A 56,839-nucleotide genomic window follows, 5' to 3' on the forward strand; every position below is an offset into this window, starting at 1 on the left:
GATCACAGCCCGGATCGCGTACCTGTCTCGCCAGACTCCGGAAACCTGCCATCGCCCTGCACCTCCGTCACACCTGCACCTGTACTCCGGTCACTTCGGCGTCGTCGCACGGACGTCGTCGAATAGACGTATCGACAGGCGATTCGGCTCCATCTCTTCTCGGGATCTGTCTCCAGACTCCAGAAAGTGACGCATGTTCATCTTTAAAGCTGGGGATACCGGCGGTAACGTTCGGTCACCTCTGTCGCTAGGAGCTGCCATGCCACGGCGAACCCCACGTACCGCCCTTGACAGACTGAGAACGTCCCGCCGTCTTCCCGGGTTCCTGAAGACCGCGTCCGTATGCGTCCTCGTCGCCGGTCTTCTCTCCCCCCTCACCCGGACGGCGGTGGCGGCGACCGACGCCACGGCCGCGAACGACTACTGCGGCGGCCGGTGTTCGGACATCCTGCCGCCCGGCGAGAACGGCAACGCGACGCTCGCCCAGATCCTGCTCAACCAGGCCTTCGGCACCCAGCCCGCGCACGCCGAGGACCAGCTCGGCCCGTACGCGAACCTGGCCACCGGTTACAAGGGCCTGACCGACACCACGGTCAACACCTTCTTCAACGACGCCTCGTTCGGCGTCCCCGCCGACCAGGTCGCCTCCACCGAGAAGCCGGCCGGCCGCGGCGACGTGACCATCGTCCGGGACAAGAAGACCGGTGTGCCGCACATCACGGGCACCACCCGCTACGGCACCGAGTTCGGCGCCGGGTACGCCGCGGCCCAGGACCGGCTGTGGCTCATGGACGTCTTCCGGCACGTGGGCCGCGGCCAGCTGACCTCCTTCGCCGGCGGCGCACCCGCCAACCAGGGCCTCGAGCAGCAGTTCTACCGCAACGCGCCCTACACCGAGGCCGACCTCCAGGCGCAGATCGACAACGCGGTGGCGAAGAACGGCGCCCGCGGCCAGCAGGCCCTCGCCGACGTCAAGGCCTACCTCGACGGCATCAACGCCTACATCGACGCCTCCGACAGCGGCCGTTACTTCCCCGGCGAGTACGTCCTGACCGGTCACAAGGACTCGATCACCAACGCCGGCACCATAGATCACTTCAAGGTCACCGACCTCGTGGCGCTCGCCTCCGTCATCGGCTCGCTGTTCGGCTCCGGCGGCGGCGGCGAGGTCGACAACGCGCTCTCCCTGCTCGCCGCCCAGGCCCAGTACGGCGTCGAGGAGGGCACCAGGGTCTGGGAGTCCTTCCGCGAACGCAACGACCCCGAGGCCGTCCTCACCGTCCACGACGGCCAGAGCTTCCCCTACGGCGCCAAGCCCGCCGACGCCCAGGGCGAGGCCCTGCCGGACGCCGGCTCGGTGACCCAGGAACCGCTGGTCTACGACCGTACCGGCAGCGCCGCCACCGCCGCCGCCACCGGCACCTCGGCCTCCGCCGCGAAGACCGTCCTCGGCTCCGCCCGGCGCGGCATGTCCAACGCCCTCGTGGTCAGCGGCAAGTACACCGCCAGCGGCCACCCCGTCGCCGTCTTCGGACCGCAGACCGGCTACTTCGCCCCGCAGCTGCTCATGCTCCAGGAGATCCAGGGCCCGGGCATCAGCGCCCGCGGAGCCTCCTTCGCGGGCCTGAGCATGTACGTCGAACTCGGCCGCGGCCAGGACTACTCCTGGAGCGCCACCACCTCCGGCCAGGACATCATCGACACCTACGCGGTCGAGCTGTGCCAGGACGACTACCACTACCTGTACCACGGCACCTGCACGGCCATGGAGAAGATCGAGCAGAAGAACGCCTGGAAGCCGACCACCGCCGACGGCACGGCCGCCGGGTCGTACACCATGCGCGCCTGGCGGACCAGGTACGGTCCCGTGGAGTACCGCGCCACCGTCGGCGGCAAGAAGGTCGCCTACACCACCCTGCGCTCCTCCTACCTGCACGAGGCCGACTCCATCATCGGCTTCCAGATGCTCAACGACCCCGACTACGTCAAGGGGCCGAAGGACTTCCAGAGCGCGGCGCAGCACATCAACTTCACCTTCAACTGGTTCTACGCCGACTCCCAGCACACCGCCTACTACAACAGCGGTGACAACCCCGTCCGGGCGAGCGGTGTCGACAGCGAGTTCCCGGTGTGGGCGCAGCCGGCGTACGAGTGGCGGAACTGGGACCCGGCCACCAACACCGCCGACTACACCCCGCCCTCCGCGCACCCCAACTCCGTCGACCAGGACTACTACGTCTCCTGGAACAACAAGCAGGCCGAGGAGTACGCGGCCGCGCCCTGGGGCGAGGGCTCCGTGCACCGCGGCAACCTGCTGGACGACCGGGTGAAGAAGCTGGTCGCGGCCGGCGGGGTCACCCGGACCAAGCTGGTGCAGGCCATGGCCGACGCGGGCCTCGCCGATCTGCGCGCCGAGGACGTGCTGCCCAAGCTGCTCAAGGTGGTCACCTCCTCGCCGGTGACCGACTCCACGGCCGCCGCGGCGGTGAGCAGGCTCCAGGCATGGGTGGCCGCCGGCGCCAAGCGCACCGAGACGTCGGCCGGTTCCAGGAAGTACGCCGACGCCGACGCGATCCGCATCCTGGACGCCTGGTGGCCGCTGCTGGTCAAGGCCGAGTTCGAACCCGGCCTCGGCAGCGACCTGTACACGGCGGTCACCCGCAGCCTGCCGGTCGACGAGGCGCCGTCCGCCGGCCACGGCCCGACCGGCTCGCACGCCGGCAGTTCCTTCCAGTACGGCTGGTGGTCCTACGTCGACAAGGACATCCGGGCGGTGCTCGGGGAGCCCGTGCGGGGCGGACTCGCCCGGAAGTACTGCGGCGGCGGCAGCCTCACCGCCTGCCGGGACACCCTGATCAGCACCCTGAAGCAGGCCGCCGGCCTGACCGCCGCCCAGGTCTACCCGGGCGACGACCAGTGCTCGGCGGGCGACCAGTGGTGCGCCGACTCGATCGTCCAGCGCACGCTGGGCGGCATCAAGCACGGCAGGATCAGCTGGCAGAACCGGCCGACCTTCCAGCAGGTCGTGGAGTACACCTCGCACCGCTGAGCCGCCACGGGCGGCGGGTCAGGCGATACGGCCCGCCGCCAGCACCACCCGCGCCAGTTCGGGGTGCACGATGTCGCTGTGCGCCCCGGACGGCGCGCCACCGCGCCGGACCACGGCCGCCGCGTCCACGTTCACGCACCCCGACGCGGGCAGCCGGCCGCCGAGGGCCGCCGCCAGGTCGAGCCGGACGGTGCCCGGCACCGCCTGCGTCCCGTCGTGGCCCATGGCACCCCACCGGGGCCCGAGCACCGCCGCGATCTCGCTGCCCGCGCACGTCCGGTCGTCCCCGGTCAGCCGGGAGGCCAGCGGATAGAACGTGCCGAGGGCCGCGTCGAAGCGCGAGTGGCAGCACACCAGCGGGCCGTCGACGCGGCGCTGGAGGTCCCTGAGCGCGCCCGACCGGTCCGGGGCGTGCGGCAGCCGGGCCGCGAACGCGTAGTGCGAGAAGGCACCCTGGAGCAGGGTCACCGACTTCACCGCGGTGACCGAGGCGGGCAGCCCGCGCAGCGCGAACGCCACCAGCCGGCCGCCGAAGCTGTGCCCGACCAGATGCACGCGCACCCCGGGCGCCGCCCCCGCCAACCGCCCCAGCAGCGGGCCGAGTCCCCGCTCGCCGACCGTCCCGGCCCGCCGTTTCATCTGGAGGTACGTCGCCTGCCGCAGCAGCTCCTTCGCGCCGTCCCAGGGGTTCGGGAGGGCGAACCGGGGCGCGTCGCCGGACGCGTCGAGCGCGGCCAGGGCCTCGGCGAACTGCCGGCACACGGTCACCGGGTCGTCGCCGAACACGGCCGGTTCGCCGTCCTCGTCCGTGTCGGCCGCCACCCCCTGCCCGTCGTCGTCCAGCAGCAGCCGCACCAGCCCGCCGAACTCGCTCAGCCCCTCGGCGCCGCCCGGCCGTTCGTCCAGCATCCGGGCCAGCCGGTCCAGCACGGTCGTCCGGCCCGGGAACGCCTGGAGCAGGGCGCGCCGGGTGTCCTTGTCCAGCGCCGGGCGCGGTGCCGCCACCGCCTCCACGGCCGCCACGGACCCCGGGAGGTCCGGGATCGGCTCGTCGCTGAACCGCATCGACGGCCAGATCACGCCCACGTACCCCAGCCGGGCCCCCGGGGCCAGCGCCGGGATCGGCGCGAGGAAACGGCGGTACAACGCCGTCGCGCCCGAGCGGTCGTTGTTCCAGCCGTGCGAGAAGACGACCAGGTCACGGACGCCGTGGTCCGTGACCTGCGTCAGCAGGCGGTCGCGTTCGGGACCGTCCACGTCCCCGTCCGCGTCGAAGGTCAGCTCCCAGTAGGGAGTCACACTCATCCCGGGCTCCGCCATGCCAGACCCCCAAGCTCACGGAGGAAGGAGCGCTACGTGTACAGGAGATACCCCTTGCGGACCCGCCGGAACGCGGCCAGCTCCTCCTGCCAGGCGCCCGTCACCTCGTCGGTGCCGGCGCCCGCGTCGATCATCGTGCGGACCTGGGCGGAACCGGTGAGCTTGTCGATCCAGTCGTCGGACCGCCAGGCGAAGCCGCTCCACGCCTTCCTGGCGGTGACCAGCAGCGCGATCCCGGTGCGTACGGGGTCGTAGGCGGCCCGGTCGGTCACGTGGACCTGCACCCCGCCGACGGTCCTGCCCTGGAACTTGGAGAACGTGGGCGCGAAGTACGCCTCCCGGAACCGCACACCCGGCAGGCCCTCCTCGTTCGCGGCGGCGGCCCAGCGGCCGTCGATGCCCTCGGCGCCGAGGAGTTCGAAGGGCCGGGTCGTGCCACGCCCCTCCGAGAGGTTGGTGCCCTCGAACAGGCAGGTCCCGGAGTACACCAACGCGGTGTCCGGCGTGGGCATGTTGGGGCTCGGCGGCACCCAGGGCAGACCGGAGGCGTCGTAGAAACCGGAGCGCTTCCAGCCCGACATGCGGACGGTCTCCAGCGGGACGGGCGTGGCCAGGAACTCGCCGTTGAACAGGCGGGCCAGCTCCGCCACGGTCATCCCGTGCGCCTGCGCGATCGGCTGCCGGCCGACGAAGGTGGCGAACTCCTTGTGCAGCACCGGGCCCAGCGCCTCGCGTCCGGTCACCGGGTTCGGGCGGTCCAGTACGACGAACCGCTTGCCGGCGAGCTGGGCCGCCTCCATGCAGTCGTAGAGCGTCCAGATGTACGTGTAGAAGCGGGCGCCGACGTCCTGGATGTCGAAGACGACGGTGTCGACGCCGGAGGCGGTGAAGACGTCGGCGAGCGGGCGGCCGCTCTTCAGGTACGTGTCGTACACCGGGAGGCCGGTCGCGGGGTCGTCGTAGCGGCCCTCGGAGCCGCCTGCCTGCGCGGTGCCCCGGAAGCCGTGCTCGGGGCCGAAGACCGCCGTCAGCCTGACGCGGGGGTCCCGGTGCATGACGTCGACGATGTGCTCGGTGTCCCTGGTGACGCCGGTGGGGTTGGTGACGATGCCGACGCGCCGGCCGTCCAGGACCGAGTAGCCGCCGGCCGCGAGTCTCTCGAAGCCGGTGCGCAGACGCTCGCGGTGTCCGGGCGTGGTGGCGGGCAGGGCCGCTGTCGTCGCCGAGGCGAGAAGGGTCCGTCGGGACAGGGGCATGGGGACCTCCGGTGAGTGGGCACGTGCGGGCCGTCCGGGTTGCTCGCGCACACGCGGCGGAGCCGCATGCCGGCAACGCCCCGCGCCCCTAGAGGTTGGTGCAGTCACCCTTTCTTTTACACATACCGACCGGTTAGTCTGACGACCGCTGAGCCGAGTCGCACCGTGTCGAAGGAGACCGATGGTGGAAGCCGTGCAGGATGCGGGAGTGGTCGTCACCGGAGCCGGCGGGGGGATCGGGGCGGCGCTGGCCCGGCGGTTCGCCGCCGAGGGGGCGCGGGTCGTGGTGAACGACCTGGACGCCGCGCGGGCCAAGGCGGTGGCCGAGGAGATCGGCGGGACCGCCGTGCCCGGTGACGCCTCCGCGATCGTCGCCGAGGCCCGCGACGCGCTCGGCGGCACGGTGGACGTCTACTGCGCCAACGCGGGCGTCGCCTTCGAGGACGGCGACCTCGCGGGCACCCTGGACGAGAAGACCTGGGCCACCTCGTGGGACGTGAACCTGATGGCGCACGTCCGGGCCGCGCACGCGCTGCTGCCCGACTGGCTGGAGCGGGGCGGCGGGCGGTTCGTCTCCACCGTCTCCGCCGCCGGGCTGCTCACCATGATCGGCGCGCCCTCCTACAGCGTCACCAAGCACGGCGCCTACGCCTTCGCCGAATGGCTGTCGCTGACGTACCGGCACCGGGGGATCAAGGTCCACGCCATCTGCCCGCAGGGCGTCCGCACCGACATGCTGGCCGCCACCGGCAGCGCGGGCGACCTGGTGCTCCAGCCGACCGCGATCGCGCCCGAGGCCGTCGCCGACGCCCTGTTCGAGGGCATCGCCGAGGACCGCTTCCTGATCCTGCCGCACCCCGAGGTCGCCGGCTTCTACCACGCGCGGGCCGGCGAGCCCGACCGCTGGCTCACGAACATGAACCACCTCCAGCAGAAGTGGGAGGCCGCCCGGTGACCGCCTCCCCGTACGCGGCCCGCCCCTGGCTGGCGCTGCTGACCGAGGCCCAGCGCGCCCCGGTCGACCCCGCCGACTCGCTCGTGCACGCCCTGCGCGATGCCGTCGCCCAGGCCCCCGACCGCACCTTCCTCGCCTACTTCGACGGCCGGATCAGTTACCGGGAGGCCGACGAGCTGAGCGACGCCGTCGCCGCCCACCTCGCCGCGCGCGGCCTGGAGCGCGGCGACCGGGTGGCCGTCCTGCTGCAGAACTCCCCGCACTTCGTGCTCGCCGTGCTCGGCGCCTGGAAGGCCGGCGCGACCGTCGTCCCGGTCAACCCCATGTACAAGTCCGGGGAGGTGGCGCACGTCCTGCGGGACGGCGAGGTGGCCGCGCTGATCTGCTCCGACCGGGCCTGGGAGGCGTATCTGAGGGATACGGCCGCCGGCTCGCCCGTGCGGATCGTGCTCACCGCCTGCGAACGGGACTTCCAGACCCGCGACGACCCGCGCGTGCTGGGCTTCGAACGGCTGCCCCAGGCTCCGGACGCCGACGACCTCGTGGCCGTGGCCCGGCAGGGCGGCCGGCCCCCCGGGGGCCGCTCGCCGCGCCCGGAGGACATCGCGCTGATCAGCTACACCTCGGGCACCAGCGGCACGCCCAAGGGCGCCACCAACACGCACGCGAACATCATGTACAACGCCGAGCGGCAGGCCGCCGGACTCGGCCTGCCCGAGGCGCCCGTGTACTACGCGCTCGCGCCGCTGTTCCACATCACCGGCATGGTCTGCCAGTTCGGCGCGTGCCTGGTCGGCGCCGGGACCCTCGTGCTCACCTACCGCTTCGAGTCGGGCGTCGTCCTGGACGCCTTCGCCGAGCACCGCCCGCACTACACCGTCGGCCCCTCCACCGCCTACATGGCGCTCGCCGCCCGCCCCGACGCCACCCGCGAGCACTTCGCCTCGTTCGTCAACCTGTCGTCGGGCGGCGCCCCCGTGCCGCCGGCCCTGGTGGAGGCGTTCCGGGAGCGCTTCGGGCCGTACATCCGCGTCGGCTACGGCCTCACCGAGTGCACCGCCCCCTGCGCCTCCGTCCCGCCGCACCTGGAGGCGCCCGTGGACCCGGTCTCCGGGACGCTCTCGGTGGGCCTGCCCGGCGCCGACACGGTCGTGCGCATCCTGGACGAGCAGGGCGCGGAGGTGCCCTTCGGCGAGCACGGCGAGATCGTCGTGCGCGGGCCGCAGGTGGTGCCCGGCTACTGGCGGCGGCCGGACGCCACCGCCGAGACCTTCCCGGACGGCGAGCTGCGCACCGGCGACATCGGGTTCATGGACGAGCAGGGCTGGCTGTACGTCGTGGACCGCAAGAAGGACATGATCAACGCGTCCGGCTTCAAGGTGTGGCCGCGCGAGGTCGAGGACGTCCTCTACACCCACCCGGCGGTGCGCGAGGCGGCCGTCGTCGGCGTCCCCGACGGGTACCGTGGCGAGACCGTCAAGGCCTATATCAGCCTCCGTCCGGGGGCCGAGACGGACCCGGGCGAACTCGCGGCGTACTGCAAGGAGAGACTGGCCGCCTACAAGTACCCGCGCCAGGTGGAGATCCTGCCCGACTTGCCCAAGACGGCGAGTGGGAAGATCCTCCGGCGGGAACTGCGTTCCCGCGACAGCGAGTGACCTCACGGAAAGGCAGGTGGCGGCAGTGCCCAGGACGACGGACGGAGACGGGACGCCCGTCCCGCAGCGGCTGCTGGCCGCCGCCACCCGGCTCTTCGCGGAGCAGGGCTACGACCGCACCTCCGTGCAGGAGATCGTGGAGGCGGCCGGCGTCACCAAGGGGGCGCTGTACCACTACTTCGGCTCCAAGGACGACCTGCTGCACGAGGTGTACGCGCGCGTGCTGCGCCTCCAGCAGGAGCGGCTGGACACCTTCGCGAACGCCGACGAGCCGGTGGAGAAGCGGCTCAGGGACGCGGCGGCGGACGTCGTCGTCACCACGATCGACAACCTCGACGACGCGATGATCTTCTTCCGGTCCATGCACCACCTGAGCCCGGAGAAGAACAAGCAGGTCCGCGCCGAGCGCCGGCGCTACCACGAGCGTTTCCGCGCGCTCGTGGAGGAGGGCCAGAAGGCGGGCGTGTTCTCCACAGCGACCCCGGCCGACCTGGTCGTGGACTACCACTTCGGTTCGGTCCACCACCTGTCGACGTGGTACCGGCCGGACGGCCCGATGGGCCCGCAGGAGGTGGCCGACCACCTGGCCGACCTGCTGCTGCGGGCCCTGCGGCCCTAAGGCCCTGCCGTTTGGATCATCCCGGCGTCGCGGGGCCTGGCACGCACATCTGCCGCGTTGTCGTCGGTTGCCCGGCGGACCCCAGAGGCCGGGGCCTCTGGGGTGCCCGCGGCCTCAGAGGTACTTCTTCAGCTCCCGGCGGGCCAGCGACCGCTGGTGGACCTCGTCCGGGCCGTCGGCGAGCATCAGCGTGCGGGCGCTCGCGTACAGCTCGGCCAGCGGGAAGTCCTGGCTCACCCCGCCCGCGCCGTGCAGCTGGATCGCCCGGTCCAGGATGCCGACCACCGCGCGCGGTGTGGCGATCTTGATGGCCTGGATCTCCGTGTGGGCGCCCTTGTTGCCGACGGTGTCCATCAGCCAGGCCGTCTTCAGCACCAGCAGCCGCAGCTGCTCGACGGTGACCCGGGCGTCGGCGATCCAGTTCTGGACCACTCCCTGCTGGGCCAGCGCCTTGCCGAACGCCGTACGGCTCACGGCCCGCCGGCACATCAGCTCGATCGCCCGCTCGGCCATCCCGATCAGCCGCATGCAGTGGTGGATGCGGCCGGGGCCGAGCCGGGCCTGCGCGATGGCGAAGCCGCCGCCCTCCTCGCCGACGAGGTTCGCCACGGGCACGCGCGCGTGGTCGAAGACGACCTCGGCGTGGCCGCCGTGCGAGTGGTCCTCGTAGCCGAAGACCCGCATCGCGCGCCGCACGGTGACGCCCGGCGTGTCGCGCGGGACCAGGACCATGGACTGCTGGCGGCGGATGTCCGCCCCGTCCGGGTCCGTCTTGCCCATCACGATGAAGATCCTGCAGTCCGGGTTCATCGCCCCGGAGATGTACCACTTGCGGCCCGTGACGACGTACTCGTCGCCGTCCCGCTCGATGTGCGTGGTGATGTTGGTGGCGTCCGAGGACGCCACCTCCGGCTCGGTCATCGCGAACGCCGAGCGGATCTCACCGGCCAGCAGCGGCTCCAGCCACTGCTTCCTCTGCTCCTCGGTGCCGAACTGCGCCAGCACCTCCATGTTCCCGGTGTCGGGCGCGGCGCAGTTGGTCGCGGTCGGCGCCAGGTGCGGGGAACGGCCGGTGATCTCGGCGAGCGGCGCGTACTGGAGGTTGGTCAGCCCGGCGCCGTACTCGGCGTCCGGGAGGAAGAGGTTCCACAGACCCTGCCTGCGGGCCTCGGCCTTCAGCTCCTCGACCACGGCCGGCGTGTCCCAGGGGGAGGCCAGCCGAGCCCGCTGCTCCTCGGCGACCGCCTCGGCCGGGTACACGTGCTCGTCCATGAAGGCGAGGAGCCTGCCGCGCAGCTCCTCGGTGCGCGCGTCGAACGCGAAGTCCATGCCGGTCAGCCTTCCTGAAGGGTCGTGAGTCCGTGGTCGATGAAGACGGGCACCAGGTCGCCGATGCGGTCGAAGCCGCGGCCGACCGTCTGGCCGAGCGTGTACCGGTAGTGGATGCCCTCCAGGATCACGGCGAGCTTGAACCAGGCGAACGCCGTGTACCAGGAGACGGCCGAGACGTCCCGGCCGGAACGGGCGGCGTACCGCTCGACCAGCTCCCGCGGATCGGGGTGCCCCGGCGCCTCGGCGGTCGTGGACACGGGCGAGTCGGGCATGCCGAGCGGCAGGCTGTACATCACCAGCAGACCCAGGTCGGTGAGCGGGTCGCCGAGCGTGGACATCTCCCAGTCGAGGATCGCCTTGATCGTGTCGTCCTCCCCGATCAGGACGTTGTCCAGCCGGTAGTCGCCGTGGACGACCGCCGGGGCGGGGGAGACGGGCAGCCGGCGGCCGAGGGCCGCGTGCAGCTCGTCGATGCCCGCCAGCTCGCGGTTGCGGGAGGCGTCCAGCTGCTTGCCCCAGCGGCGCAGCTGGCGGTCCAGGAAGCCCTCCGGGCGGCCGAAGTCGGCGAGGCCCACCTCGGCGGGGTCCACGGCGTGCAGCTCGACCAGCGTGTCCACCAGGGACAGCACCGCGTTCCGGGTGCGCTCCGCACCGAGCGGGGCGAGCTGGTCGGCGGTGCGGTACGGCGTGCCCGCCACGAACTCCATGACGTAGAAGGGCGCCCCGAGCACCTCCTCGTCCTCGCACAGCAGCAGCGGGCGGGGGACCGGCACCCGGGTCGGGTGCAGCGCGCTGATCACGCGGTGCTCGCGCTTCATGTCGTGCGCGGTGGCCAGCACGTGGCCGAGCGGCGGCCGGCGGACGACCCACTGCGAGGTGCCGTCCGAGAGCGCGTAGGTGAGGTTCGAGCGTCCGCCCTCGATCAGCCGTCCGGTCAGGGGGCCGTTCACCAGACCGGGGCGCTCGCGGTCGAGCAGGGCGCGCAGCCGGTCCAGGTCGAGACCGGGCGGGTGGTCGGCGCTCATACGTCACTCCTACGAACGGGCGAACAGGTCTGGACTCATGATGCCGACCGGTCGGTATGCCGTCCAGTGCACGCGGTGAAGATCGGGCGGAACGTGACCGGAGCCACGATAGGCCGACGGCCCCCGGGCGCGCCGCCCGGAAGCCGTCGCCGTTCTTCCCCGGTGGGTCAGTGGTCGTCCCAGTGGTCCCCGTGCTCGGCGTGCCGGTGCCCGCCGTGCAGGTAGTCCACGTGGTCGCCGTGCGGCACGGCTTCGTGCCCGCACTCGTCGTGGTGCACGTGCTCATGGCCCTCGTGGACGGCGTGCCCGGCCGGCTCGCACTCGTCCCAGTGGCCCTCGTGCTCCCGGTGCAGATGGCCGTCGTGGACGTAGTCGACATGGTCGCCGTGCGGCACGGCTTCGTGCCCGCAGTCCGGTCCGTGGCGGTGCGTCGTGTGCTCGGCGTGTTCCTGGTGGACGGTGGTCATGGTGCTCACCTTCGAGGGGTGCGGGGTGCCTGACGTCGGAAGACTGCCACGCTGGAGCCGCATACCAGGACATCCCTGTCACGTGGCGGCTTCTCGGGACCGGCGTACCCGGCGGGGACCGAGGCACCGAGGGCGCGCCGGCCGGCCGCCACCGGCCGCGTCGGACCGGCCCCTAGAGCACCAGTACGGCGGCGCACACCGCCATGGCGACCGCGCACAGCACCGCCGCCGTCGCCTGGCGCGGGGCGAGGGCGGGCGGCGGGGTGCCGGCCGCCAGCGTGTGGATGCGCAGGTGGGCGACCCCCAGGAAGGCCAGGCACAGCCCGCAGCACAGCGCGCCCAGGGCGACCGCGCCGGCCGAGGCGCCGCCGTGCAGTGCCGCCCGCACGGCCAGTACGGCGGCCACGGCGGCCGACAGGGTCGTACGCCGCCAGGCCAGCCGGGTGCGTTCCGGCTGGAGCCCGGGATCGCGCCCGGCGCCCGGCTCCCCGGCGCTCATCCTTCCCACCCCACCAGGACCACCAGCACCATCGCCACGGCCACCACCGCGACGACCAGGCTCAGCAGCACGGGGAAGCGGGACGCGGGCAGGTCCTCGCCGCGGCGCATCGCACGCTCGCAGCGCACCCAGTGGTTCACCGCGCGCAGGGCGCACAGGACGCCGGCCGCGAGCAGGGCCAGCGCGAGACCGACCCGCCAGGCCCGGCGCAGGTCCGGGAGGAACTGGTCCACCGCGAATCCGCCGCCGATCAGCGCCAGCGCGGTGCGCAGCCAGGCGAGGAACGTGCGCTCGTTGGCCAGCGAGAACCGGTAGTCCGGGGTCCCGCCCTCGTCCCGCAACCGCTCCGGCGCGAACCACAGCCGGATGTTCCGTACGAATTCGCTCACGCGGCCGACCCTACCCGCCGGTCACCGGCCCGCCCGGAACGCCCGCAGCCGCTCGTAGGCCGCCAGCCCGTCCGGCACCCACTCCCACTCGCCGAGCCGCCGCGCGACCTCCTCCTCCGGCAGGAAGGCGTGCCACTGGACCTCCTCCGCCTGCGGCCGCACCGGCAGCTCGCAGCGGACCTCGTACACCGCCGACCACCAGCTGTTCCCGGCGCCGTCGTCGTAGAGGAACTTGAAGAGGAACTCCGGCCGGGGCAGCCCGGTCACGCCCAGCTCCTCCTCCGCCTCCCGCAGCGCCGCCTCGTCGTAGGACTCGCCCGCGCCGACGACCCCGCCGACGAACAGGTCGTACAGGGAGGGGAACACCAGCTTGGTCGCCGTGCGCCGGTGCACGAAGAGCCGGCCGGCCGCGTCCCGGGCCTCGATGAACACGCAACGGTGGCGCAGCCCGCGGGCATAGGCCTCGCCGCGCGCACTCCGACCGACGACCCGGTCGTGCTCGTCGACGATGTCGAGAATCTCGTCAGCAGGATTCATGCCGGTCATTCTCGACGGGAGGGTCCGGCTCGATCGCCCGGGGTCGCCTCGGCCGGGGGCGCCTGGACCGGGGGCGTCTCGATCCGGCGGGGGCCTGATGTTCGAGCGGGGTGCCTGGGCCGGGGAGGGTGCCCTGGAACGGGTGAGGGCATCTCCACCTGGCCGGGGGCGCCTTGTTCGGGCGGGGGTGTCTGGTCCGAGCAGGCGTGAGTCGACGGGGCGGGGGCGTCTCGGGCAGGACCGCCCGACCGGGACGGGGCCGTTCGGTCCGGCCGGGCTGCCCCGACCAGAGGCTGGCAACGTGTCCCCATGGGGGCGTGGCTCCCGGCCCGGGAGGGGGCAGGGGCCGTCGCGACCGGCCGGCCTCGTGTGAGCGGGGGTGCCCCGACGGGGCTGGGCGTCTCGTGCGGGCTGGGCCATGCGGGTGAGGCAGGGCGGGGCCGTCTCCGCCAGTTGGGGTCGCCACGGTCGGGCGGGGTCGCCACGGTCGGGCGTAGGCCGCGCCGTCTGGACAGGGCCCCCGGCCACGGGAAGCGGCAGGGGGCAGTGGGGCGGGTTCAGCGGCGTTGGAGGTCCCGGGGGCCCGGTTCCTGTTCCGTCGTGCCGCACGGCATCGCCGGGTGCAGGCCGAGCAGCACGATGCCCGCCACCACCGCCGCCAGTCCCGCCGCCTCCCCGGCCAGCGCGCCGACGTCGGTGCGCAGCCGGTCGCCCATGAAACCCACCCCGCACAGGATCCCGGCCAGCGGCTCGGCCGCCGTGAGCGCCGGCAGCGACATGCGCAGCGGGGCGGTCTCGAACGCGCTCTGCACCAGGACCAGACCGGTGACCCCGCAGGCCACCACCCCGTACGGCTGCCAGCCGGAGAACAGCTCGGTGAGGCCGCCGGCGGAGAAGCGGGTACCGCTCACCCGGGTCAGCGCGTCCTGGACGCCGTAGAGCAGTCCGGCCGCCAGGGCCAGCAGCACCGGACCCCAGCTCATCCGGGACCGCTTGGCGTACGTCGTCAGGACCAGGGCCACGCCCACCACCGCTCCGATGATCAGCCAGTGCCGCAGCGGATCGGTGACCGCCGTGCCGCCGCGCGGCTCGCCCGCGACGATGAACGCGCTCACGCCGCCCGCGAGGAGCAGCAGCCCGGCCCAGCCCTGACGCCCGAGCGGTTGCCCGGTCTGGTGCCGGGAGAGGGCGAGGGCGAACAGCAGGTTGGTCGCGAGCAGCGGCTCGACCAGGGAGATCTCACCCTTGCCGAGGGCGATCGCACCCAGCACCATGCCGGCCACCATCAGCCCGAGACCGCCCAGCCAGCGCGGTATCCGCATCAGGTCGATCAGCAGGCGGAAGGAGAGGAAGTCGCTGAGCGGTGCCTTCTGCGCCGCGTTCTGCTGGAGCACGAACCCGAAGCCCAGACAGCAGGCCGCGCTCACGGCGAGAAGGAGAACCAGAACCGACACGCTGTGTACCTCGATCATCCGGCCGTACCACGGGCGGTAGTGGCCGACTGTAGCGCTCCCGGGACGACATTGCCCCGGAAGTACCCGCAACCGGGCGATTGACTCGTCACGGTCCGGGTCCGACTCGCCATGCTCCGGGGCCCGGCCGCGCGGCGCCATGGCCTACGCCACAGAAGCCGGGGCGAGCGCCCCGGAAAACGAGATGGCATACGCCACAGGAACATTCCCGGCCCAGGCGGCCGTGACCGGGCCCACCTGCGTCGGGACGATCAAGTTCCGTTTCAGGAAGGGAAGTTGAAGCTCGCATCACCGCCGTTCCGCTTGACGTCGCCCTTGGCTGGGGGTTTGCTGTGCGTGATCGGTCGATGGCAGCCCGAGAAACAGGAAGTCACGCGGTGTCCCCTCTCCCGCCCCTGCTCGGCGCTCGCCGGGCCCCCACGGAACCGCCCGGCGAGACCGCCGGTGACGCTTCCGGGGCCTTCGACGCCGCCCTCGACGACGCGGAACTGCGCACCGCGCGGGACGCGTTGGCCCAGGGCCGGCGGCAGGCCGCCCGGTCCCTGCTGGTGCACACCGGGGACGACTGGGACCGCCGCGGCCACCGCCTCACCGCGCTCGCCCAGGACGCCCGCTCCGCCGCCTGGGCGACCGACTGGCTGGCCGCCGAACCCGGCTCCGCCGACGCCACCACCCTGCTCGCCCTGGCCCTGGTGCACCGCGCCGTGTGCGGCGAGGAGGAACCCGGCCGGGCCCGCGAGGCGTGCGACACGGCCGCCGCGCTGGTCCCCGACGACCCCACCCCCTGGCTCGGCCGGCTGCTGCTCGCCCGCGCCCTGGGCCCGGAGCGCGAGGTGCTCGCCGTCTTCGCCGAGCTGCGCCGCCGTCACCCCGAGCACCACCACGCCCACCACCTGCTGGTCGCCCGCCTCGCCGAACGACCCGCGGGCGGCCGTGCCGAGGCCCACGAGGTGTACGACGTCGCCGAGCTGGCCGCCGCCGAGGCCCCCGCCGACTCCCCGCTGGCCGTCCTGCCGGTCGTCGCCTACGCCGAACGCCACCGGGTCCTCGCCGCCACCGGCCTCGCCCCCGCCGGCCCCGCCGCCTGCGGGCACTGGTCCGGCCCGCGCGCCCGGCGCATCCTGCGCGCCTGCTTCGACTGGTGGCTGGAGTGGGAGCACGACGAGCACCCGCGCCGCCACGTGGACCTCAACCACCTCGCGTTCGCCCTGTCCTGCGCCGGCCGCCCGGCCGAGGCGGCGGCCCTCTTCCAGCGGATCGGCGCACACGCCACCCCTGCGCCCTGGTCGTACGCGCACCCCGACCCCCTGGCGGCCTTCCGGACGGCCCGCGCCCGCGCGCTCGGGCACGGAGACACCGGGGCCCGGGCGCCGTACACGACAAGCGACCCACGCACTAAGTGACGTACGGAAGAAGCGGTGCACGTAAGAAGTGGTTACGGAAATCTGACCAGTGGCCCGAACGCCTGGCCCCTCGCGGCCCCGAGTGCTCGAATGAACACGTGAACGCTGAACGATCCGAGGAACAGGCGCACGAGCGGGACGGCAGGCCCATCGGCCGCCGCGTCTTCCTCGGCACCCTCGGCCTGGGCGCGCTCGGCGTGGCCGCGGCACCCGCGCTGCAACGCGGCGTCGAGGGATTCCTCGGCGGCGTCGCCGGCAAGGACCCCACCGGCCTGACCGGTCTGCTGCCCAACGGCGGCGGCTTCCGCTACTACTCCGTCGCCGCCTCCGTGCCGCACAGGACCGCCGCGGACTACCGCCTCACCATCGACGGCCTGGTCGACCACCCGCGCGGCTACACCCTCGACGAGCTGCGCGCCCTGCCGCGGACCCGGCTGGTCAAGGACGTCCAGTGCGTCACCGGCTGGCGGGTCCCCGGCACTCCGTTCGAGGGCGTGCGCCTGTCCCACCTGCTCGACGCGGCGGGCGTCCGCTCCTCCGCCAGGGCCCTCCGCTTCACCTGCTTCGACGGCACCTACACCGAGAGCATCACCCTCGGCCAGGCGCGCCGTCCGGACGTGCTGGTCGCCCTGCGCATGCAGGACAAGGACATCGGCCACGACCACGGCGGCCCGGTCCGCCTCTACGTCGCCCCCATGTACTTCTACAAGTCCGCGAAGTGGCTCTCCGGCATCACCGTCACCGACCGGGTGGAGCCGGGCTACTGGGAGAACCTCGGCTACGACGTCGACGCCTGGGTCGGCCGCTCGAACGGACGCGACGATGAGCCTACGAGCTGAGACCCCGGCCCCGCCGAGCGCCCGCGTCCACCGCTTCACCCGCGCCGAACGCTGGGTGCACCGCGCGACGGCCGCGCTGATGGGCGTGTGCGTGGTGACCGCGGCCTTCCTCTACATCCCCCAGCTGGCGGTCCTGGTCGGCCGCCGGGAACTGGTCGTCCGGGTGCACGAATGCGCGGGGCTCGCGCTGCCGGTGCCGGTCCTGCTGGGCCTGGCCTCCCGCGCCTTCCGTGCCGACCTGCGCTTCCTGAACCGCTTCGGCCCGCACGACCGGGTCTGGCTGCGTGCCGCGCTGCGCCGCGACCGGCGCCCCGCATCGCGTCCCGCGGGCAAGTTCAACGCCGGCCAGAAGGTCTACGCCGCCTGGATCGCCGGGGCGACCCTGGTCATGCTCGGCACCGGCCTGATGATGTGGTTCACCCGGCTCACCCCGCTGATGTGGCGGACCTCGGCGACCTTCGTCCACGACTGGCTGGCCCTGACGATCGGCGTCGTCCTGGCCGGCCACATCGGCATGGCCCTGGGGGACCCGGAGGCGAGGCGGGGACTGCGGACGGGGACGGTGACGGGGGAGTGGGCGCGCAGGGAGCACTCCCTGTGGCGCCCGTGACGCCGGAACACCGACGGCTCGTTTCCCCGAGCGCCCTCAGAACTCCAGCAGCACCTTGCAGGACCGCTCCCGGTCAGCGGCGAGCGCGAACGCGGACTCGGCCTCCCGCACCGGAACCACAGCGCTGACCAGGCCGTCGAACTCGCCCCGGGCCGCGAGGAGTTCGAGCGCCTCGTCGAACTCGGCGTCGAACCGGAACGCGCCCCGCAGTTCGATCTCCCGGCTCACCACCAGGTTCCCGGCGAACGGCGTCCGCCCGGCCGGCAGCATCCCGAGCTGGACGACCACGCCCCCGCGCCGCACCCGCCGCAGACAGGTGTCCAGACCGGCGGCCACCCCGGACGCCTCCACGGCCACGTCCACCTCCGCCGGCCAGCCGGGGTCGTCCGGATCGTCGGCCCGCACCAGCGTGTCGGCCCCGGCGACGGCCGCGTACCCCAGTGCCTCGGGCAGCAGGTCGGTCACCGTCACCCGTGCCGCGCCCGCCGCCTTCGCCGCCGCGACGACCAGGCACCCGATCGGCCCGGCCCCGGTGACCAGGACGTGCCGTCCGGCCACCTCCCCGGCCCGCCGCACCGCGTGCAGCGCCACCGACAGCGGCTCGGCCAGCGCGGCCCGGCGCAGCCCGAGCCCGTCCGGCAGCGCCCTCAACTGGACTGCGGGAACCGCCACTTGCCCCGCGAACCCGCCCTGCACATGCGGAAAGCGCGCCGCACTTCCCAGATAGCGCGTGTCGCGGCACACGTTCGCCCGCCCGTCGGCGCACTCCGGGCACGTCCCGCACGGCGTGGCCGGGTGCACGGCGACGGCCGTACCCGGGGCGGGACCGGTGGCCCCGGGGCCGTAGGACACGACCGTGCCGACCACCTCGTGCCCGAGCACCATGGGCTCGCGGAGCCGGAAGTCCCCGACCCCGCCGTGCCGCCAGTAGTGCAGGTCGGACCCGCACACCCCGCCGTACCTGACCGCCACCAGCGCCTCGCCGGGCGCGGGCCGAGGGGGCGTCAGCTCCTCCACCCGCAGCTCGCCCGCCCCGTGGATCACACACCCCAGCACGCCCGCCGCCCCTTTCACAGCACGCTCGTCATGCCGCCGTCGACGTACAGCACCTGCCCGCCGACGAAGTCCGCCGCGGGCGAGGCCAGGAAGAGCAGCCCGCCCACCAGGTCCTCGGTACGGCCCCAGCGCCCGGCCGGGGTGCGGCGGCGCACCCACGCGCTGAACTCCTCGTCCGCCACCAGGGGCCGGGTCAGTTCGGTCTCGATGTAGCCGGGGCCGAGGCCGTTGACCTGGACGCCGTACGGCCCCCAGTCGGCGCACATGCCCTTGGTGAGCATCTTCAGCGCGCCCTTGGTCGCCGCGTACGGCGCGATGCCGGGCCGGACGACCTCGCTCTGCAGCGAGCAGATGTTGACGATCTTGCCGTGGCCGCGTGCCGTCATCCGCCGGGCGGCCTCCCGGCCGACGAGGAAGGCGCTGGTGAGGTTGGTGTCCAGGATGCGGTGCCAGTCGGCGTCCGCGAACTCCAGCAGCGGGGCGCGCAGTTGCATGCCCGCGTTGTTGACCAGGATGTCGAGCGGGCCCACCCGCTCCTCGACGTCCGCGATGCCGGCGGCCACGGCCGGACCGTCGGTCACGTCGAACACCGCCGTGCGCACCTCGCCGGGAAGGCCCGCGGCGGCCTCGGCCAGCCGGCCCGCGTCGCGCCCGTTGAGGACCACCGTGCAGCCGGCCTCGGCCAGGCCCCGGGCCAGCGCGAGGCCGATGCCCCGGCTGGACCCGGTGACCAGGGCCGTGCGGCCGCTGATGTCGAAGAGGGGGTGAGCCGTCATCGCCGTACTCCTAGATGATCAGGGAGAGGAGCAGGACCAGACCGCCGGCGACCACCGAGATGATCGTCTCCATCACCGACCAGGTCTTCACGGTCTGCCCGACGCTCAGCCCGAAGTACTCCTTCACCAGCCAGAAACCGGCGTCGTTGACATGGCTGAAGAACAGCGAGCCCGCGCCGACGGCCAGGACGAGCAGGGCCGCGTGCGTGGTCGACATGTCGGCCGCGAGCGGCGCGACCAGGCCGGCCGCCGAGACCGTCGCCACCGTCGCCGAGCCGGTCGCCAGCCGGATCGCCACCGCGATCAGCCAGGCCAGCAGCAGCGCCGGGATCGACCAGTCCTTGGAGATGTCCAGGATCATCTGGCCCACGCCCGAGTCGATCAGCGTCTGCTTGAAGCCGCCGCCCGCGCCCACGATCAGCAGGATGCCGGCGATGGGCATGAGGCCCTTCTCGACGGTCTGCTGGAGCCGGTCCTTGGTGAACCCGGCGGGCCGGCCCAGCGTGAAGAAGCCGACGATCACGGCGGCGAGCAGCGCGATCAGCGGGGAGCCGACGACGTCGAAGACGCGCTGGGTGGTGTCCGTGGCGTCGTCGATGACGATGTCCACCAGCGCCTTGGCCAGCATCAGGACCACCGGGAGCAGCACGGTGGCGAGCGTCGCGCCGAAGCCCGGACGGCGCTCCAGCTCCTCCGAGGCGCGCTGCGGCAGCATCCGGTCGGGCGCCGGCACGTCCACCCAGCGGGCCGCGACCTTCGAGAACAGCGGTCCGGCGATGATGACCGTCGGGATGGCGACCACGATGCCCAGCGCCAGGGTCACGCCCAGGTTGGCCTTGACCGCGTCGATGGCGACCAGCGGGCCGGGGTGCGGCGGGATCAGGCCGTGCATCACGGACAGACCGGCGAGCGCCGGGATGCCGATGCGCATCAGGGAGTAGTTGCCGCGCTTGGCGACCATCAGCACGACCGGGATCAGCAGCACGATGCCGACCTCGAAGAACAGGGGCAGGCCGATCACGGAGGCGATCAGCACCATCGCCCAGGGCATGGCGCGCCCGCCGGCCTTGGCGAGGATCGTGTCCACGATCTCGTCGGCACCGCCGGAGTCGGCGAGCAGCTTGCCCAGGATCGCCCCGAGCGCGATCAGGACGCCGACGCCGGCCACGGTGGAGCCGAGTCCGGTGGTGAAGCTGGTGATGGCCTTGTCGAGGGGCGCCCCGGCGACCGCCCCGAGCGCCAGCGACCCGATGGTCAGCGCCAGGAAGGCATGGAGCTTGAACTTGGTGATGAGCAGGACGATGACGGCGATGCCCACCAGGACGGCTATGCCCAACTGGGCGTGTCCTGCGGAGGTGATCGGCGGAGGCGCGTCCGCTGCCAGCATCTCGACGCTGAGTCTGGTCACGGGGGTTCCCTTGCGGTTACGGGGGTGTTCTGACGGGCGCTACTGAGCGGTGCCCGCGGTGTCGGGAAGCAGGCCGAGTGCCTGTACGGCGCGCTCGGTGATCTCCTGGGGGCTGCCGCTGACGTCCACAGCGACTCCCGCCTCGTCCGGCTCCAGGGGCTGGAGCGTCGCGAACTGGGAGTCCAGCAGCGCGGTGGGCATGAAGTGCCCCTGGCGCTGCGACATCCGCTCCTCGATCAGCTGCCGGTCGCCCGTCAGGTGCAGGAACACGACCCCGGGGGCCACGGCCCGGAGCCGGTCGCGGTACGACCGCTTCAGCGCCGAGCTGCTGACCACCCCGCCCAGTCCGGCCCGGCCGTGCGCCCAGTGCCCGATGGCCTCCAGCCACGGCCACCGGTCGGCGTCGTCGAGCGGGATCCCGGCCGACATCTTGTCGATGTTGGCCTGGGGGTGGAAGTCGTCGCCCTCGGCGTACGGCACGCCCAGCCGCGCGGCGAGCAAGGGACCGATCGTGGTCTTGCCCGTCCCCGCGACGCCCATCACGACGACGACCTGGGGGGTTCGCATCACTGCCTCGCTGTCTTCCTCGACATCGACGCCACTGCGGCGTCGCCACACTGAAACCCATTAGGTACGACGAATTCAAGAGTCTGTGACGTATAAGTCTGACTTTTTGTCGCTGTGATCCACGCCGTACGCTGAGTGCATGAGCACACCGGGCCGGGGGCTGCACGGCCATGTACTGGACACCCTCGGCCCCGCGATCACGGCGGGCGAGTACCCGCCGGGCAGCGTGCTGCGCACCGACGAGCTGGCCCAGCACTTCGAGGTGTCGCGCTCCGTGATGCGCGAGGCGGTCCGCGTGCTCGAATCCATGCACCTGGTCGAGTCCCGCCGCCGGGTCGGCGTCACCGTCCGCCCCAGGGCCGAGTGGAACGTCTACGATCCGCAGGTCATCCGCTGGCGCCTGGCGGGCGCCGACCGCCCGCACCAGCTGCGCTCCCTCACCGTGCTGCGCTCCGCTGTCGAACCCGTCGCGGCCGGCCTCGCGGCGCAGCACGCCACGGCCGAGCAGTGCGCCGAGCTCACCGAGTGCGCGCTCGGCATGGTGGCCAACTCACGCGGCCACAAGCTGGAGAAGTACCTGGTCCACGACATCGCCTTCCACCGGGTCGTCCTGACCGCCTCGGGCAACGAGATGTTCGCCCGCCTCGGTGACGTCGTCGCCGAGGTGCTGGCCGGCCGCACCCATCACGAGGTCATGTTCGAGGACCCCGACCCGGCGGCCGTCACCCTGCACGTCCAGGTGGCCGAGGCGGTCCGCGCGGGCGACGCGCCCCGCGCGCAGGAGCTGACCCGGCAGATCACCGTCGGCGCCCTCCAGGAACTGGACATCCTGGCGCCCTAGGGGCCTCTCGTTCGGATCATGCCGGGCTCGCGGGCCCCGGCCGGGCTACTCGCCCGGAAAGTCCCCGTCCACGTACACCCACGCCCCGTCCACCCGCTCGAACCGGCTCCGCTCGTGCAGCGACCCGCCCCGGTAGGAGGCCCGGAACGTCACCGTGCCGGTGCCGTGGAAGGCGGACCCGTCGGCGGTGTCCAGGATCTCCAGCCCCGTCCACCGCACCCGCGGGTCGAGGTCCAGCCGCGCGGGCCGGGTCCGCGGATGCCAGGTCCGCAGCAGGTACCCCGCGTCCCCCTTGACGAACGCGCTGTACCGCGAGCGCATCAACAGCTCGGCCGTCGGCGCGGCCGCCGCGCCCGCGTGGAAGCGGCCACAGCAGGCGTCGTAGGACCGGGGGAGGCCGCAGGGGCAGGTGCGCGAGGTCATGGCCCACATTCTGCCCCCGGCAGGGGAGGCGTCCGCAGCGGGTCGGGTGCACAGTGGAAGTGCCTGACTGGAGCGCCCCTCACGGGCGCGGGGAACTGCGCGACCAGCCACGATGGACCGTCACACGGCCGGCGGCCCGTCGCGGCACGGTCCGCGGAGCGAGGTGGCGGACGATGACCGGACCCATGAACAGCCGTCCCGCCGTCAAGGAATGGCGGCTGAACCTGTACCTGTCCGAGCACGATCCGGACACCACGGCCCGGATCATCCTCGACACCGGCGACAACGTCCTGGAGAGCCACGCGGAGGCCCGCCGCAACCCCTACGACCGGGCGATGCCGGACATCGGCGACGAACTCGCCGCCGGGCGTGCGCTCATCGCCATGGGACGCCTGCTGCTGCGTGCCGCCGACGGCGACATGAAGGCGACCGGAGCCGCCGACACGGAGGCCCCGGCGCCGCTCTGGCAGCCACGGGAGTGAAGGAGCCCGCCGTGCACTTCACGAACCGCCTCGAAGCGGGACGCAGACTGGGCGAACGCCTGGGGTACCTCAGGGGCCAGGACGTCGTGGTGCTCGGACTGCCACGGGGAGGGGTGCCGGTCGCCGCCGAGGTCGCCGCGGCGCTCGACGCGCCCCTGGACGTCTGCCTGGTGCGGAAACTGGGCGTGCCGTACCAGCCCGAGCTGGGCATGGGGGCGATCGGCGAGGACGGCGTCCGCGTGATCAACCAGGAGGTGCTGCGCGGCACCGGTGTCTCCACCGAGGACCTCGCCCGCGTCGAGGAACGCGAGCGCCGGGTGCTGGGGCAACGGGCCGCGCGCTACCGCGGCGCCGCGCCCGCCGTCTCCGTCGCCGGCCGGACCGCCGTCGTGGTGGACGACGGCGTGGCCACCGGCTCCACCGCGCGGGCCGCCTGCCGGACCGTGCGCGCCCGGGGCGCCGCCCGCATCGTGCTGGCCGTCCCCGTGGCCCCGCGGGACTTCGCCCGGCGCCTCGGCGGGGACGCCGACGAACTGGTCTGCCTCGACACCCCCTGGCACTTCGCCGCGGTCGGCCAGTTCTACGCCGACTTCGCCCAGGTCGACGACGAGGAGGTCACCGCCTGTCTGCGCCGGGCCGCCGGCCGCCACCGGCACACCGCGGGCGCCGGCTCCACCGACCGGGAGGTGACGGTGACCGCCGGCGGCGTCCGGCTGGGCGGACGGCTCACCCTGCCCGAGGACGCCACCGGGGTCGTTGCCTTCGCGCACGGCAGCGGCAGCAGCCGGCACAGCCCGCGCAACCGGTTCGTGGCCGAGGGGCTGCACCGGGCCGGCCTCGGCACCCTGCTGTTCGACCTGCTCACCGACGCGGAGGAGGCCGACCGGGGCAACGTGTTCGACATCGCCCTGCTGGCCGGACGGCTGCTGGACGCCACCCGCTGGCTGCGCGAGGAACCCGGCACCGAGGGCCTCGCCGTCGGCTTCTTCGGCGCCAGCACCGGCGCGGCCGCCGCCCTGTGGGCCGCCGCCGACCCCGACGCGCGGCCCGCCGCCGTCGTCTCCCGCGGCGGCCGGCCCGACCTCGCCGGACCCCGGCTGGCCGCGGTGACCGCACCCACCCTGCTCGTCGTCGGCGGCGCCGACCAGCACGTCCTCGCCCTCAACCGGGACGCGCAGGCACAGCTCAGGTGCGAGAACCGGCTGGAGGTGGTCCCCGGCGCCACCCACCTCTTCGAGGAGCCCGGCACGCTGGAACGGGTGACCGAGCTGGCACGTGACTGGTTCACGGACCACATGGCACCCGCGCACGTGTAGCCCCGCGCCATGGGCGAGAACACCGTCACCCTGTTCCTCGCCGGCGACGTCATGCTCGGCCGGGGCGTCGACCAGATCCTCCCGCACCCCGGCGACCCGGCCCTGCGCGAGGACTACCTCCGCGACGCCCGCGACTACGTCGCCCTGGCGGAGGCCGCGAACGGACCGGTACCCCGGCCCGTGCACCCCGCCTGGCCCTGGGGCGAGGCGCTGCCCTTCCTGGAGCGTGCCGCCCCGGACGTACGCGTGGTCAACCTGGAGACCGCCGTCACCCGGGACGGCGACTTCGCACCCGGCAAGGGCGTCCACTACCGGATGCACCCGGCCAACCTGCCCTGCCTCGCCGCCGTCCGGCCCGACGTCTGCGTCCTCGCCAACAACCACGTGCTCGACTTCGGGTCCTTTGGCCTCGCGGAGACCCTCGGCTCCCTCGCCGCCGCCGGGCTGCGCACCGCCGGGGCGGGCCCGGACGCGGACGCCGCCTGGCGCCCGGCGACCGTCCCGCTGCGGCCGGGCGGACGCGTCCTGGTCTTCGCCTTCGGCATGCCGTCCAGCGGCATCCCGCACAGCTGGGCCGCCACCGCCGGACACCCCGGCGTGGCCCTCCTCACCGCGCCCGCCCCCGCCGCCGCGAGGGACTTCGCCGACCGCCTGCGGCGCACCGGCCGGCGGCCCGGCGACCTCGTCGTCGCCTCCGTCCACTGGGGCCCCAACTGGGGCTACCGCGCCTCCCGCGACGAGGTCCGCCTCGCCCACGCGCTGATCGACGCGGGCGTCGACGTCGTCCACGGGCACTCCTCCCACCACCCGCGCCCACCGGAGGTCTACCGGGACCGGCTCGTCCTGTACGGCTGCGGCGACCTCGTCGACGACTACGAGGGCATCGGCGGCCACGAGCGCTACCGCGACGACCTGCGGCTGCTGCACCTCGTCTCGGTCGAGCCCGGCACCGGCCGGCTCACCGGTCTGCGGATGGTGCCCTTCCAGGCGCGCCGGCTGCGCCTGGAGCACGCCCGCGCCGAGGACACCGCCTGGCTGCGCACGGTCCTCGACGGGCACGCCCGCGCCCTCGGCACCCGCGTCGAGGACGGCGGGGACGGCACGCTCACGGTACGGCCGCTGCGCTGACCCTCAGCGACGCCCGCCCTTGCGCAGGAACCTCCGCAGCCGGGTCAGCGTCCAGGTGTTGATCACGTCCTCCCCGGTGAGCCAGCCGCGCTGCGCGGTCGCCACCCCGTAGCGCAACTGCCCGAGGTGCGGGACGGAGTGCGCGTCGGTGTTCACGGCGAACTTCACCCCGTGCTCCCTGGCCCGCAGGATGTCCTCGTCCCCCAGGTCCAGCCGGTCCGGCTGGGCGTTGACCTCCAGCGCGGTGCCGGTGCGCGCGCAGGCCGCGAACACCTCGTCCCAGTCGGCGTCGACCCCCGGCCGCCTGCCGATCAGCCGGGTCGTGGGATGCCCGATGATGTTGACGCACGGATGCTCGCAGGCCCGCACCAGCCGCCGCGTCATCGCCGCCCGGTCCAGGTCGAAGTGGGAGTGCAGCGAGGCCACGCACAGATCGAAACCGGCCAGGAACTCCTCCGGCCAGTCCACCTCCCCGTCCGGACCGATGTTCAGCTCGGTGCCGTGCAGCAGCCGCATCCGGCGCCGGGTGCCGTCCAGCTCCCGCACCCGCTCGCGCTGGGCGAGGATCTTCTCGTCCGTCATGCGCTGCATGTACAGGTTGGGCGCGTGGTCGGTGACCGCGTAGTACGCGTGACCGCGCTCGGCGGCGGCCTCCACCATCGCCTCCAGCGGGGCCAGACCGTCCGTGAGATCGGTGTGCGTGTGCAGGTCGCCGCGGATGTCCCGCTCCGTCACCACCCCGGGCAGCCCGTCGCCCAGCGCCGCCTCGATCTCCCCGCGGTCCTCGCGCAGCGTCGGCGGGATCCACGGCAGACCGAGCCGCGCGTACACCTCCTCCTCGGTGCGGGACGCGACCGACTCCCCGCTGTCGGTGTCGAACACGCCGTACTCGGAGAGCTTCAGCCCCTGGTGCACGGCGATGGTCCGGGTGCGGATGTTGTGCGCCTTGGACCCGGTGAAGTACTGCAGCGCGGCGCCCCAGGACTCCGGCGGCACCACCCGCAGATCCAGCTGGAGCCCCTTGCCGGTGCGCACCGACGTCTTCTTCGAGCCCCGCGCGATCACCTCCGCGGTGACCGGCAGCTCGCACAGCGCCTCCATGAACGGCGCCGACCGCCGCGCCGAGACCAGCACGTCCAGGTCGCCGACGGTCTCCCGCATCCGGCGCAGCGAACCGGCGTACCCGCAGCGCTCGCAGCCCGTCACGGCGGACAGCTCGGCGACGATCTCCTCGGCGGTGGCCAGCGCCACCGACAGCGGCACCCGCGCATCCGCCCGCCGGAGCAGCTCGATACCGTGCCTGATGTTCTCCTGCGTCTTCTCGCCGAAGCCCTTCAGATCGGCCAGCGCGTCCGCCTCGATGGCCGCTGCCAGCTCGCTCACCGAGGAGATGTGCAGGTCCTCGTAGAGCCGCAGCGCCTTCTTCGGCCCGAGGGTCGGGATCGTGATCAGCTCCCGCACCCCCGCCGGGATCCTCGCCCGGCGCTCCTCCACCACGGCCATCGTGCCCGTGCGCAGATACTCGGCCACCTTCTCGGCGATCGACCGGCCCACGTTCGGGATCTCCCGCAGCCCGTCCGCGTCCAGCGTCGAGACGTCCACCGGATGACCGCCGATCGCCCGCGCAGCCTTCTCGTAGGCGCGCGCCTTGAACGCGTCGCCTCCGGTGATCGCGACGAGATCGGCGTACTCCTTCAGGAGCGCCTCGACCTCGTCGTTGCGACGGGCCACCCCTCGATTCTAGGAAGCGGCGCCGGGGGACGCGAAAGGCCCCTGCCGAGCAGGGGCCTCACTGGTGTCCGAGGGGGGACTTGAACCCCCACGCCCGATAAAGGGCACTAGCACCTCAAGCTAGCGCGTCTGCCATTCCGCCACCCGGACAAGGTGTCTGTCGTGCGAGGCTTCCCCGGTGGGGTCTCCCTCGCGGCGACGAAGGAAACATTACCAGGCTTTCGAGGGTGCCTGATCACCCCCGGTCTCCGGGCCGGCCGCGCGTGAACGGCGTGTGACGGGCCGGGACCGGTCTTGGGCCCGGGGCGGCACCGGAGAGAGGATGACAGGGACCACCAGCAGTGACAGTGGGAGGAAGCAGCGTGAGCGAGACGGACACGACCAGGACCGTCACCGGCGAGGACGAGGTCGTGGACCTCTGCCGCGAGCTGATCCGGTTCGACACCAGCAACTACGGCGACCACTCCGGCCCCGGCGAGCGCAAGGCCGCCGAGTGGGTCGCCGAGAAGCTCGCCGAGGTCGGGCTGGAGCCGAAGATCTACGAGTCGCACCCCGGCCGCGCCTCCACGGTGGCCCGCATCGAGGGCGAGGACCCGTCCCGGCCCGCGCTGCTCATCCACGGCCACCTGGACGTCGTACCGGCCAACGCGGCCGACTGGACCCACCACCCGTTCTCCGGCGAGATCGCCGACGGCTGCGTGTGGGGACGCGGTGCCGTCGACATGAAGGACATGGACGCCATGACGCTGGCGGTCGTCCGCGACCGGCTGCGCAGCGGGCGCCGGCCCCCGCGGGACGTCGTCGTCGCGTTCCTCGCCGACGAGGAGGCCGGCGGCACGTACGGCGCCCGCTACCTGGTCGACCACCACCCCGAGCTGTTCGAGGGCGTGACCGAGGCGATCAGCGAGGTCGGCGGCTTCTCCTTCACCGTGAACGACCAGCGGCGGCTCTACCTGATCCAGACGGCCGAGAAGGGCATGCACTGGATGAAGCTGACCGTGGCCGGTACCGCCGGGCACGGCTCGATGATCCACCGCGACAACGCCATCACCGAGCTGTCCGAGGCCGTCGCCCGGGTCGGCCGGCACAAGTTCCCCGTACGGGTCACCAAGACCACCCGGGCCTTCCTCGACGAACTGGGCGACGCGCTCGGCACCGAGCTGGACCCGGAGGACATGGAGTCCACGCTCGCCAAGCTCGGCGGCATCGCCAAACTGATCGGCGCGACCCTGAGCAACACCGCCAACCCCACCCAGCTGACCGCCGGCTACAAGGTCAACGTCATCCCGGGCGAGGCCACCGCGCACATCGACGGACGGTTCCTGCCCGGCCACGAGGAGGAGTTCCTCGCCGACCTCGACCGGCTGCTCGGCCCGAAGGTCCGCCGCGAGGACGTGCACGCGGACAAGGCCGTCGAGACCACCTTCGACGGCGCCCTGGTCGAGGCGATGCAGGCCGCGCTGCTCGCGGAGGACCCGACCGCCAAGGCGATCCCGTACATGCTGTCCGGCGGCACCGACGCCAAGTCGTTCGACGACCTCGGCATCCGCGGCTTCGGCTTCGCACCGCTCAAGCTGCCGCCGGAGCTCGACTTCGCCGGCATGTTCCACGGCGTGGACGAGCGGGTGCCGGTGGACGGCCTGCGGTTCGGCGTCCGCGTGCTCGACCGGTTCATCGACGCCTCGTGAGCCGGACCCCCGCCCGGGGCGCGCACAGCGGGAATCGGGCAGCCGTACGAGATCGACTGAGAAGGGTGAATGCGACGATAGGCTCGTAGCTTCATCAGCCCCTCCTCGTTGCATCTGATGTGACCCCGCGCCTTGGGGTCGCATTGCCAACTAGGAGGAAGAATGATCAAGAAGGTCGTCGCTGCTGCGGCTGCCACCGGTGGGCTGGTTCTCGCGGGCGCGGGCCTGGCCGTCGCCGACTCCGGTGCCCAGGGTGCCGCCGTGCACTCCCCGGGCGTCGTCTCCGGCAACGTCATCCAGGTGCCCGTGCACGTCCCGGTGAACGTGTGCGGCAACACGATCAACGTGATCGGGCTCCTGAACCCCGCCTTCGGCAACGCCTGCGTCAACAAGTGACGCCGGCTCCCTGAGGGGCGTCTTTTACGAGCCGTCGGCCCCGGAGCGCGCGCCATGCGCTCCGGGGCCGAACGGTCTTTGAGGATCGAAGACATGGAAGGCAGGGGGGAATCCAGCATGCGACAGGGCACGCGCAAGAGCCTGATGACCATGGCCGCCGCGACCGGCGTCATCGCCGCCGCGGGCGGCTACGCACACGCCGACTCGGGCGCGGCGGGCTCCGCCGGGGGCTCACCCGGCGTACTGTCCGGCAACACGGTGCAGGCGCCCGTGCACGCGCCGGTGAACATCTGCGGCAACACCGTGAACGTCGTCGGGCTCCTGAACCCGTCGGTGGGCAACAGGTGCGCCGACCACGGCGGCGCCCCGGGGGGTCACCACAGCGGCTCCGGCGGCTCGCACGCGGGCGGCCACACCGGCGGCTCCCCGGGCGTCGGCTCCGGCAACACCGTGCAGGTGCCGATCGACGTCCCGGTGAACGTGTGCGGCAACAGCGTCGACGTCATCGGGGCGGGGAACGCCGCGGTGGGGAACGACTGCGCCGACGAGGGCGGGCACGGCAATCCGCCCGGGAAGCCGGGGCATCCTGGGCACCCGGGGCATCCCGGGCAGCCGGGCCACCCCGGTGAGCCTGGGCAGCCGGGTCATCCGGGGCAGCCTGGTGAGCCGGGTCACCCCGGGCAGCCCGGTAATCCGGGGCAGCCGGGTCACCCCGGCAAGCCCGGCAACCCGGGTCACCCCGGCACCGGCACCCGGACCGGCACGGGCGGCTCAGGGACGCACGGTACGTCCCAGGTCAGCACCCAGGTCGGCCGCTCCGGCCGGCCCCTGGACACCGCCCAGCTCGCCCACACGGGCAGTGACGTGCCGCTCGGCATCGCCCTGCCGGCCGGCGCGGGCGCGCTGCTCGCGGGCGCGGTGCTCTACCGCAAGGCGCGCGCCGGGGCGTGACGCGGAACGGAGCGGGCCCTGCCGTGCCGGCGGGCCCGCTCCGTTCACCTGTCCACCCTCATCCTGTGATCACGCTCACCATGTCGCGCGCACCTGACGGATGATCCGCCGGCGCAGCCGCACTCTGCGGCTGCCGTCGCGCAACAGGCTCAGTCGGTCCAACTCCCAGTGTCCGTACTCGGCATGGTCCGTCAGCAGACGTGTGGCCTCCTTGCGGGAGACCCCGCGAGGCACGTACACGTCGACAAATTCGTATTCCGGCATCGCATCTATTGTGCGGGCTGGTGCCCGGTACGGATAGCGTCTGCACTATGTCTGATGCTGCGCAGCCCACCGCTGCCGAGGTACGCGCCGCCGCCGAGGCCGTCAAGACCGCGCTCGACCGTCATCTCGCCGCGGTCGAACGCAGGTCGGGGGAGGACGACCCGGCCGTGTCCGAGGCGTTCAACCAGCTGGCCGCTGCCGCCGAGGCGTACGACGAACTGCTCTACGACCGCTACGACGAGGTCACCCCCTTCGAGATCCCCAGCGCGGACGAAGCGCTGCCGCCGTACGCCGGCCCGGAGCCGAACGCGATCAGTGTGCTGATCCGCCGCGACTACACCGTGGCGGAACCCCAGCGGCTGCTGGCGCAGGCCCAGCGGGTCGAGGCGGCGGAATACGACGCCGTGGACGAAGACGATGCCGCCGGGACGGTCCCGGGGGCACTGGGCGTCCTCTTCGGCGAGTTCGAACCGGACGAGATCGCCTCACGGCACAAGGAGTTCGGCCTTGAGGAAGGCGACTCCACGCTCTGGGTCACCGCTGCCGAGGAGCCGCCCGAGGCCGGGGAGTGGCTGGAGGCGCCGTTCGAACACATCGATCCGCAGCAGGTGGTGTGCCGCTTCGACGTGAGCGCGGTGTTCGACGACGAGGTCTCCGACGACGAGGACGACATCGACTTCGTCGACGAGGACGAGGAAGAGGAAGAAGAGGACGGGGACGGGGAGCTGGAGCCGATCAACGCCGAGAAGTGACAGGACGGACGTGACCGGGGCGGCGGTGCCGTGGGCCTGGGGCCGGTACGGCACCGCCGCAATCCGCCGCCCTGGCGAGGACCTGTGCGGGGCAGGCCTGCCGAGGAAGGCGCGCGGACGAAGAGTCAGGCCGCCGGGACCTGCGCGCGCAGCAGCGTCTGCAGGCGGGTCGTGCGCGGCTTGGGCGGAACCTCCGCCACCGCCTTCGGCAGGGCCTGTTCCACGCCCTGCACGACGGACAGGTGCCGTTCCGCCCGGCCGAACGCCGTGTACACCCACGGGCGGCTGAGGGCCTGCGCGGCGTCCCCGGGCAGCACGACCACCGCCGCCGGCCAGCGGGTGCCCACCGCCTGGTGCGCGGTCAGCGCCCAGCCGTGCCGCACGCTGCCGTCCACCCGCTCGCGCGGTACGACGACGGGGGCGCCGGCGCAGGACAGGTGCAGCCCGTCGGCGTCGGCCCCCACCACCACACCCGGCACGGTGCGTCCCGGCGCGGGGGAGTAGGCGATCCGGTCGCCGGGGTCGAAGCCGCCGAACCGGCCGGGGCCGGGATTCAGGCGCTCCTTCAGGACGGCGTTGAGGGCGCGGGTGCCCGCGGCGCCGCCGTGGCCCGGGGTGATCACCACGGTCTGGTCGGCCGGGACACCGATCGCCCGTGGCACCGAGTCCGCGACCAGCTGCACCGTCCGGTGCACGGCCTCGCCCGCGTCCCGCACCGGCACGATGACGATCTCCTTGCCCGGCGCGGCGACCTGGTTCAGCTCACCGACGCCGATGCCGGAGACCAGCTCGCCGAGCGGACCGGGGTCGGGGACGCGGGACGCGATCTGCGGGAAGGCACGGGCCGCGAGCAGATCGGCGAAGACACGGCCCGGACCGGCCGACCACAGCACCCCGGGGTCACCGCCGAGCAGCAGCCGCGCACCGTCGGGCAGCGACTCCACCAGCATCGCGGCGCTCTCCACGTCCAGCTGGGGCGCGTCCGGCACGATCAGCAGATCGAGTGCGAGGGCGCCGTCCGCGTCGCGGCCCGGACCCTCGGCACCGGACAGCAGCCCCGCGACCGTGCCCACGCCGTGCTCCGCCGCCTCCCCGCCCAGCCGCTCGGCCAGGCGACGGCTCCCGTCCGGTGTGTGGCAGGCGGCGAAGGCCCGCAGGCCCGCCGCACGGGCGGCGCCGAGCAGCGCGGCCGGTTCGGCGCGGGCCGCCTCCCCGCCGGTGTGCAGCACCAGGCCGTGCCCGGCGACGGCGCGGGCCAGCTCGGCCGCACCGCCGGACAATCCGGCCGCGGTGGCCTCCCAGGCCTGCCCCGGCTCCTTCCCCAGCGAGTTGACCAGCCGGGCCAGACCGTCCGCGAGGCTCTCCTCGGCCAGCGCGTACCGCTCCAGGCCGACGAGGACCCGGACCGGCCGCTCCCGCTCCTCGTCGGCGTCCTCGTCGTCCGCCGGGGGCGCGGCGGCGCCGGGCTCCTCCAAGGCGTCCTGGAACACCAGTGCCTCGCCCTCGGCGAGCGCGCCCTGCACCGCCGCGTCAGGGTCGGGCACGCCCTGCTTGCCGAGCGCCGCGGTGAGCGTGGACAGCTCCAGGGCGGTGTGCCCGGCCACGGCCGCCTGCTCCAGCAGCCAGACGGTCAGCGCGCGGCCGCGCCGCTCGTCGTCCGGGCCGCAGGCCGCGCCGAGCAGCGCCCGGGCGAAGCCGTCGGCCTGGTCGGGGCGTACGCCGGCGACCCGGAGCAGCTGCCAGGGGTCCTCCCGCAGCGCGGTGCCGGCGCCCTCGCCGAGAGCCGCGGCGGCCTGGGGGGCCAGGGTATCGGGCGCGCCGCCCTCGGTCAGCACGCGGCGCACGGCGTCGACGGTCTCCGGAGCGGGACCGCCGGGCGCGACCGGGGCGGGGGCCGGCTGGGGCCTGCGCACCGGTTCCGGTGCGGGGCGGCGCGGTGCCGGTGCGGGCTCCGCGAACGCCGTGGTCGCCGGCTTCTCGCCGCTCTCCACGGCCCGGACCGCCGCGAGCAGGTCGGCCGCCGTGCCGCTGAGTTTGGCGCCGCTGTCGATCCGGGCCGTCTTCTCGGCCTTGCGCCGCTCGATCCGCTCCCGCTCGACCCGCTGCGCGGCCAACTCGGCCTCCGCCTCGGACAGCCCGGCAGCGGCGGCACCAGCCTCACCACCCTCGGAGCCAGAGCCGGCATCCTCGCCGCCGTCGGCCCCGTCACCGGCATCGTCCGCGTCCGGTTCGCCGGCCGCATCCGCCGCGCCCGGGTCGCCGGCGGCACCCGTGCCGGTCGTGTCCCCGGCCGTGACGGCCCCGTCGGTGCCGTGCTCCGTGGTCCCCGGTGTGTCCGGCGTCCCCGGCCCGGCTTCCTCCGTGGTCTCCGGCTCCGTGCTCACAGCGTGCTCCAGTCGTGATCGGGATAGCGGTGCACGGGCGCCGACACATCGTCCAGCGCCCGGCAGATCTCGTCAGGAAGACTAAGGGCCTCCACTGACAACGCCGCCGTGAGCTGCTGTGCGTTGCGCGCGCCGACGATCGGCGCGGCCACCCCGGGCCGGTCCCGCACCCAGGCGAGGGCCACCTGGAGAGGGGTGACCGCGAGCCCGTCGGCCGCCGTCGTCACCGCGTCCACGATGCGGGTCGCGGTGTCGTCCAGGTACGGCTCCACGAACGGCGCCAGATGCTCGGAGGCGCCGCGCGAGTCCGGGGGAGTGGCGTGCCGGTACTTGCCGGTCAGCACGCCCCGGCCGAGCGGGGAGGAGGGCAGCAGGCCCACCCCGAGGTCGAGCGCGGCGGGCAGCACCTCCCGCTCCACGCCCCGCTGCAGCAGCGAGTACTCCATCTGCGTGCTGGCCAGCCGGGTCCGGACGCCCGGCGCGGCGAGCTGCCAGGTGGCCGCCTTGGCCAGCTGCCAGCCGCAGAAATTGGACACCCCCGCGTACCGGGCCCGGCCGCTGCCGACCGCGAGGTCGAGGGCGTGGAGCGTCTCCTCCAGCGGGGTGTCGGGGTCGTAGGCGTGGACGTGCCACAGGTCGACGTAGTCGGTGCCCAGGCGGGCCAGGGAGGCGTCGAGCGCGGCGAGCAGATGGCCGCGGGAGCCGTCGAAGCGGCGGTCGGGGTCGGGCACGCTGCCCGCCTTGGTGGAGACGACCAGGTCACGGCGCGGCACCAGCCCGTCCATGAGCTGCCCCAGCAGATACTCCGCCTCCCCGTCGCCGTACACGTCCGCGGTGTCGACCAGGGTGCCGCCGGCCTCCCAGAACGCCTTCAGCATGTCCGCGGCGTCGTGCTCGTCGGTGTCCCGGCCCCAGGTGAGGGTGCCGAGTCCGATCCGGGACACGCGCAGGCCGGTCCGGCCGAGATGCCTCTGCTCCATGACCGCGAGATTACTGGCCAGAACCGGTGCGGTGGGTTGCCTGTGGACAACCCGTCCGGAGCGCGCCGAGGGGCCCGGGAACCCGCGTGACCGGCCCCCGCCGGCCCGCGGCGCACGGGCCGCCGGGGAACCCACCGGGGGACCACCGGCGAACGACCGGGCGATCGCCGAAGCCGGGCACCCTGCCCCCGGCAGCCGCCCCCGCGCTAAGGTCTGCCGCACAGGGACGTTACTCATGGGTAAGGGGATTCGGCCATGCAGCTCGGGATCAACCTCGGCTACTGGGGTGCCGGAATGGACGGCGACAACCTGGCCGTGGCGCAGGAGGCCGACCGGCTGGGCTACGCGGTGTGCTGGGCCGCCGAGGCCTACGGCTCCGACGCCGCGACCGTGCTCAGCTGGGTCGCCGCCCAGACCGAGCGCATCGACGTCGGCTCGGCCATCTTCCAGATCCCGGCCCGGCAGCCCGCGATGACCGCGATGACCGCGGCCACGCTCGACTCGCTCTCCGGCGGCCGGTTCCGGCTCGGGCTCGGCGTCTCCGGCCCGCAGGTCTCCGAGGGCTGGTACGGCGTCACGTTCGACAAGCCGCTCGCCCGTACGCGGGAGTACGTGGAGATCGTCCGCAGGGCGATGAGCCGGGAGCGGCTGACGTACGAGGGCGAGCACTGGACGCTGCCGCTGCCGGGCGGCCCGGGCAAGCCGATCAAGCTGACCGTGCACCCGCAGCGCGAGCACATCCCGCTCTACATCGCCGCGATCGGCCCGAAGAACCTGGAGCAGACCGGCGAGATCGCCGACGGCGCGCTGCTGATCTTCCCCTCCGCCGAGCACCTGGAGGAGACCACGATCACCCACCTGCGCGCCGGCCGCGAGAAGGCGGGCCTGACGCTGGACGGCTTCGACGTGTGCCCGACCCTGCCGCTCGCGGTCGGCGACGACAAGGACGTGGCCAGGCTCGCCGACACCTTCAGGCCGTACACCGCGCTGTACGTCGGCGGCATGGGCAGCGCCAAGCAGAACTTCTACAACAAGCTCGCGCAGCGCATGGGGTACGAGAAGGAGGCCGCCGAGATCCAGCAAAAGTACCTGTCCGGGGACAAGCAGGGCGCCGCGGCGGCGATCCCGCACGACCTCATCGACCAGACCACGCTGCTGGGCTCGGTCGACCGCATCGCCGACCGGATGAAGGCCTACGCCGCCGCCGGGGTCACCACCCTCAGCCTGGCCCCGGCCGGCTTCACGCTGGAGGAGCGGATCGCCTCCCTGCGGGCCGGCAGCGAGGCCCTGGAGCGCGCCGGACTCGCGTAAGGGGATGTCAGCGGCCGTGGTGGGGGCTCGGGGGTCTTCCCCGCCACGGCCGTCACCGTGAACAACGCGCTCGGCACCGCCCGGTTACGACCACACCCCGCACTTCCCCGCCTCCAGCGACACACGGCTCCGCCGGCATGCGCCCCCCGATCTCCGCCGGCACTCGCCCCGCCACGGCTTCAGCGGTACGCGCCGTCAGGGCTCGGCGGCACGCCCCCTCACACGGCTCCAGCGGTACTCGTCCTGCCAGGACTCCGGCCGCACCACCCCGTCACGCCTCCGCCAGCCTTTACCGGTACTCGCCCCGCCACGCCTCGGCCGCCCCGCACGGGCCCGCCGCCCCACCCCGGGCCAGCCGGTCCCCGCCCCGCCACGGCTTCAGCGGCAAGCGCCGTCAGGGCTCGGCGGCACGCCCCCTCACACGGCTCCAGTGGTACGCCCCGCCACGCTTCCGCCGGCACTCGCCCCGCCACGGCTCCAGCGGTACTCGTCCTGCCGGGACTCCGGCCGCACCACCCCGTCACCCCTCCACCGGAACCCGCCCCCGCCGGCCTCCGCCGGTACACGCCCCTGCCAGCCTCTACCGGTACTCGCCCCGCCACGCCTCGGCCGCCCCGCACGGACCCGCCGCCCCACCCCGGGCCAGCCGGTCCCCGCCCCGCCCCGGCCACCGGCCCCGGCATCTCGCAGTCATCCCCGGCGCCCCGCCCGGCGGGCCCCGTCCCCCGTTCGGGTCAGTGCGTCCCCAGCCCTGTTGCGGCCCCCTTCCGGCCGCACTTGACTCGTTGTCCGCGGGGTCCGTTCTCGCGGAGTCCGGTGGAGCTGCTGAGAGGGGCCCGCCATGCTGTCGGCCAAGAGCGTGTTCCAGGAGATCCTCGACAACGACGAGTCCTTCCGGCTCTTCTGCTCCATCGCCGCCAGCGGGGAGGCCCAGGGCGGCTGGGAGAACGGGCGGATCGCCGCGCTGGTGCCGGAGGGCGAACGCGCGCTCGCCCCCAAGATCGCCCGGCACGGCGCCGACGAGGACAAGCACGGGCGCATCTTCGCCGCCCTGCTGAAGAAGCGCGGCCTCACGCCCGTCCCCGTCCCGGCCGAGACCGACTACACCATGCTCCTGGAGCGGCACGGCATCGGCCTCGCCCACGACAAGCTCCGCCGGGACGAGCCGCTGACCGTGCGGGACGTCGTCGTCTACCTCGCGCACAGCCGGGTCACCGAACAGCGTGCCGCCGAACAGCTGGGCCTGCTCCGGACGCACTTCGCCGACCACCCGGAGATCGGAAAGGCCGTCCGCGTCATCTCCGAGGACGAGGTCAACCACCTCGCCTACACCCACGAGGAACTGCTGCGCCTGGCCGCCGCCGGGCACGGCCGGCTGATCCAGCGCACCCTGCGCGCGTGCGCGCTCACCGAGATCCGCGTCCACCGGGACGTCAGCCTCGCCGTCATGGCCCGCATGGGCCGTATCCTGCGCTGGCCGAGGGCCAGGTCCGCGCTGCTCGCGGCCGGCATCCACGCCGTGTACGCCTACGAACGCCTCGCCGGCTGGCACCGCATGGTCACCCTCGCCGCGCCCGCGCGCCGCGACGCCCTCGGCGGACCGGCGGCATCCGCCCCCGAATTCGCCTGAGCGGTGCTCACAGCCAGCCGCGCCGCTTGAACTGCCGGTACAGCAGCACCTCCAGCAACGCCATCACGAGGATCACCGCCGGATACGACCACAGCCAGTGCAGCTCGGGCATGTGGTCGAAGTTCATGCCGTAGATGCCGGCGATCATCGTCGGGATCGCCGCCATCGCCGCCCACGCGGAGATCTTCCGCATGTCGTCGTTCTGCCGCACGCTCATCTGCGCCAGATGGGCGGAGAGGATGTCCGACACCAGCCGGTCCAGGGCCTCCACGGACTCGTTCACGCGCATGAGGTGGTCGCCGACGTCCCGGAAGAACGGCCGCGCCTTGTCGTGCACGAAGGGCAGCGTGCCGCCCATCGGCCCGTTGCCCGCCAGCCGGGCCAGCGGCAGCGTCAGCGGCCCGGTGGCCCGGCGGAACTCCAGGACCTGCCGCTTGAAGGTGTAGATCCGGGACGCGGTGGTGCGGGAACCGCCGGTCTCCGGCTGGAACACCTCCGCTTCCAGCTCGTCCAGGTCGGTCTGCAGCTCGGTCGCCACCTCCAGGTAGTGGTCGACGGTGGCGTCCGCGATGGCGTACAGCACGGCGGTGGGGCCCTTGTCGAGCATCTCGGGCTCCTCCTCCAGCCGGTGCCGCACCGCCGCCAGCGGCGAGCACTCCCCGTGCCGGACGGTCACCACGAAGCAGTCGCCGATGAACACCATCACCTCGCCGGCGGAGACCGCGTCGCTCTCGGGCTCGTACACGACCGGCTTCAGCACCATGAACAGCGAGTCGTCGTACACCTCCAGCTTGGGCCGCTGATGTGCCTTGAGGGCGTCCTCCACGGCCAGCGGGTGCAGCCCGAACTCCTGGGTGACCAGGTCGAACTCCCGCTCGGACGGTTCGTGCAGCCCGATCCACACGAAGCCGCCGGCGGCCCGCGCCTCGGCGAGCGCGTCGGACAGGTCCTCCGGCCCCTCGGTCCGGTGTCCGTGCCGGTAGATGGCGCAGTCAACGATCACGCCGCGCATTCTCCCTTCGCCCAGCCGCCGGCGCACACCTCCATGCGCCTACCCTGGTCCGCATGCCCACGCTGATCCTCGTCAGGCACGGACGTTCCACAGCCAACACCTCGGGTGTGCTCGCCGGGCGGGCGCCCGGCGTCGCCCTGGACGAGCGCGGCGCCGCACAGGCCGCCGCGCTGCCCGCACGGCTCGCCGGCCTGCCGCTCACCGAGGTCGTCACCAGCCCGCTCCAGCGCTGTCAGGAGACCGTACAGCCCCTGCTGGGGGCCCGCCCCGGTCTGCCCGTCCACACCGAGGAGCGGATCGGGGAGTGCGACTACGGCGACTGGTCGGGCCGCAAGCTCGCGGAGCTGAAGGACGAGCCGCTGATGGAGGTCGTCCAGGCCCACCCGTCCGCCGCCGCCTTCCCCGGCGGGGAGTCCATGCGCGCCATGCAGACCCGGGCCGCCGAGGCCGTACGCGAGTGGAACGCGCGCGTGGAGCGCGAGCACGGCGCCGACGCCGTCTACCTGATGTGCTCCCACGGCGACATCATCAAGTCGCTCGTCGCCGACGCCCTCGGCCTTCACCTGGACCTCTTCCAGCGGATCTCCGTGGAGCCCTGTTCCGTCACCGCCATCCGCTACACCCGCCTGCGTCCCTTCCTGGTCCGCCTCGGCGACACCGGGGACTTCGCTTCGCTCGCCCCGCGCGAGGAACCCGGTGAGGGCGACGCACCGGTCGGGGGTGGTGCGGGCGCACCGTGATCGTCGGCCGCAGTAGGGTGAAGCGATCCACCCCGCCGCGTGTCCGCACGGCCCGCACCGCCGAACCGCTCGAAACCACGACATCAATGGAGACAGGACGTGTCCCGTCAGGTGTTCCTCTACGACCAGCCGGACCGCTTCGTGGCCGGCACGGTCGGACTGCCCGGGCGCCGTACCTTCTTCCTCCAGGCCACCGCAGGCCCCCGGGTGACCAGCGTGGTCCTGGAGAAGACCCAGGTCGCCGCGCTCGCCGAGCGCATGGACGAACTGCTCGACGAGGTCGTACGCCGTAGTGGCGGCAGCGCCGCGGTCCCCGCCGTGGCCCCCTCCGAGATCGCCGACACGGCGCCGCTGGAGACCCCCGTCGAGGAGGAGTTCCGCGTCGGCACCATGGCCCTGGCCTGGGACGGCGAGGACCAGCGCATGATCGTCGAGGCACAGGCCCTCGTGGAGCTCGAGGCCGACACCGAGGAGGACCTGGCCGAGGCCGAGGAGCGGTTGCTCCAAGACGAGGAGAACGGACCCCCGATGCTGCGGGTCCGGCTGACCGGCGCGCAGGCCCGGGCCTTCGCCAAGCGCGCCCTCGACATCGTCAACGCCGGGCGGCCACCGTGCCCGCTGTGCAGCCTCCCGCTCGATCCGGAAGGACACGTATGTCCGCGCCAGAACGGATACCGCCGCGGAGCGTGACGGCCGATCCGAACCCCGCCGAACTGCTCGCGCGGGGTGAGCTGACCGTGCGCGGCCGGATCCGCGAGGCGTCCAACGCGGCGCTGTTCTGCACGGTCGCCCTGGACGGCCGCGAAGCCTCCTGCGTGTACAAGCCGGTGGCCGGTGAGCGTCCCCTGTGGGACTTCCCCGACGGCACCCTCGCGGGCCGCGAGGTGGCCGCCTACGAGGTCTCCGAGGCCACCGGCTGGGGGCTCGTACCGCCGACCGTGCTGCGCGACGGGCCGTACGGCGAGGGCATGTGCCAGCTGTGGGTCGACGTCCAGCCCGAGGCGGAGCTGCTCGCCCTGGTCGACGGCGAGGAGCCGGAGCCGGGCTGGAAGGCGATCGGCTTCGCCGAGGTCGGCGAGGGGCGCACCGCCCTGCTGGTCCACGCCGACGACGAGCGGCTGCGCCGGCTCGCCGTCCTGGACGCGGTGATCAACAACGCCGACCGCAAGGGCGGCCATCTGCTGCCCACCGCCGGGGGCGACCTCTACGGCATCGACCACGGCGTCACCTTCAACGTCGAGAACAAACTCCGCACCCTGCTGTGGGGGTGGGCCGGGGAACCCCTCACCCCGGAGGCCGTCGACGTCCTCAAGGCACTGCGGGGCGGCCTGGAGGGCGAGCTGGGCCGCCGGCTGGCCGCACTGATCACGGCGGCCGAGATCGACGCCACGCGCGCGCGTGTCGACGCGCTGCTCACCTCGGGCGTGCATCCGGAGCCGAGCGGGGAGTGGCCCGCCATCCCCTGGCCGCCCGTGTGAGCACATCCGGCGCCGAGCCACAAGACCGCGGAACCGGCCATCCAGCCGGATCCCGTTCGTATCCGCAGCTCGGCGCCGGTTAGGCTCATGTACATGCATGCCTGGCCCGCTTCCGAGGTCCCCGCCCTGCCTGGTCAGGGCCGCGACCTGAGGATCCACGACACCGCGACCGGCGGCCTGGTCACCCTCGACCCCGGTCCCGTCGCCCGCATATACGTCTGCGGCATCACGCCGTACGACGCGACCCACATGGGTCACGCGGCGACCTACAACGCGTTCGACCTGGTTCAGCGCGTGTGGCTCGACACCAAGCGGCAGGTCCACTACGTCCAGAACGTCACCGACGTCGACGACCCGCTGCTGGAGCGGGCGGACCGGGACGGCGTCGACTGGGTCGCCCTCGCCGAGAAGGAGACCGCCCTCTTCCGCGAGGACATGACCGCCCTGCGGATGCTCCCGCCGCGGCACTACATAGGCGCCGTCGAGGCGATACCCGGCATCGTCCCGCTCGTGGAGCGGCTGCGTGACCTCGGCGCGGCCTACGAGCTGGAGGGTGACGTCTACTTCTCCGTCGAGTCCGACCCGAACTTCGGCAAGGTCTCGAACCTGGACGCCGCCGCCATGCGGCTGCTGTCCGCCGAGCGCGGCGGCGACCCGGACCGCCCGGGCAAGAAGAACCCGGTCGACCCGCTGCTGTGGATGGCGGCCCGGCCCGGCGAGCCCAGCTGGGACGGCGGTTCCCTCGGCCGGGGCCGGCCCGGCTGGCACATCGAGTGCGTGGCCATCGCCCTCGACCACCTCGGCATGGGCTTCGACGTCCAGGGCGGCGGCTCCGACCTCGCCTTCCCGCACCACGAGATGGGCGCCTCCCACGCCCAGGTGCTCACCGGCGAGTTCCCCATGGCCACGGCGTACGTGCACGCCGGCATGGTCGCCCTGGACGGCGAGAAGATGTCGAAGTCCAGGGGCAACCTGGTCTTCGTCTCGGCGCTGCGCCGTGCCGGTGTCGACCCCGCCGCGATCCGTCTCGCGCTGCTCTCCCACCACTACCGCGCCGACTGGGAGTGGACCGACCAGGTCCTCCAGGACGCCGTCGCCCGCCTCGGCCGCTGGCGCGCGGCCGTCTCCCGCCCCGACGGCCCCTCCGCCGACGCGCTGGTGGAAGAGGTCCGCGAGGCCCTGGCGAACGACCTGGACGCCCCCACCGCCCTTGCCGCCGTCGACCGCTGGGCGGACCGCCAGGAGAGGGAGGGCGGCACCGACACCGGCGCCCCCGGCCTGGTGACGCGCACGGTGGACGCACTGCTCGGGGTGGCCCTCTAAGCACCGTCGGGCACGGCGAAGGGGCGCTTCCCGCGCGGGAAGCGCCCCTTCGCCGTGCCTCAGTCGTCCGGGTTGTCCTCGTCCTCGTCCTTGGGCAGGCCCCCGGCCGCCGGGGGCCGCGGCTTGCCGCCCGGAGGGCCCACGTCCCGGCGGCGCAGGTACCGCTCGAACTCGCGGGCGATCGCCTCACCGGACGCCTCCGGCAGCTCCGCGGTGTCCCGGGCCTCCTCCAGCGTCTGCACGTACTCGGCGACCTCGCTGTCCTCGGCGGCGAGCTGGTCCACGCCCACCTGCCAGGCCCGCGCGTCCTCGGGCAGCTCACCCTGCGGGATGCGCAGGTCGAGCAGGTCCTCCAGCCGGTTGAGCAGCGCCAGCGTCGCCTTGGGGTTGGGCGGCTGGGAGACGTAGTGCGGTACGGCCGCCCACAGCGACACCGCCGGGACGCCCGCGTGCGCGCACGCCTCCTGGAGGACGCCGACGATGCCCGTCGGCCCCTCGTACTTGGTCTCCTCCAGGTCCATCCGGCGGGCCAGGTCCGGGTCGGACGTGACCCCGCTGACCGGCACCGGACGCGTGTGCGGGGTGTCCCCGAGCAGCGCGCCCAGGATGACCACCAGCTCCACGCCCAGCTCGTGCGCGAAGCCCAGCAGCTCGTTGCAGAACGAACGCCAGCGCATGGACGGTTCGATGCCCCGGACCAGCACCAGGTCGCGCGGCTTGTCACCGCCGACGCGGACCACCGACAACCTCGTCGTCGGCCACGTGATCTTGCGCACACCGCCGTCCATGAACACCGTGGGGCGGTTCACCTGGAAGTCGTAGTAGTCCTCGGCGTCCAGCGCCGCGAACACCTCGCCCTTCCACTCGCGTTCCAGATGCGCGACCGCCGTGGAGGCGGCGTCACCGGCATCGTTCCAGCCCTCGAACGCGGCCACCATGACTGGGTCGATCAGCTCGGGAACCCCCTCCAGCTCGATCACCCAGTGCCTCCTTCCGACGTGCCCTCGCTTGACTCACCAACCTTACGGCGTCCGGCGGGGGCGCCCGCAGCCCCCTTGCGTGGGGGAGTGACCGGATCACTGCCCCGTTCGCCACCGCGGAACACGCGCGAGCAGCCAACTCACGGAGCCGGCCGCTCGCAGGCTCACAGCGTGGACCGCAGCCACTGCTCCACGCTCGCGATGTGCACGGTCGCCCAGGAGCGCGCCGCCTCCGCGTCCCGGTCGCGCAGCGCGCCCAGGATCGCCCGGTGCTCGCGCAGGGTGCGGCCGACGGCGTCCTCCTGGGTGAGCCCCCGCCAGATCCGGGCCCGCGTGGTGGGGCCCGACAGCCCGTCCAGCAGCGAACACAGCACCGAGTTCCCCGCGCTCTGCACGATGCTCCGGTGGAACTCCAGGTCGGCCGCGACCAGCTGCTCCACCGACGGCTCCGCGCCCAGCGCGTCCAACTGGGCCTCCAGCGCGTCCAGACGCCCCGGGTCGATCCGGGGCGCCGCCAGCGCGGTCGCGGCCGGCTCCAGGATGCGGCGCACCGCCAGGAATTCCAGCACCGTGTCGTCGCGGTGGAAGTCCACGACGAAGCTCATCGCCTCCAGCAGGAGCTGAGGGTCGAGACTGGTGACGTAGGTGCCGTCGCCCTGCCGCACGTCGAGGATCCGGATCAGCGACAGCGCGCGTACCGCCTCCCGCAGGGAGTTGCGGGACAGGCCCAGCTCGGCGGCGAGTTCGCTCTCCTTCGGCAGCCGGTCGCCCGGGCGCAGCGCACCGGAGACGATCATGCCCTTGATCTTCTCGATCGCCTCGTCGGTGACTGCCACGGCCGGCCTCCTGTCGCCCCAGACATCGGATGTCAGCACATTATGCGGCGGTGCCGCCGGGCCGTGGGGCGCGTTGCGGAGTGCGGGGAAGCGGAAGGGGCGGCCCCGTCGGCAGGGGCCGCCCCTCAGGCGCGCCGGATCGTGCGCGCCCGCTCGCTACTTCTTGTCCAGCAGGTCCTGGACCTTGGCACGGACCTCGTCCGTGGCCAGGCCCCGGATGGTCAGCGTGGTGCGGCGGCGCAGCACGTCGTCCGGCGTCTCGGCCCACTCGTGGTCACGGGCCCAGACGACCTGCGCCCAGATCTCCGGGGCGTCGGGGTGGACGCGTTCGGCCAGCTCCGGGTTCTCGTTCGCCAGGCGGGCGATGTCGAAGGCCAGGGAGCCGTAGTGGGTGGCCAGGTGCCGGGCGGTGTCGGCGGCCATGCGGGGACCCGGGGCGGGCCCGTCGACCAGCAGCCGGTGGGCGACCGCGCGCGGGTTGGCGACACCGGGCAGCGGCAGCTTCTTCGGCAGCGAGGAGATCGGCTCGAAGTCGTCGCCGAGCGGGTGACCCGGCAGCGCCTCCAGCTTCTTCATGATCGTCCGGCCGATGTGGCGGAACGTCGTCCACTTGCCGCCCGCGACGGACAGCATGCCGCCCTTGCCCTCGGTCACCACGGTCTCGCGCTTGGCCTTGGCGGTGTCGCCGGGGCCGCCCGGCAGCACCCGCAGACCGGCGAACGCGTAGGTGATGAGGTCGCGCTGGAGCTGCTGGTCCCGGACGGAGAACGCGGCCTCGTCCAGGATCTGGGCTATGTCCTTCTCGTTGACCGCGACGTCCGCGGGGTCGCCCTCGTACTCCTCGTCGGTGGTGCCGAGCAGCAGCATGTCCTCCCAGGGGAGGGCGAAGGTGATGCGGTACTTGTCGATGGGGGTCGCGAGCGCGGCCTTCCACGGAGACGTCCGCTTCAGGACCAGGTGCGCGCCCTTGGACAGACGGATGGACGGCGCCGCGCCGGGGTCCTCCATCCGGCGCAGGTGGTCGACCCAGGGGCCGGTCGCGTTCAGCACCAGGCGGGCGTTGACGCCGAACTCCTCACCGGACAGCCGGTCCCTGAGGTCGGCGCCGGTGACCCGGCCCCTGGTGAAGCGCAGCCCGCTGACCTCGGCGTGGTTGAGGACGACCGCCCCCGCCTCGACGGCCGCGCGGACCGTCATCAGCGCCATGCGGGCGTCGTTCATCTGGTCGTCGCCGTAGACGGCCACGGCCTTGAGGTTCTCGGTGCGCAGCTCGGGCACGTCCTGCGCCGCCTTGGCGGGGGAGAGCAGGTGGCCGACGCCGTCGCCGAACGCGGAGAGCGCGGAGTAGGCGAAGACGCCCGCGCCGAGCTTCGCCGCGCCGTGCGGCCCGCCCTTGTACACGGGGAGGTAGAAGGTGAGCGGGTTCGCCAGGTGGGGGGCCACCTGGCGGGAGACCGCACGGCGCTCGAAGTGGTTCTCCGCCACCAGCTTCACCGCGCCGGTCTGCAGGTAGCGCAGACCGCCGTGGAGCAGCTTGGAGGAGGCGGAGGAGGTGGCGCCGGCGAAGTCGCCGGCGTCGACCAGCGCCACCCTGAGCCCGGACTGCGCGGCGTGCCAGGCGGTGGAGATGCCCAGGATGCCGCCGCCGATCACAAGAAGGTCGTACGACGCCTTGGAGAGCTGCTCCCTGGTCTCGGCCCGGCTCGGGTTGGAGCCGGAGGCCGGGTGCGTCCCCAGGGCGGGCACGGTCTGCAGGGTGGACTGACTGGTCATGTCGGGTACTTACTCCTCGTCAGAGATGGCTGAGCCGGGAAGGGCCGCTCAGCTCTCGTCTTCGAGCCAGCCCATGGTCCGGTCGACGGCCTTGAGCCAGTTCTTGTACTCACGGTCGCGGGTCTCCGCGTCCATGCGGGGGGTCCACTCGGCGGCCCGGCGCCAGTTGGCGCGCAGGTCGTCGGTGCTGTTCCAGAAGCCGACGGCGAGACCGGCGGCGTAGGCGGCGCCGAGGCAGGTGGTCTCGGCGACCATCGGGCGCACCACCGGTGCGTCGAGGACGTCGGCGAGGGTCTGCATCAGCAGGTTGTTGGCGGTCATGCCGCCGTCGACCTTCAGGGTCACCAGCTCGTCGCCGGAGTCCTTGACCATGGCGTCGGCGATCTCACGGGTCTGCCAGGCGGTGGCCTCCAGGACGGCGCGCGCCAGGTGCGCCTTGGTGACGTACCGGGTCAGGCCGGCGATCACACCGCGGGCGTCGGAGCGCCAGTGCGGGGCGAACAGGCCGGAGAAGGCCGGCACGAAGTAGGCGCCGCCGTTGTCCTCGACCGAGAGCGCGAGCGTCTCGATCTCGGCCGCGGTGGAGATCAGGCCCATCTGGTCGCGCATCCACTGCACCAGCGAGCCGGTGACGGCGATCGAGCCCTCCAGGGCGTAGACCGTCGGCTCGTCGCCGATCTTGTAGCCGACGGTGGTCAGCAGACCGGCGTAGGAGTTGATGATCTTGCTGCCGGTGTTCATCACCATGAAGGTGCCGGTGCCGTAGGTCGACTTGGTCTCGCCCTCGGAGAAGCAGGTCTGGCCGAACAGGGCCGCCTGCTGGTCACCGAGCGCGGAGGCGACCGGGATGCCGCCGAGCAGTTCGCCGAGCTTGCCGCCCGTGATCTCGCCGTACACCTCGGCGGAGGAGCGGATCTCGGGCAGGATCTGCATCGGCACGCCGATGGACTCGCAGATTCTCTCGTCCCACTGCATCGTGTGCAGGTTCATCAGGAGGGTCCGGGAGGCGTTGGTGACGTCGGTGACGTGCTTGCCGCCGTTGACACCGCCGGTCAGGTTCCAGATGACCCAGCTGTCCATGGTGCCGAAGAGGATGTCGCCGGCCTCGGCACGCTCCTGCAGGCCGTCGACGTGGTCGAGCAGCCAGCGGGCCTTGGGCCCGGCGAAGTAGGAGGCCAGCGGCAGGCCCGTCTCGCGGCGGAAGCGGTCCTGGCCGACGTTGCGGCCCAGCTCCCTGCAGAGCGCGTCGGTGCGGGTGTCCTGCCAGACGATGGCGTTGTGGACGGGCTCACCGGTGTTCTTGTCCCACAGCACGGTGGTCTCGCGCTGGTTGGTGATGCCGATGGCCTTGATGTCGTCCCGGGTGATGCCGGCCTTGGCGACGGCGCCGGCGACGACCTCCTGGACGTTGGTCCAGATCTCGTTGGCGTTGTGCTCGACCCAGCCCGGCTTCGGGAAGATCTGCTCGTGCTCCTTCTGGTCGACGGAGACGATGCGGCCGTCCCGGTCGAAGACGATGCAGCGCGAGGAGGTGGTGCCCTGGTCGATCGCCGCGATGAAGGGGCCTGCGGTGTGGGCGTCGGTCACTGTGTGCTCCTGGAAGGTCCGTGGTGAGGGGGCTGTACGTACGGCGCGTGCTGGAAGTCTCGGTGCCTGGTGGGGCTTCTCAAGAGGCTTCTCAGGCGAAGGCGACGTTGTAGATGCCTGCAGCGATGGCGCCGCCGATCAGCGGACCGACCACCGGGATCCAGGCGTAGCTCCAGTCGGAACCGCCCTTGTTGGGCAGCGGCAGCAGCGCGTGCACGATGCGCGGGCCCAGGTCACGGGCCGGGTTGATCGCGTAGCCCGTCGGGCCGCCGAGCGACAGACCGATCGAGACCACCACGAGCGCGGTGATCAGACCGCCGAGGATGCCGAGGCCGTTGCCCTTGTCGTTCAGGCCCTGGGTGAGGACCGCGAGGATCAGCACCACGGTGCCGATGATCTCCGTGGCGAGGTTCTGCACCACGTTCCGGATCTCCGGACCGGTGGAGAAGATGCCGAGGACGGGGCCGGCGCCCTGCTCCTCGGCCTCGACCGCCTTGGCCGCCGTGGCCTGCGCGCCCGGACCGCCGACGATCTCCTTGTCGGTCAGGTGGGCGTAGAACTGGCCGTAGTAGGTGACCCACACCAGAGCCGCGCCGATCATCGCGCCGAGCAGCTGGCCGGCGAAGTAGGTCGGAACGTTGCTCCAGTCGCCGTCCTTGATGGCGAGGGCGACGGTGACGGCCGGGTTGAGGTGGGCGCCGGACAGGGGTCCGGAGATGTACACGGCCGTCATGACGGCGAAGCCCCACCCGAAGGCGATGGCGAGCCAACCGGCGTTACGGGCCTTGGAGGCCTTCAGCGTCACGGCGGCGCAGACACCGCCGCCGAGCAGGATGAGTATGGCGGTACCGATGGTCTCGCCGATGAAGATGTCGGAGCTGGACACCCGCGACTCCTTTGTCCTTCGTCCAGGGGAAAGCCGAACCCCGGTCCCAGCGGGGGTTCTGGCGCCCTCGGGGGTGAGAGCGATGCCGGCCCTTGGCGTTGTCACACTCTAGCGCGTATTGCCGGAAGGTGTTCGACAATGCCGACCGATGGACGGGAGTCTTGCTTCGGCGTTACACGTGAGTCAAGGGTTCTGTTATCGAAAACAGGATCGTTATTGATCGCTTCGCGTTATCAACGTTCGTGCACGGACATACGATCTAGCCCTTTTTGCCGATTTCAGGGTAGATCGACGACCGGAACGCCGCCTGGCGTTCCGGTCGTCCCGGTCCTTCCGTTCGTTGCCCGCCCGCGGTCAGAACCGCCCGGCGCCCAGATCGCGGGAGACCGCGCGGGCGCAGTCGCGCACCGCGGCGATCAGCTCCGGGCGCAGCTCGCCCTCCCGGCACAGCCGCTCCACGGCGCCGGTGATGCCGACCGCGCCCACGGGCATCCGGCGCCGGTCGTGGATGGGCGCGGCGATCGACGCGACGCCCTCCCAGGTCTCCTCCACGTCGGCCGCGTACCCACGCGCGCGCGTGACGTCCAGGAGGTGCTCGAAGTCGCCGGGGTCGCACACCGTGCGGTCCGTGAACGCCTTCCGCTCGGTGTCCAGCGCCTCGCTGTGCGCGACCGGGTCGTACGCGGAGAGGACCTTGCCGAGGGCTGTCGAGTGCAGCGGCTGCATGGCCCCGATCTCCAGCACCTGCCGGCTGTCGTCGGGCCGGAAGACGTGGTGCACGATCAGGACGCCCTGCTGGTGCAGCACGCCCAGGTACACGCTCTCCCCGCTGGACCTGGCCAGGTCGTCGGTCCACACCAGCGCACGCGCGCGCAGTTCGTGCACGTCGAGGTAGGTGGTGCCCAGGCGCAGCAGCTCCGCGCCCAGCTGGTAGCGCCCGGAGGCGTCGTCCTGCTCCACGAACCCCTCCTGCTGGAGGGTGCGCAGGATGCCATGGGCGGTGCCCTTGGCGAGGCCCAGTGACGAGGCGATGTCCGACAGGCCGAGCCGCCGCTCGCCGCCCGCGAGCAGCCGCAGCATCGCCGCCGCCCGTTCGAGCGACTGGATGTTCCGTGCCATCGCCGTCCTGCCTCCGTCCCCTTCGACCTCGCCGCGGTGCCCATGTGAAAATCACCGTTCGGCAATGTCGAACACTACCGGTCGATGCCGACCTCCCGCTAACGGTCGGACGGCACCTGTTACATCTGACGTGATCCGTGCGTGACGCGCGGGCCACGTGCGTCCGCCTCGTGGACGCCGCTGCCCATCCAAGCCGACTCCCGGTTACTCTGGCGCCGTGCGGCATCCCGGCCGGTCCCGGGCAGCCGCATAGCCGACAGCCGTCGCACCCCAGGGAGCCCTTACATGGCCTCGTCGCCAACGTCCCCTTCCGCCGACAGCCGGACCCGTGTGTCCGCGCTCCGCGAGGCGCTCGCCACCCGAGTGGTGGTCGCCGACGGAGCCATGGGCACGATGCTCCAGGCCCAGGAGCCCACCCTCGAGGACTTCCAGAACCTCGAAGGCTGCAACGAGATCCTCAACCTCACCCGCCCCGACATCGTCCGCTCCGTCCACGAGGCGTACTTCGCCGTGGGCGTCGACTGCGTCGAGACCAACACCTTCGGGGCCAACCACGCGGCCATGGCGGAGTACGACATCGCCGACCGGGTCCACGAACTGTCCGAGGCGGGCGCGCGCATCGCCCGGGAGACCGCGGAGGAGTTCTCCGCCCGCGACGGCCGGCCCCGCTGGGTCCTCGGCTCCATCGGCCCCGGCACCAAGCTGCCCACCCTCGGCCACATCGGGTTCACCACCATCCGGGACGGCTTCCAGGCGAACGCCGAGGGCCTGCTCGCCGGCGGCGCGGACGCCCTGATCGTCGAGACCACCCAGGACCTGCTCCAGACCAAGGCGTCCGTCCTGGGCGCCCGGCGCGCCATGGAGCGCCTCGGCACCGAGGTCCCCCTGCTCTGCTCGATGGCCTTCGAGACCACCGGCACCATGCTGCTCGGCTCCGAGATCGGCGCCGCGCTCACCGCGCTGGAGCCGCTCGGCATCGACATGATCGGCCTGAACTGCTCGACCGGCCCGGCCGAGATGAGCGAGCACCTGCGCTACCTCACCCGGCACTCCCGCATCCCGCTGCTGTGCATGCCCAACGCCGGCCTGCCCATCCTCACCAAGGACGGTGCCCACTTCCCGCTCGACGCCGAGGGCCTGGCGGACGCCCAGGAGAACTTCGTACGCGACTACGGCCTCTCCCTCGTCGGCGGCTGCTGCGGCACCACCCCCGAGCACCTGCGCCAGGTCGTGGAGCGGGTGCGGGGCCTCACCCCGCCCGAGCGCGAGCCGCGCCCCGAACCGGGCGCCGCCTCCCTCTACCAGTCGGTGCCGTTCCGGCAGGACACCTCCTACCTCGCCATCGGCGAACGCACCAACGCCAACGGCTCCAAGAAGTTCCGCGAGGCCATGCTGGAGGGCCGCTGGGACGACTGCGTGGAGATGGCCCGGGAGCAGATCCGCGAGGGCGCGCACATGCTCGACCTGTGCGTGGACTACGTCGGCCGGGACGGCGTCGCCGACATGGAGGAACTGGCCGGCCGCTTCGCCACCGCCTCGACCCTGCCGATCGTCCTGGACTCCACCGAGGTCGACGTCATCGAGGCAGGCCTCAAGAAGCTCGGCGGCCGCGCGGTGATCAACTCCGTGAACTACGAGGACGGCGACGGCCCCGACTCCCGGTTCGCCAAGGTCACGCGGCTGGCGCGGGAGCACGGCGCCGCGCTGATCGCGCTCACCATCGACGAGGAGGGCCAGGCCCGCACCCCCGAGAAGAAGGTGGAGATCGCCGAACGGCTGATCGACGACCTGACCGGGAACTGGGGCATCCGCGAGGAGGACATCCTCATCGACACCCTGACCTTCACCATCTGCACCGGCCAGGAGGAGTCCCGCAAGGACGGCATCGCCACCATCGAGGCCATCCGCGAGCTGAAGCGGCGCCACCCGGCGGTGCAGACCACACTGGGCCTGTCGAACATCTCCTTCGGCCTCAACCCGGCCGCCCGCATCCTGCTGAACTCCGTCTTCCTCGACGAGTGCGTCAAGGCCGGGCTGGACTCGGCGATCGTGCACGCCTCCAAGATCCTGCCGATCGCCCGGTTCAACGAGGAAGAGGTCCGGACCGCCCTCGACCTGATCTACGACCGCCGCGCCGAGGGCTACGACCCCCTCCAGAAGCTCATGCGGCTCTTCGAGGGTGCCACGGCGAAGTCCCTGAAGGCCGGCAAGGCCGAGGAACTGGCCGCGCTGCCCCTGGAGGAGCGGCTCAAGCGCCGCATCATCGACGGCGAGCGCAACGGCCTGGAAGCCGACCTCGACCAGGCGCTCCAGGACCGCCCGGCCCTCGACATCGTCAACGAGACCCTGCTGGACGGCATGAAGGTCGTCGGCGAGCTGTTCGGCTCCGGCCAGATGCAGCTGCCCTTCGTCCTGCAGTCCGCCGAGGTCATGAAGGCCGCCGTCGCCTACCTCGAACCGCACATGGAGAAGTCGGACGCCGAGGGCAAGGGCACGATCGTGCTCGCGACCGTGCGCGGCGACGTGCACGACATCGGCAAGAACCTCGTCGACATCATCCTGTCCAACAACGGCTACAACGTCGTCAACCTGGGCATCAAGCAGCCGGTCTCCGCGATCCTGGAGGCGGCCGAGGAGCACCGGGCCGACGTCATCGGCATGTCCGGCCTCCTGGTCAAGTCCACGGTGATCATGAAGGAGAACCTGGAGGAGCTGAACCAGCGCGGCCTCGCCGCCCGCTTCCCGGTCATCCTCGGCGGCGCGGCCCTCACCCGGGCCTACGTCGAACAGGACCTGCACGAGATCTACGAGGGCGAGGTCCGCTACGCCCGCGACGCCTTCGAGGGCCTGCGCCTGATGGACGCCCTCATCGGCGTCAAGCGGGGCGTGCCCGGTGCCAAGCTGCCCGAGCTCAGGCAGCGCCGGGTGCGGGCCGCCGCCGTGGAGATCGAGGAGCGCCCGCAGGAGGGCCACGTACGCTCCGACGTCGCCACCGACAACCCGGTCCCCGAGCCGCCCTTCTGGGGCACCCGCGTCGTCAAGGGCATCCAGCTCAAGGAGTACGCGAGCTGGCTGGACGAAGGCGCCCTCTTCAAGGGCCAGTGGGGTCTGAAGCAGGCCCGCACCGGCGAGGGCCCGACCTACGAGGAACTGGTCGAGACCGAGGGCCGGCCCCGGCTGCGCGGCCTGCTCGACCGCCTCCAGACCGAGAACCTCCTGGAGGCGGCCGTCGTCCACGGCTACTTCCCGTGCGTGTCCAAGGACGACGACCTGATCATCCTGGACGAGCAGGGCAACGAGCGCACCCGCTTCACCTTCCCGCGCCAGCGGCGCGGCCGGCGCCTGTGCCTGGCCGACTTCTTCCGCCCGGAGGAGTCCGGCGAGACGGACGTCGTCGGCTTCCAGGTCGTCACCGTCGGCTCGCGCATCGGCGCCGAGACGGCGAAGCTCTTCGAGGCCAACGCCTACCGCGACTACCTCGAACTGCACGGGCTGTCCGTCCAGTTGGCCGAGGCCCTCGCCGAGTACTGGCACGCCCGCGTGCGCGCCGAACTCGGCTTCGGCGGCGAGGACCCGGCCGCCATCGAGGACATGTTCGACCTGAAGTACCGGGGCGCCCGCTTCTCCCTCGGCTACGGCGCCTGCCCCGACCTGGAGGACCGCGCCAAGATCGCGGAACTGCTCGAGCCGGAGCGGATCGGCGTCCACCTGTCCGAGGAGTTCCAGCTCCACCCCGAGCAGTCCACGGACGCGATCGTGATCCACCACCCGGAGGCGAAGTACTTCAACGCACGGTGAGGCGTGTCTCACCCAGCAGACCGATCGGACACGTCGTAGACTGGTCGGTCCACTGCAGGCCGGTTCCCCGCCCGGGAACCGGCCTGGTCGTCCCTCAAGGAGGTGCGCCCGGATGACCAGTACGGTCCCCGCGCTCGGAACCCGTACAGCCGAAGGCTCCGCCCTGCAGGCGGTGCTCCTCGACATGGACGGCACCCTGGTGGACACAGAGGGCTTCTGGTGGGACGTCGAGGTGGAGGTCTTCGCCGCCCTCGGCCACACCCTGGACGACTCCTGGCGGCACGTCGTGGTCGGCGGCCCCATGACCCGCAGCGCCGGTTTCCTCATCGAGGCGACCGGCGCCGACATCACCCTCGCGGAGCTCAGCGTGCTGCTCAACGAGGGCTTCGAGGACCGGATCGGCCGCACGCTGCCGCTGATGCCGGGCGCCTCCCGGCTGCTCGCCGAACTGCACCTGCACGGCATCCCCACGGCCCTGGTCTCCGCCTCCCACCGGCGCATCATCGACCGGGTGCTCACCGTGCTCGGACCGCACCACTTCACCCTCTCCATCGCCGGCGACGAGGTCTCCCGCACCAAGCCCTTCCCGGACCCGTACCTGCTCGCCGCCGCCGGACTCGGTGCGGATCCGGCCAGATGCGCGGTGGTCGAGGACACGGCCACCGGCGTCGCCGCCGCCGAGGCCGCGGGCTGCCGGGTGGTCGCCGTCCCCTCCGTGGCCCCCATCGGCCCGGCCGAGGGACGCACCGTCGTCTCCTCCCTGGAACAGGTCGACCTGGCATTTCTGCGGGGCCTGATGACGGAAATGCGCTAGCCGTTCACCCAGCGTGTTAAGTCCATTGGCGACTCCGGACACATTTCCGGGGAAGTGCACCCGAGGGGAATTCGCCGGCAGCGGAGCGGCCGAATTCCGCTGACCGACCGCACAGTTGACACTGTGACGTTCCCCACGTCGACGGGGCTCGACAACGTCGGCAGAGTGTGCTGGCTGCGCCAGCCCAGGGTGTTTCCGTGCGACCTTGTGTCCCGATTGATGGGAAGCTGCACTAATCCTGCCGCTGTCGGGTTTTCGGTGTGTCCGCGGCCGGTTCCACTGCGTGATGGGGGGTCAACTCACGCGGCTGCGAACCCGGCTGCGGGCGCGGACTAATCTCATCGCGAGAACATCGCCGAGAACCCCCGTGATCCGCCGCGTCACCCCTGCATGCCGGATACACGGACCCGAACAGCTCTGGAGAAACTCCCGCATGAACCGCAAGACTTTGGTGCTGCCGGCGCTGGCCGGCCTGCTCACCCCGGTTCTCGCCGCGTGCGGCGGATCCGACAGCGGGAGCAAGAGCGGTGACGCCATCGTCGTCGGTACCACGGACCAGTTCACGGCCACGAAGGAAGCCCCGGCGCCGCTCGACCCGGCCTTCGCCTACGACGTCGGCACCTGGAACATCCTGCGCCAGTCCGTGCAGACCCTGATGGCCCAGCCCAAGGGCGAGGGCGACCCCGTCCCGGACGCCGCCGAGAGCTGCTCCTTCACCGACAGCGGCAGCGAGCGCTACGCCTGCAAGCTGCGCGAGGGCCTGAAGTTCGCGAACGGCGACCCGGTGACCGCCGCGGACGTCAAGTACTCCATCGAGCGTGCGCTGCGCATCAACGTGGCCGGCGGCCCGGCCGCCCTGCTGAACACCATCGACACCGTCGAGACGCAGGGCGAGCGCGAGGTCATCTTCCACCTCAAGACGGCCGACGCCACCTTCCCCTACAAGCTGTCCACTCCGGTCGCGGGCATCGTCAACCCGAAAGACTACGCGAAGGACAAGCTGCGGGACGGCTTCGAGATCGACGGCTCCGGCCCGTACACCTTCAAGGCCGACGTCAAGGACAACGCGATCGTCGACGCGACCTTCACCAAGAACCCCAACTACAAGGGCGGCGTGACGGTCAACAACGACAAGGTCGAGCTGCGCTCCTTCACCGACGCCGACGCCATGGCCGCCGCGATCGACAAGGGTGACATCGACGTCATGACCCGCACCATGTCGCCCGCGCAGATCCAGAAGCTGGACGCCGGCACCGACGAGAACGTCGACCTGGTCGACATGCCCGGCCTGGAGATCCGCTACCTGGCCTTCAACACCGACGCCACCAGCGTCAAGTCCAAGGCCGTGCGCCAGGCCATGGCCCAGCTCATCAACCGCGGCGAGCTGGTCTCCAAGGTCTACGGCACCCAGGCCGAGCCGCTGTACTCGCTCGTCCCGGCCACCGTCACCGGCCACTCCAACTCGTTCTTCAACAAGTACGGCAACCCCAGCGTCGACAAGGCCAAGTCGCTGCTCACCAAGGCCGGCATCACCACCCCGGTCAAGCTGACCCTGCACTACACCACCGACCACTACGGCTCGGCCACCAAGCAGGAGTTCGAGGTGCTGCAGAAGCAGCTCAACGACAGCGGCCTGTTCGACACCACCATCCAGGGCCACCCCTGGAAGACCTTCCGGCCCGCCGAGCAGAAGGGCCGCTACGACGTCTACGGCATGGGCTGGTTCCCGGACTTCCCGGACGCCGACAGCTTCATCGCGCCCTTCCTCGACAAGGACAACACCCTCGGCTCGCCGTACAGCAACAGCACCATCCAGCGCACGCTGATCCCGCAGTCCCGCCGCGAGGCCGACCGGCTCAGCGCCTCCAAGAGCCTGAACGAGATCCAGGACATCGTCGCCGACGACGTCCCGGTCCTGCCGCTGTGGCAGGGCAAGCAGTACGTCGCCGCGCGGGACGACGTCACGGGCGTGGCCTACGCCCTCAACTCCTCCTCGACGCTCCAGCTCTGGGAGCTCAGCCGCGGTGTGAGCGGCTGACGCGAGGGCTGACGCCCGGTACGGCAGAGGCGCCCTTCCCCATCGGGGGAGGGCGCCTCTCGTCGTCGTACCGCTGTTCCTCCCCGGCCTACTGCGCGCCGGGACGCACCAGACCGCTCTCGTACGCGTACACCGCGGCCTGCACCCGGTCCCTGAGCCCCAGCTTGGTGAGCACATGGCCCACATGCGTCTTCACGGTCGTCTCGCTGACGAACAGGTCGGCCGCGATCTCCGCGTTGGACAGCCCGCGCGCCACCAGCTTCAGGACCTCCACCTCGCGGTCGGTGAGGGTGTGCAGGGTGTCCGGCACCGGCTCCTCGCCGGACGGCAGGTGCGTGGCGTACTTGTCGAGCAGCCGCCGGGTGATGCTCGGCGCGAGCATGGCCTCGCCGGCCGCGACCACCCGGATCGCCTGCACCAGCTCGTTGGCGGGCGCGTCCTTGAGCAGGAAGCCGCTGGCCCCGGCACGCAGCGCCTCCACCACGTACTCGTCCAGGTCGAACGTGGTCAGCACCAGCACCTTGGCCGGGCCGTCCCGGCCGGGCCCGGTGATCTGCCGGGTGGCCTCCACACCGTCCATCCGCGGCATCCGGATGTCCATGAGCACGACATCCGGCTGCAGCGCGCGCACCTGGTCGAGGGCCTGCAGGCCGTCACCGGCCTCGCCGACGACCGCGATGTCCTGCTCGGCCTCCAGGATCATCCGGAAGCCGGTGCGCAGCAGGGGCTGGTCGTCGACCAGTAGGACGCGGATGGCCACGTGACACTCCTTCGCTAGTCCGGGCCCATTCTGCCCTGCCGGCGTCCGCGGGCTCACACGGTCCCGGCCCCCGGCGCCGTGACCGGCAGCGGGTAGGGCGGGGGAGTGCCGCCGAACTCCGGGCAGTGCGCCTGGTGGTCGCACCAGCCGCACAGCTTGGTGGGCCGGGGCCGCCACTCAC

The 56,839-nt window shown here is 72.5% G+C and carries 52 protein-coding genes and 1 tRNA gene (2 of these 53 running past the window's edge); 24 read left to right on the forward strand and 29 right to left on the reverse strand.

From position 1 onward, the window contains the following. A protein-coding gene (locus AB0946_RS15920; protein WP_366761195.1) for a hypothetical protein crosses the window boundary here: on the reverse strand, positions 1–52 show its 5' portion. The gene continues 551 nt to the left of window position 1, outside the view; 52 of the gene's 603 nt are visible here — the first part of the coding sequence; its start codon is at positions 50–52; its stop codon lies beyond the left edge, outside the window. A gap of 207 nt (positions 53–259) precedes the next feature. On the opposite strand from AB0946_RS15920, the gene AB0946_RS15925 reads away from it, so the two are divergent. Continuing rightward, positions 260–3,049, forward strand: a complete 2,790-nt coding sequence (locus AB0946_RS15925) for a penicillin acylase family protein (RefSeq protein ID WP_366761196.1) — start codon at positions 260–262, stop codon at positions 3,047–3,049. Between the two features lie 18 nt (positions 3,050–3,067). Here AB0946_RS15925 and AB0946_RS15930 read toward each other — a convergent pair whose 3' ends face one another. Together AB0946_RS15930 and AB0946_RS15935 are read right to left on the reverse strand one after the other, a co-directional pair. Continuing rightward, a complete protein-coding gene (locus tag AB0946_RS15930; protein ID WP_366761197.1) occupies positions 3,068–4,369 on the reverse strand; it encodes a serine-threonine protein kinase in 1,302 nt (433 codons plus the stop codon). Between the two features lie 32 nt (positions 4,370–4,401). Next, positions 4,402–5,625 carry a DUF1343 domain-containing protein gene (locus tag AB0946_RS15935; protein ID WP_366761198.1) on the reverse strand — a complete coding sequence of 408 codons (1,224 nt, stop codon included), beginning with the start codon at positions 5,623–5,625 and terminating at the stop codon, positions 4,402–4,404. A 181-nt stretch (positions 5,626–5,806) separates the two neighbouring features. On the opposite strand from AB0946_RS15935, the gene AB0946_RS15940 reads away from it, so the two are divergent. Genes AB0946_RS15940 through AB0946_RS15950 form a run of 3 tightly spaced genes read left to right on the forward strand, consistent with a single transcriptional unit; the run spans position 5,807 to position 8,857 of the window. Continuing rightward, positions 5,807–6,580 carry an SDR family oxidoreductase gene (locus tag AB0946_RS15940; RefSeq protein ID WP_366761199.1) on the forward strand — a complete coding sequence of 258 codons (774 nt, stop codon included), beginning with the start codon at positions 5,807–5,809 and terminating at the stop codon, positions 6,578–6,580. After that, positions 6,577–8,238, forward strand: coding sequence for an AMP-binding protein (locus tag AB0946_RS15945; protein ID WP_366761200.1), 1,662 nt, complete (start codon positions 6,577–6,579; stop codon positions 8,236–8,238). Before AB0946_RS15940 ends, AB0946_RS15945 begins: the two co-directional genes overlap by 4 nt. A gap of 25 nt (positions 8,239–8,263) precedes the next feature. After that, the gene (locus tag AB0946_RS15950; RefSeq protein ID WP_171157838.1) at positions 8,264–8,857 is read left to right on the forward strand and encodes a TetR/AcrR family transcriptional regulator; all 594 of its coding nucleotides are present in this window, start codon (positions 8,264–8,266) and stop codon (positions 8,855–8,857) included. Between the two features lie 114 nt (positions 8,858–8,971). Here the strand turns inward: AB0946_RS15950 and AB0946_RS15955 are convergent, their stop codons facing one another. The 7 genes from AB0946_RS15955 to AB0946_RS15985 all read right to left on the reverse strand — a co-directional run bounded on the left by AB0946_RS15955 (position 8,972) and on the right by AB0946_RS15985 (position 14,560). Then, positions 8,972–10,186 (reverse strand): acyl-CoA dehydrogenase family protein, encoded by a 1,215-nt coding sequence (locus tag AB0946_RS15955; RefSeq protein ID WP_366761201.1) that lies wholly within the window; start codon positions 10,184–10,186, stop codon positions 8,972–8,974. 5 nt (positions 10,187–10,191) lie between these two features. After that, entirely contained in the window at positions 10,192–11,214 is a 1,023-nt protein-coding gene (locus AB0946_RS15960) for a phosphotransferase family protein (protein WP_366761202.1), read from the reverse strand. A 167-nt stretch (positions 11,215–11,381) separates the two neighbouring features. Continuing rightward, a complete protein-coding gene (locus AB0946_RS15965; protein ID WP_366761203.1) occupies positions 11,382–11,681 on the reverse strand; it encodes a hypothetical protein in 300 nt (99 codons plus the stop codon). 172 nt (positions 11,682–11,853) lie between these two features. Then, entirely contained in the window at positions 11,854–12,180 is a 327-nt protein-coding gene (locus tag AB0946_RS15970) for a DUF202 domain-containing protein (RefSeq protein WP_366761204.1), read from the reverse strand. Further along, on the reverse strand, positions 12,177–12,569 hold the full coding sequence (locus AB0946_RS15975; RefSeq protein ID WP_171157846.1) for a DUF202 domain-containing protein: 393 nt from the start codon (positions 12,567–12,569) through the stop codon (positions 12,177–12,179). Before AB0946_RS15975 ends, AB0946_RS15970 begins: the two co-directional genes overlap by 4 nt. Positions 12,570–12,590: 21 nt before the next feature. After that, a complete protein-coding gene (locus AB0946_RS15980) occupies positions 12,591–13,106 on the reverse strand; it encodes an NUDIX domain-containing protein (RefSeq protein WP_366761205.1) in 516 nt (171 codons plus the stop codon). Positions 13,107–13,663: 557 nt separating this feature from the next. Next, positions 13,664–14,560: a DMT family transporter gene (locus AB0946_RS15985; protein WP_366761207.1), complete on the reverse strand. Its 897-nt coding sequence runs from the start codon at positions 14,558–14,560 to the stop codon at positions 13,664–13,666. A gap of 413 nt (positions 14,561–14,973) precedes the next feature. Between AB0946_RS15985 and AB0946_RS15990 the strand changes: the two genes are divergently transcribed. The 3 genes from AB0946_RS15990 (at position 14,974) to AB0946_RS16000 (ending at position 17,430) form a co-directional block, all read left to right on the forward strand. Further along, positions 14,974–15,981, forward strand: coding sequence for a hypothetical protein (locus AB0946_RS15990; RefSeq protein WP_366761462.1), 1,008 nt, complete (start codon positions 14,974–14,976; stop codon positions 15,979–15,981). Between the two features lie 98 nt (positions 15,982–16,079). Next, complete coding sequence (locus AB0946_RS15995) at positions 16,080–16,820, forward strand: molybdopterin-dependent oxidoreductase (protein WP_366761208.1); 741 nt, start codon at positions 16,080–16,082, stop codon at positions 16,818–16,820. Beyond that, positions 16,804–17,430, forward strand: a complete 627-nt coding sequence (locus tag AB0946_RS16000; RefSeq protein ID WP_366761209.1) for a cytochrome b/b6 domain-containing protein — start codon at positions 16,804–16,806, stop codon at positions 17,428–17,430. Before AB0946_RS15995 ends, AB0946_RS16000 begins: the two co-directional genes overlap by 17 nt. Before the next feature lie 36 nt (positions 17,431–17,466). Here AB0946_RS16000 and AB0946_RS16005 read toward each other — a convergent pair whose 3' ends face one another. From AB0946_RS16005 to AB0946_RS16020, 4 genes are read right to left on the reverse strand one after another with little or no spacing between them, the layout of a single operon-like run. Then, positions 17,467–18,486, reverse strand: a complete 1,020-nt coding sequence (locus AB0946_RS16005; RefSeq protein WP_366761210.1) for an L-idonate 5-dehydrogenase — start codon at positions 18,484–18,486, stop codon at positions 17,467–17,469. Between the two features lie 14 nt (positions 18,487–18,500). After that, on the reverse strand, positions 18,501–19,262 hold the full coding sequence (locus tag AB0946_RS16010) for an SDR family oxidoreductase (protein WP_366761211.1): 762 nt from the start codon (positions 19,260–19,262) through the stop codon (positions 18,501–18,503). Positions 19,263–19,272: 10 nt separating this feature from the next. Then, the gene (locus AB0946_RS16015; RefSeq protein ID WP_366761212.1) at positions 19,273–20,670 is read right to left on the reverse strand and encodes a gluconate:H+ symporter; all 1,398 of its coding nucleotides are present in this window, start codon (positions 20,668–20,670) and stop codon (positions 19,273–19,275) included. 39 nt (positions 20,671–20,709) lie between these two features. Next, the gene (locus AB0946_RS16020) at positions 20,710–21,237 is read right to left on the reverse strand and encodes a gluconokinase (RefSeq protein WP_366761213.1); all 528 of its coding nucleotides are present in this window, start codon (positions 21,235–21,237) and stop codon (positions 20,710–20,712) included. Positions 21,238–21,376: 139 nt separating this feature from the next. Between AB0946_RS16020 and AB0946_RS16025 the strand changes: the two genes are divergently transcribed. Further along, positions 21,377–22,078 carry a FadR/GntR family transcriptional regulator gene (locus AB0946_RS16025; protein ID WP_225811073.1) on the forward strand — a complete coding sequence of 234 codons (702 nt, stop codon included), beginning with the start codon at positions 21,377–21,379 and terminating at the stop codon, positions 22,076–22,078. A 45-nt stretch (positions 22,079–22,123) separates the two neighbouring features. Here AB0946_RS16025 and AB0946_RS16030 read toward each other — a convergent pair whose 3' ends face one another. After that, entirely contained in the window at positions 22,124–22,501 is a 378-nt protein-coding gene (locus AB0946_RS16030) for a YchJ family metal-binding protein (protein ID WP_366761214.1), read from the reverse strand. Positions 22,502–22,674: 173 nt separating this feature from the next. Here AB0946_RS16030 and AB0946_RS16035 point away from each other — a divergent pair, with 173 nt between their 5' ends. The 3 genes from AB0946_RS16035 to AB0946_RS16045 are packed head-to-tail and all read left to right on the forward strand — an operon-like array spanning position 22,675 to position 25,427. Continuing rightward, entirely contained in the window at positions 22,675–22,983 is a 309-nt protein-coding gene (locus AB0946_RS16035; RefSeq protein WP_366750727.1) for a dsRBD fold-containing protein, read from the forward strand. Between the two features lie 11 nt (positions 22,984–22,994). Next, the gene (locus AB0946_RS16040; RefSeq protein ID WP_366761215.1) at positions 22,995–24,299 is read left to right on the forward strand and encodes a phosphoribosyltransferase family protein; all 1,305 of its coding nucleotides are present in this window, start codon (positions 22,995–22,997) and stop codon (positions 24,297–24,299) included. A 9-nt stretch (positions 24,300–24,308) separates the two neighbouring features. After that, positions 24,309–25,427 (forward strand): CapA family protein, encoded by a 1,119-nt coding sequence (locus tag AB0946_RS16045; RefSeq protein ID WP_366761216.1) that lies wholly within the window; start codon positions 24,309–24,311, stop codon positions 25,425–25,427. A gap of 3 nt (positions 25,428–25,430) precedes the next feature. Here AB0946_RS16045 and polX read toward each other — a convergent pair whose 3' ends face one another. Together polX and AB0946_RS16055 are read right to left on the reverse strand one after the other, a co-directional pair. Then, positions 25,431–27,158 (reverse strand): DNA polymerase/3'-5' exonuclease PolX, encoded by a 1,728-nt coding sequence (polX, locus tag AB0946_RS16050; protein ID WP_366761217.1) that lies wholly within the window; start codon positions 27,156–27,158, stop codon positions 25,431–25,433. A 62-nt stretch (positions 27,159–27,220) separates the two neighbouring features. After that, positions 27,221–27,308 (reverse strand) — tRNA-Leu (locus AB0946_RS16055). Positions 27,309–27,520: 212 nt separating this feature from the next. Between AB0946_RS16055 and AB0946_RS16060 the strand changes: the two genes are divergently transcribed. The 3 genes from AB0946_RS16060 to AB0946_RS16070 all read left to right on the forward strand — a co-directional run bounded on the left by AB0946_RS16060 (position 27,521) and on the right by AB0946_RS16070 (position 30,193). Continuing rightward, positions 27,521–28,846 carry a M20/M25/M40 family metallo-hydrolase gene (locus AB0946_RS16060; RefSeq protein ID WP_366761218.1) on the forward strand — a complete coding sequence of 442 codons (1,326 nt, stop codon included), beginning with the start codon at positions 27,521–27,523 and terminating at the stop codon, positions 28,844–28,846. A 162-nt stretch (positions 28,847–29,008) separates the two neighbouring features. Next, on the forward strand, positions 29,009–29,242 hold the full coding sequence (gene chpH / locus AB0946_RS16065) for a chaplin ChpH (RefSeq protein WP_014671723.1): 234 nt from the start codon (positions 29,009–29,011) through the stop codon (positions 29,240–29,242). A 117-nt stretch (positions 29,243–29,359) separates the two neighbouring features. After that, entirely contained in the window at positions 29,360–30,193 is an 834-nt protein-coding gene (locus tag AB0946_RS16070) for a chaplin family protein (protein ID WP_366761219.1), read from the forward strand. Between the two features lie 75 nt (positions 30,194–30,268). Here the strand turns inward: AB0946_RS16070 and AB0946_RS16075 are convergent, their stop codons facing one another. Continuing rightward, the gene (locus AB0946_RS16075) at positions 30,269–30,457 is read right to left on the reverse strand and encodes a DUF5703 family protein (RefSeq protein ID WP_014671721.1); all 189 of its coding nucleotides are present in this window, start codon (positions 30,455–30,457) and stop codon (positions 30,269–30,271) included. A 47-nt stretch (positions 30,458–30,504) separates the two neighbouring features. Between AB0946_RS16075 and AB0946_RS16080 the strand changes: the two genes are divergently transcribed. Beyond that, positions 30,505–31,209, forward strand: a complete 705-nt coding sequence (locus AB0946_RS16080; protein WP_366761220.1) for a hypothetical protein — start codon at positions 30,505–30,507, stop codon at positions 31,207–31,209. A 125-nt stretch (positions 31,210–31,334) separates the two neighbouring features. Here the strand turns inward: AB0946_RS16080 and AB0946_RS16085 are convergent, their stop codons facing one another. Both AB0946_RS16085 and AB0946_RS16090 read right to left on the reverse strand, forming a co-directional pair. After that, positions 31,335–33,593 carry a helix-hairpin-helix domain-containing protein gene (locus tag AB0946_RS16085; RefSeq protein WP_366761221.1) on the reverse strand — a complete coding sequence of 753 codons (2,259 nt, stop codon included), beginning with the start codon at positions 33,591–33,593 and terminating at the stop codon, positions 31,335–31,337. Next, complete coding sequence (locus AB0946_RS16090) at positions 33,590–34,573, reverse strand: aldo/keto reductase (protein WP_366761222.1); 984 nt, start codon at positions 34,571–34,573, stop codon at positions 33,590–33,592. The genes AB0946_RS16085 and AB0946_RS16090 overlap by 4 nt, the downstream gene beginning before the upstream one ends. Positions 34,574–34,828: 255 nt before the next feature. Between AB0946_RS16090 and AB0946_RS16095 the strand changes: the two genes are divergently transcribed. Beyond that, on the forward strand, positions 34,829–35,884 hold the full coding sequence (locus AB0946_RS16095; protein ID WP_366761223.1) for an LLM class F420-dependent oxidoreductase: 1,056 nt from the start codon (positions 34,829–34,831) through the stop codon (positions 35,882–35,884). 841 nt (positions 35,885–36,725) lie between these two features. Next, positions 36,726–37,514, forward strand: a complete 789-nt coding sequence (locus AB0946_RS16100) for a ferritin-like domain-containing protein (RefSeq protein WP_366761224.1) — start codon at positions 36,726–36,728, stop codon at positions 37,512–37,514. Between the two features lie 7 nt (positions 37,515–37,521). Here the strand turns inward: AB0946_RS16100 and corA are convergent, their stop codons facing one another. Further along, positions 37,522–38,517, reverse strand: coding sequence for a magnesium/cobalt transporter CorA (corA, locus tag AB0946_RS16105; protein WP_366761225.1), 996 nt, complete (start codon positions 38,515–38,517; stop codon positions 37,522–37,524). Between the two features lie 62 nt (positions 38,518–38,579). Here corA and AB0946_RS16110 point away from each other — a divergent pair, with 62 nt between their 5' ends. The 4 genes from AB0946_RS16110 to mshC all read left to right on the forward strand — a co-directional run bounded on the left by AB0946_RS16110 (position 38,580) and on the right by mshC (position 42,067). Then, entirely contained in the window at positions 38,580–39,266 is a 687-nt protein-coding gene (locus AB0946_RS16110) for a histidine phosphatase family protein (RefSeq protein ID WP_366761226.1), read from the forward strand. 99 nt (positions 39,267–39,365) lie between these two features. Then, positions 39,366–39,956 carry a DUF3090 domain-containing protein gene (locus AB0946_RS16115; RefSeq protein ID WP_366761227.1) on the forward strand — a complete coding sequence of 197 codons (591 nt, stop codon included), beginning with the start codon at positions 39,366–39,368 and terminating at the stop codon, positions 39,954–39,956. Further along, positions 39,920–40,744 carry an SCO1664 family protein gene (locus AB0946_RS16120; RefSeq protein WP_366761228.1) on the forward strand — a complete coding sequence of 275 codons (825 nt, stop codon included), beginning with the start codon at positions 39,920–39,922 and terminating at the stop codon, positions 40,742–40,744. Before AB0946_RS16115 ends, AB0946_RS16120 begins: the two co-directional genes overlap by 37 nt. A 93-nt stretch (positions 40,745–40,837) precedes the next feature. Then, a complete protein-coding gene (gene mshC, locus AB0946_RS16125; protein ID WP_366761229.1) occupies positions 40,838–42,067 on the forward strand; it encodes a cysteine--1-D-myo-inosityl 2-amino-2-deoxy-alpha-D-glucopyranoside ligase in 1,230 nt (409 codons plus the stop codon). Positions 42,068–42,126: 59 nt separating this feature from the next. On the opposite strand, the gene AB0946_RS16130 is transcribed toward mshC, so the two are convergent. The 6 genes from AB0946_RS16130 to AB0946_RS16155 all read right to left on the reverse strand — a co-directional run bounded on the left by AB0946_RS16130 (position 42,127) and on the right by AB0946_RS16155 (position 49,248). Next, complete coding sequence (locus AB0946_RS16130) at positions 42,127–43,047, reverse strand: PAC2 family protein (protein WP_366761230.1); 921 nt, start codon at positions 43,045–43,047, stop codon at positions 42,127–42,129. A gap of 164 nt (positions 43,048–43,211) precedes the next feature. Beyond that, positions 43,212–43,883, reverse strand: a complete 672-nt coding sequence (locus AB0946_RS16135) for a FadR/GntR family transcriptional regulator (protein WP_366761231.1) — start codon at positions 43,881–43,883, stop codon at positions 43,212–43,214. A gap of 156 nt (positions 43,884–44,039) precedes the next feature. Then, positions 44,040–45,656 (reverse strand): glycerol-3-phosphate dehydrogenase/oxidase, encoded by a 1,617-nt coding sequence (locus AB0946_RS16140; RefSeq protein WP_366761232.1) that lies wholly within the window; start codon positions 45,654–45,656, stop codon positions 44,040–44,042. Positions 45,657–45,704: 48 nt separating this feature from the next. Beyond that, positions 45,705–47,243, reverse strand: coding sequence for a glycerol kinase GlpK (glpK, locus tag AB0946_RS16145; protein WP_366761233.1), 1,539 nt, complete (start codon positions 47,241–47,243; stop codon positions 45,705–45,707). 91 nt (positions 47,244–47,334) lie between these two features. Continuing rightward, positions 47,335–48,129: an MIP/aquaporin family protein gene (locus AB0946_RS16150; RefSeq protein ID WP_366761234.1), complete on the reverse strand. Its 795-nt coding sequence runs from the start codon at positions 48,127–48,129 to the stop codon at positions 47,335–47,337. 354 nt (positions 48,130–48,483) lie between these two features. Beyond that, the gene (locus tag AB0946_RS16155; RefSeq protein ID WP_103812382.1) at positions 48,484–49,248 is read right to left on the reverse strand and encodes an IclR family transcriptional regulator; all 765 of its coding nucleotides are present in this window, start codon (positions 49,246–49,248) and stop codon (positions 48,484–48,486) included. 285 nt (positions 49,249–49,533) lie between these two features. Between AB0946_RS16155 and metH the strand changes: the two genes are divergently transcribed. From metH to AB0946_RS16170, 3 genes are all read left to right on the forward strand, one after another. After that, entirely contained in the window at positions 49,534–53,046 is a 3,513-nt protein-coding gene (metH, locus tag AB0946_RS16160) for a methionine synthase (protein WP_366761235.1), read from the forward strand. A gap of 112 nt (positions 53,047–53,158) precedes the next feature. Then, complete coding sequence (locus tag AB0946_RS16165; RefSeq protein WP_366761236.1) at positions 53,159–53,860, forward strand: HAD family phosphatase; 702 nt, start codon at positions 53,159–53,161, stop codon at positions 53,858–53,860. Positions 53,861–54,293: 433 nt separating this feature from the next. Next, complete coding sequence (locus AB0946_RS16170) at positions 54,294–55,898, forward strand: ABC transporter substrate-binding protein (protein WP_366761237.1); 1,605 nt, start codon at positions 54,294–54,296, stop codon at positions 55,896–55,898. An 88-nt stretch (positions 55,899–55,986) separates the two neighbouring features. Here AB0946_RS16170 and AB0946_RS16175 read toward each other — a convergent pair whose 3' ends face one another. Next, on the reverse strand, positions 55,987–56,658 hold the full coding sequence (locus AB0946_RS16175; RefSeq protein WP_014671700.1) for a response regulator transcription factor: 672 nt from the start codon (positions 56,656–56,658) through the stop codon (positions 55,987–55,989). 53 nt (positions 56,659–56,711) lie between these two features. Further along, positions 56,712–56,839, reverse strand: the 3' end of a protein-coding gene (locus AB0946_RS16180) for a RecB family exonuclease (RefSeq protein WP_366761238.1). 883 nt of this gene lie beyond the right edge of the window; only the last 128 of its 1,011 coding nucleotides appear in the window; its start codon lies off the right edge, out of view; the stop codon is at positions 56,712–56,714.

Source organism: Streptomyces sp. NPDC046870 (assembly GCF_040704595.1).
Lineage (GTDB): Bacteria > Actinomycetota > Actinomycetes > Streptomycetales > Streptomycetaceae > Streptomyces > Streptomyces argyrophylli.

Bases quoted from the DNA above. Each gene is read 5' to 3' on its own strand.
- AB0946_RS15925 (WP_366761196.1), top strand. From the start codon at position 260: ATGCCACGGCGAACCCCACGTACCGCCCTTGACAGACTGAGAACGTCC.
- AB0946_RS15930 (WP_366761197.1), bottom strand. From the start codon at position 4,369: ATGGCGGAGCCCGGGATGAGTGTGACTCCCTACTGGGAGCTGACCTTC.
- AB0946_RS15935 (WP_366761198.1), bottom strand. From the start codon at position 5,625: ATGCCCCTGTCCCGACGGACCCTTCTCGCCTCGGCGACGACAGCGGCC.
- AB0946_RS15940 (WP_366761199.1), top strand. From the start codon at position 5,807: ATGGTGGAAGCCGTGCAGGATGCGGGAGTGGTCGTCACCGGAGCCGGC.
- AB0946_RS15955 (WP_366761201.1), bottom strand. From the start codon at position 10,186: ATGGACTTCGCGTTCGACGCGCGCACCGAGGAGCTGCGCGGCAGGCTC.
- AB0946_RS15960 (WP_366761202.1), bottom strand. From the start codon at position 11,214: ATGAGCGCCGACCACCCGCCCGGTCTCGACCTGGACCGGCTGCGCGCC.
- AB0946_RS15965 (WP_366761203.1), bottom strand. From the start codon at position 11,681: ATGACCACCGTCCACCAGGAACACGCCGAGCACACGACGCACCGCCAC.
- AB0946_RS15970 (WP_366761204.1), bottom strand. From the start codon at position 12,180: ATGAGCGCCGGGGAGCCGGGCGCCGGGCGCGATCCCGGGCTCCAGCCG.
- AB0946_RS15980 (WP_366761205.1), bottom strand. From the start codon at position 13,106: ATGAATCCTGCTGACGAGATTCTCGACATCGTCGACGAGCACGACCGG.
- AB0946_RS16000 (WP_366761209.1), top strand. From the start codon at position 16,804: ATGAGCCTACGAGCTGAGACCCCGGCCCCGCCGAGCGCCCGCGTCCAC.
- AB0946_RS16010 (WP_366761211.1), bottom strand. From the start codon at position 19,262: ATGACGGCTCACCCCCTCTTCGACATCAGCGGCCGCACGGCCCTGGTC.
- AB0946_RS16020 (WP_366761213.1), bottom strand. From the start codon at position 21,237: ATGCGAACCCCCCAGGTCGTCGTCGTGATGGGCGTCGCGGGGACGGGC.
- AB0946_RS16025 (WP_225811073.1), top strand. From the start codon at position 21,377: ATGAGCACACCGGGCCGGGGGCTGCACGGCCATGTACTGGACACCCTC.
- AB0946_RS16030 (WP_366761214.1), bottom strand. From the start codon at position 22,501: ATGACCTCGCGCACCTGCCCCTGCGGCCTCCCCCGGTCCTACGACGCC.
- AB0946_RS16035 (WP_366750727.1), top strand. From the start codon at position 22,675: ATGACCGGACCCATGAACAGCCGTCCCGCCGTCAAGGAATGGCGGCTG.
- AB0946_RS16045 (WP_366761216.1), top strand. From the start codon at position 24,309: ATGGGCGAGAACACCGTCACCCTGTTCCTCGCCGGCGACGTCATGCTC.
- chpH (WP_014671723.1), top strand. From the start codon at position 29,009: ATGATCAAGAAGGTCGTCGCTGCTGCGGCTGCCACCGGTGGGCTGGTT.
- AB0946_RS16070 (WP_366761219.1), top strand. From the start codon at position 29,360: ATGCGACAGGGCACGCGCAAGAGCCTGATGACCATGGCCGCCGCGACC.
- AB0946_RS16075 (WP_014671721.1), bottom strand. From the start codon at position 30,457: ATGCCGGAATACGAATTTGTCGACGTGTACGTGCCTCGCGGGGTCTCC.
- AB0946_RS16080 (WP_366761220.1), top strand. From the start codon at position 30,505: ATGTCTGATGCTGCGCAGCCCACCGCTGCCGAGGTACGCGCCGCCGCC.
- AB0946_RS16090 (WP_366761222.1), bottom strand. From the start codon at position 34,573: ATGGAGCAGAGGCATCTCGGCCGGACCGGCCTGCGCGTGTCCCGGATC.
- AB0946_RS16095 (WP_366761223.1), top strand. From the start codon at position 34,829: ATGCAGCTCGGGATCAACCTCGGCTACTGGGGTGCCGGAATGGACGGC.
- AB0946_RS16100 (WP_366761224.1), top strand. From the start codon at position 36,726: ATGCTGTCGGCCAAGAGCGTGTTCCAGGAGATCCTCGACAACGACGAG.
- AB0946_RS16110 (WP_366761226.1), top strand. From the start codon at position 38,580: ATGCCCACGCTGATCCTCGTCAGGCACGGACGTTCCACAGCCAACACC.
- AB0946_RS16120 (WP_366761228.1), top strand. From the start codon at position 39,920: ATGTCCGCGCCAGAACGGATACCGCCGCGGAGCGTGACGGCCGATCCG.
- mshC (WP_366761229.1), top strand. From the start codon at position 40,838: ATGCATGCCTGGCCCGCTTCCGAGGTCCCCGCCCTGCCTGGTCAGGGC.
- AB0946_RS16140 (WP_366761232.1), bottom strand. From the start codon at position 45,656: ATGACCAGTCAGTCCACCCTGCAGACCGTGCCCGCCCTGGGGACGCAC.
- AB0946_RS16155 (WP_103812382.1), bottom strand. From the start codon at position 49,248: ATGGCACGGAACATCCAGTCGCTCGAACGGGCGGCGGCGATGCTGCGG.
- metH (WP_366761235.1), top strand. From the start codon at position 49,534: ATGGCCTCGTCGCCAACGTCCCCTTCCGCCGACAGCCGGACCCGTGTG.
- AB0946_RS16165 (WP_366761236.1), top strand. From the start codon at position 53,159: ATGACCAGTACGGTCCCCGCGCTCGGAACCCGTACAGCCGAAGGCTCC.
- AB0946_RS16170 (WP_366761237.1), top strand. From the start codon at position 54,294: ATGAACCGCAAGACTTTGGTGCTGCCGGCGCTGGCCGGCCTGCTCACC.